Source organism: Enterobacter sp. A8, from assembly GCF_004296595.1.
Lineage (GTDB): Bacteria > Pseudomonadota > Gammaproteobacteria > Enterobacterales > Enterobacteriaceae > Enterobacter > Enterobacter cloacae.
This window is the reverse complement of sequence record NZ_SCMF01000004.1, coordinates 112865-170535: the sequence shown is the minus strand read 5'-3', so window position 1 is coordinate 170535 and position 57671 is coordinate 112865. Positions and strand designations below refer to the sequence as shown.

Annotated in this window: 48 protein-coding genes, 1 tRNA gene and 2 pseudogenes (2 of these 51 running past the window's edge); 27 read left to right on the top strand and 24 right to left on the bottom strand. The window is 54.0% G+C overall.

Annotated features, from left to right (window positions below):
• From EQV24_RS16480 to EQV24_RS16465, 4 genes are all read left to right on the top strand, one after another.
• Nucleotides 1-900, top strand: the 3' portion of a protein-coding gene (locus EQV24_RS16480) for an N-6 DNA methylase (RefSeq protein ID WP_130626840.1). 573 nt of this gene lie to the left of the window's left edge; only the last 900 of its 1473 coding nucleotides appear in the window; its start codon lies beyond the left edge, outside the window; its stop codon occupies nucleotides 898-900.
• Nucleotides 900-2663 carry a restriction endonuclease subunit S gene (locus EQV24_RS16475; protein ID WP_130626839.1) on the top strand — a complete coding sequence of 588 codons (1764 nt, stop codon included), beginning with the start codon at nucleotides 900-902 and terminating at the stop codon, nucleotides 2661-2663. Before EQV24_RS16480 ends, EQV24_RS16475 begins: the two co-directional genes overlap by 1 nt.
• Before the next feature lie 10 nt (nucleotides 2664-2673).
• On the top strand, nucleotides 2674-3783 hold the full coding sequence (locus EQV24_RS16470) for a nuclease (RefSeq protein WP_130626838.1): 1110 nt from the start codon (nucleotides 2674-2676) through the stop codon (nucleotides 3781-3783).
• A gap of 187 nt (nucleotides 3784-3970) precedes the next feature.
• Nucleotides 3971-4717, top strand: coding sequence for an ABC transporter permease (locus EQV24_RS16465; protein ID WP_130626837.1), 747 nt, complete (start codon nucleotides 3971-3973; stop codon nucleotides 4715-4717).
• Between the two features lie 472 nt (nucleotides 4718-5189).
• Here the strand turns inward: EQV24_RS16465 and EQV24_RS16460 are convergent.
• Nucleotides 5190-6790: pseudogene (locus tag EQV24_RS16460) on the bottom strand (TIGR04141 family sporadically distributed protein).
• Between the two features lie 924 nt (nucleotides 6791-7714).
• On the opposite strand from EQV24_RS16460, the gene EQV24_RS16445 reads away from it, so the two are divergent.
• Genes EQV24_RS16445 through EQV24_RS16435 form a run of 3 tightly spaced genes read left to right on the top strand, consistent with a single transcriptional unit; the run spans nucleotide 7715 to nucleotide 9579 of the window.
• Nucleotides 7715-8176: a hypothetical protein gene (locus EQV24_RS16445; RefSeq protein ID WP_207905512.1), complete on the top strand. Its 462-nt coding sequence runs from the start codon at nucleotides 7715-7717 to the stop codon at nucleotides 8174-8176.
• A 10-nt stretch (nucleotides 8177-8186) separates the two neighbouring features.
• Nucleotides 8187-9323, top strand: a complete 1137-nt coding sequence (locus tag EQV24_RS16440; protein ID WP_130626833.1) for a PAAR domain-containing protein — start codon at nucleotides 8187-8189, stop codon at nucleotides 9321-9323.
• Nucleotides 9307-9579 (top strand): hypothetical protein, encoded by a 273-nt coding sequence (locus EQV24_RS16435; protein WP_130626832.1) that lies wholly within the window; start codon nucleotides 9307-9309, stop codon nucleotides 9577-9579. Before EQV24_RS16440 ends, EQV24_RS16435 begins: the two co-directional genes overlap by 17 nt.
• An 814-nt stretch (nucleotides 9580-10393) precedes the next feature.
• Here EQV24_RS16435 and EQV24_RS16425 read toward each other — a convergent pair.
• A pseudogene (locus EQV24_RS16425) lies at nucleotides 10394-10786 on the bottom strand (primase-like DNA-binding domain-containing protein); the annotation flags it as partial.
• Nucleotides 10787-10881: 95 nt separating this feature from the next.
• Here EQV24_RS16425 and EQV24_RS16420 point away from each other — a divergent pair.
• The gene (locus EQV24_RS16420) at nucleotides 10882-11445 is read left to right on the top strand and encodes a phage polarity suppression protein (RefSeq protein ID WP_130626829.1); all 564 of its coding nucleotides are present in this window, start codon (nucleotides 10882-10884) and stop codon (nucleotides 11443-11445) included.
• Between the two features lie 5 nt (nucleotides 11446-11450).
• Here EQV24_RS16420 and EQV24_RS16415 read toward each other — a convergent pair whose 3' ends face one another.
• Nucleotides 11451-11594: a hypothetical protein gene (locus EQV24_RS16415; protein ID WP_059373031.1), complete on the bottom strand. Its 144-nt coding sequence runs from the start codon at nucleotides 11592-11594 to the stop codon at nucleotides 11451-11453.
• 175 nt (nucleotides 11595-11769) lie between these two features.
• Here EQV24_RS16415 and EQV24_RS16410 point away from each other — a divergent pair, with 175 nt between their 5' ends.
• A complete protein-coding gene (locus tag EQV24_RS16410) occupies nucleotides 11770-14523 on the top strand; it encodes a TrlF family AAA-like ATPase (RefSeq protein WP_130626828.1) in 2754 nt (917 codons plus the stop codon).
• Nucleotides 14524-14576: 53 nt separating this feature from the next.
• Here EQV24_RS16410 and EQV24_RS16405 read toward each other — a convergent pair whose 3' ends face one another.
• The 5 genes from EQV24_RS16405 to rraB form a co-directional block, all read right to left on the bottom strand.
• Nucleotides 14577-15827: an integrase arm-type DNA-binding domain-containing protein gene (locus EQV24_RS16405; protein ID WP_130626827.1), complete on the bottom strand. Its 1251-nt coding sequence runs from the start codon at nucleotides 15825-15827 to the stop codon at nucleotides 14577-14579.
• A 163-nt stretch (nucleotides 15828-15990) separates the two neighbouring features.
• Nucleotides 15991-16075: transfer RNA gene (locus EQV24_RS16400), tRNA-Leu, on the bottom strand.
• 106 nt (nucleotides 16076-16181) lie between these two features.
• A complete protein-coding gene (locus tag EQV24_RS16395; RefSeq protein ID WP_130626826.1) occupies nucleotides 16182-16904 on the bottom strand; it encodes a topoisomerase II in 723 nt (240 codons plus the stop codon).
• Nucleotides 16905-16934: 30 nt separating this feature from the next.
• On the bottom strand, nucleotides 16935-17693 hold the full coding sequence (miaE, locus tag EQV24_RS16390) for a tRNA isopentenyl-2-thiomethyl-A-37 hydroxylase MiaE (protein ID WP_130626825.1): 759 nt from the start codon (nucleotides 17691-17693) through the stop codon (nucleotides 16935-16937).
• A gap of 46 nt (nucleotides 17694-17739) precedes the next feature.
• Nucleotides 17740-18165 (bottom strand): ribonuclease E inhibitor RraB, encoded by a 426-nt coding sequence (rraB, locus tag EQV24_RS16385; RefSeq protein WP_006810300.1) that lies wholly within the window; start codon nucleotides 18163-18165, stop codon nucleotides 17740-17742.
• A 99-nt stretch (nucleotides 18166-18264) separates the two neighbouring features.
• Between rraB and EQV24_RS23855 the strand changes: the two genes are divergently transcribed.
• The 3 genes from EQV24_RS23855 to xynR all read left to right on the top strand — a co-directional run bounded on the left by EQV24_RS23855 (nucleotide 18265) and on the right by xynR (nucleotide 20294).
• Nucleotides 18265-18360 (top strand): hypothetical protein, encoded by a 96-nt coding sequence (locus tag EQV24_RS23855; RefSeq protein WP_213014347.1) that lies wholly within the window; start codon nucleotides 18265-18267, stop codon nucleotides 18358-18360.
• Nucleotides 18330-19334 (top strand): ornithine carbamoyltransferase, encoded by a 1005-nt coding sequence (argF, locus tag EQV24_RS16380; protein WP_014830469.1) that lies wholly within the window; start codon nucleotides 18330-18332, stop codon nucleotides 19332-19334. The genes EQV24_RS23855 and argF (EQV24_RS16380) overlap by 31 nt, the downstream gene beginning before the upstream one ends.
• A 201-nt stretch (nucleotides 19335-19535) precedes the next feature.
• Nucleotides 19536-20294 (top strand): DNA-binding transcriptional repressor XynR, encoded by a 759-nt coding sequence (gene xynR, locus EQV24_RS16375; RefSeq protein WP_062934825.1) that lies wholly within the window; start codon nucleotides 19536-19538, stop codon nucleotides 20292-20294.
• Nucleotides 20295-20298: 4 nt separating this feature from the next.
• Here the strand turns inward: xynR and EQV24_RS16370 are convergent, their stop codons facing one another.
• From EQV24_RS16370 to EQV24_RS16350, 5 genes are all read right to left on the bottom strand, one after another.
• Nucleotides 20299-21906 (bottom strand): glycoside hydrolase family 43 protein, encoded by a 1608-nt coding sequence (locus EQV24_RS16370; RefSeq protein WP_130626824.1) that lies wholly within the window; start codon nucleotides 21904-21906, stop codon nucleotides 20299-20301.
• Nucleotides 21907-21917: 11 nt separating this feature from the next.
• Complete coding sequence (locus tag EQV24_RS16365) at nucleotides 21918-23300, bottom strand: MFS transporter (protein ID WP_108453437.1); 1383 nt, start codon at nucleotides 23298-23300, stop codon at nucleotides 21918-21920.
• A 224-nt stretch (nucleotides 23301-23524) separates the two neighbouring features.
• Nucleotides 23525-25492 carry a xylonate dehydratase YagF gene (gene yagF / locus EQV24_RS16360; protein WP_130626823.1) on the bottom strand — a complete coding sequence of 656 codons (1968 nt, stop codon included), beginning with the start codon at nucleotides 25490-25492 and terminating at the stop codon, nucleotides 23525-23527.
• A gap of 14 nt (nucleotides 25493-25506) precedes the next feature.
• The gene (gene yagE / locus EQV24_RS16355; protein ID WP_130626822.1) at nucleotides 25507-26415 is read right to left on the bottom strand and encodes a 2-keto-3-deoxygluconate aldolase; all 909 of its coding nucleotides are present in this window, start codon (nucleotides 26413-26415) and stop codon (nucleotides 25507-25509) included.
• 239 nt (nucleotides 26416-26654) lie between these two features.
• A complete protein-coding gene (locus EQV24_RS16350) occupies nucleotides 26655-27107 on the bottom strand; it encodes a YhcH/YjgK/YiaL family protein (protein WP_047023177.1) in 453 nt (150 codons plus the stop codon).
• Nucleotides 27108-27779: 672 nt separating this feature from the next.
• Here EQV24_RS16350 and arcA point away from each other — a divergent pair.
• The 10 genes from arcA (at nucleotide 27780) to gbpA (ending at nucleotide 36717) form a co-directional block, all read left to right on the top strand.
• Nucleotides 27780-29000, top strand: coding sequence for an arginine deiminase (gene arcA, locus EQV24_RS16345; protein ID WP_013095371.1), 1221 nt, complete (start codon nucleotides 27780-27782; stop codon nucleotides 28998-29000).
• A 9-nt stretch (nucleotides 29001-29009) separates the two neighbouring features.
• Entirely contained in the window at nucleotides 29010-29921 is a 912-nt protein-coding gene (gene arcC, locus EQV24_RS16340; RefSeq protein WP_130626821.1) for a carbamate kinase, read from the top strand.
• Between the two features lie 92 nt (nucleotides 29922-30013).
• A complete protein-coding gene (argF, locus tag EQV24_RS16335; RefSeq protein ID WP_013095369.1) occupies nucleotides 30014-31018 on the top strand; it encodes an ornithine carbamoyltransferase in 1005 nt (334 codons plus the stop codon).
• 47 nt (nucleotides 31019-31065) lie between these two features.
• Complete coding sequence (locus tag EQV24_RS16330; RefSeq protein WP_029883481.1) at nucleotides 31066-32469, top strand: YfcC family protein; 1404 nt, start codon at nucleotides 31066-31068, stop codon at nucleotides 32467-32469.
• A gap of 75 nt (nucleotides 32470-32544) precedes the next feature.
• The gene (locus EQV24_RS16325) at nucleotides 32545-33024 is read left to right on the top strand and encodes an ArgR family transcriptional regulator (protein ID WP_013095367.1); all 480 of its coding nucleotides are present in this window, start codon (nucleotides 32545-32547) and stop codon (nucleotides 33022-33024) included.
• Between the two features lie 100 nt (nucleotides 33025-33124).
• On the top strand, nucleotides 33125-33229 hold the full coding sequence (locus EQV24_RS16320) for a pyrBI operon leader peptide (RefSeq protein WP_022646880.1): 105 nt from the start codon (nucleotides 33125-33127) through the stop codon (nucleotides 33227-33229).
• Between the two features lie 34 nt (nucleotides 33230-33263).
• Complete coding sequence (pyrB, locus tag EQV24_RS16315; protein WP_014830458.1) at nucleotides 33264-34196, top strand: aspartate carbamoyltransferase; 933 nt, start codon at nucleotides 33264-33266, stop codon at nucleotides 34194-34196.
• A gap of 12 nt (nucleotides 34197-34208) precedes the next feature.
• On the top strand, nucleotides 34209-34670 hold the full coding sequence (gene pyrI, locus EQV24_RS16310) for an aspartate carbamoyltransferase regulatory subunit (protein ID WP_013095364.1): 462 nt from the start codon (nucleotides 34209-34211) through the stop codon (nucleotides 34668-34670).
• Between the two features lie 74 nt (nucleotides 34671-34744).
• Nucleotides 34745-35131: a 2-iminobutanoate/2-iminopropanoate deaminase gene (ridA, locus tag EQV24_RS16305; protein WP_130626820.1), complete on the top strand. Its 387-nt coding sequence runs from the start codon at nucleotides 34745-34747 to the stop codon at nucleotides 35129-35131.
• Between the two features lie 131 nt (nucleotides 35132-35262).
• Nucleotides 35263-36717: an N-acetylglucosamine-binding protein GbpA gene (gene gbpA / locus EQV24_RS16300; protein ID WP_130626819.1), complete on the top strand. Its 1455-nt coding sequence runs from the start codon at nucleotides 35263-35265 to the stop codon at nucleotides 36715-36717.
• Nucleotides 36718-36813: 96 nt separating this feature from the next.
• Here gbpA and EQV24_RS16295 read toward each other — a convergent pair whose 3' ends face one another.
• Together EQV24_RS16295 and mgtA are read right to left on the bottom strand one after the other, a co-directional pair.
• Nucleotides 36814-39198 (bottom strand): family 20 glycosylhydrolase, encoded by a 2385-nt coding sequence (locus EQV24_RS16295; RefSeq protein WP_129328250.1) that lies wholly within the window; start codon nucleotides 39196-39198, stop codon nucleotides 36814-36816.
• A 328-nt stretch (nucleotides 39199-39526) separates the two neighbouring features.
• The gene (gene mgtA, locus EQV24_RS16290) at nucleotides 39527-42235 is read right to left on the bottom strand and encodes a magnesium-translocating P-type ATPase (RefSeq protein WP_129318137.1); all 2709 of its coding nucleotides are present in this window, start codon (nucleotides 42233-42235) and stop codon (nucleotides 39527-39529) included.
• A gap of 391 nt (nucleotides 42236-42626) precedes the next feature.
• On the opposite strand from mgtA, the gene treR reads away from it, so the two are divergent.
• The 5 genes from treR (at nucleotide 42627) to nrdG (ending at nucleotide 49914) form a co-directional block, all read left to right on the top strand.
• Nucleotides 42627-43574: a trehalose operon repressor TreR gene (treR, locus tag EQV24_RS16285; protein ID WP_114519152.1), complete on the top strand. Its 948-nt coding sequence runs from the start codon at nucleotides 42627-42629 to the stop codon at nucleotides 43572-43574.
• Nucleotides 43575-43701: 127 nt separating this feature from the next.
• Complete coding sequence (gene treB / locus EQV24_RS16280) at nucleotides 43702-45120, top strand: PTS trehalose transporter subunit IIBC (RefSeq protein ID WP_038420863.1); 1419 nt, start codon at nucleotides 43702-43704, stop codon at nucleotides 45118-45120.
• Between the two features lie 51 nt (nucleotides 45121-45171).
• Complete coding sequence (gene treC, locus EQV24_RS16275) at nucleotides 45172-46815, top strand: alpha,alpha-phosphotrehalase (protein WP_130626818.1); 1644 nt, start codon at nucleotides 45172-45174, stop codon at nucleotides 46813-46815.
• 373 nt (nucleotides 46816-47188) lie between these two features.
• Nucleotides 47189-49327, top strand: coding sequence for an anaerobic ribonucleoside-triphosphate reductase (gene nrdD / locus EQV24_RS16270; RefSeq protein WP_013095357.1), 2139 nt, complete (start codon nucleotides 47189-47191; stop codon nucleotides 49325-49327).
• 122 nt (nucleotides 49328-49449) lie between these two features.
• Nucleotides 49450-49914: an anaerobic ribonucleoside-triphosphate reductase-activating protein gene (gene nrdG / locus EQV24_RS16265; protein WP_013095356.1), complete on the top strand. Its 465-nt coding sequence runs from the start codon at nucleotides 49450-49452 to the stop codon at nucleotides 49912-49914.
• Between the two features lie 3 nt (nucleotides 49915-49917).
• Here nrdG and EQV24_RS16260 read toward each other — a convergent pair whose 3' ends face one another.
• The 9 genes from EQV24_RS16260 to EQV24_RS16220 form a co-directional block, all read right to left on the bottom strand.
• Nucleotides 49918-50202, bottom strand: a complete 285-nt coding sequence (locus EQV24_RS16260) for a type II toxin-antitoxin system RelE/ParE family toxin (protein ID WP_058684032.1) — start codon at nucleotides 50200-50202, stop codon at nucleotides 49918-49920.
• Entirely contained in the window at nucleotides 50192-50434 is a 243-nt protein-coding gene (locus tag EQV24_RS16255; protein ID WP_008501400.1) for a type II toxin-antitoxin system RelB/DinJ family antitoxin, read from the bottom strand. The genes EQV24_RS16260 and EQV24_RS16255 overlap by 11 nt, the downstream gene beginning before the upstream one ends.
• A gap of 77 nt (nucleotides 50435-50511) precedes the next feature.
• On the bottom strand, nucleotides 50512-52422 hold the full coding sequence (locus EQV24_RS16250) for a PRD domain-containing protein (protein WP_130626817.1): 1911 nt from the start codon (nucleotides 52420-52422) through the stop codon (nucleotides 50512-50514).
• A 19-nt stretch (nucleotides 52423-52441) separates the two neighbouring features.
• Entirely contained in the window at nucleotides 52442-53578 is a 1137-nt protein-coding gene (locus EQV24_RS16245; protein ID WP_130626816.1) for a lactonase family protein, read from the bottom strand.
• Nucleotides 53579-53698: 120 nt separating this feature from the next.
• Nucleotides 53699-54439, bottom strand: a complete 741-nt coding sequence (locus EQV24_RS16240; protein ID WP_094916329.1) for a KDGP aldolase family protein — start codon at nucleotides 54437-54439, stop codon at nucleotides 53699-53701.
• Nucleotides 54436-55554 (bottom strand): DgaE family pyridoxal phosphate-dependent ammonia lyase, encoded by a 1119-nt coding sequence (locus tag EQV24_RS16235; RefSeq protein WP_061771435.1) that lies wholly within the window; start codon nucleotides 55552-55554, stop codon nucleotides 54436-54438. The genes EQV24_RS16240 and EQV24_RS16235 overlap by 4 nt, the downstream gene beginning before the upstream one ends.
• Nucleotides 55538-56671, bottom strand: coding sequence for an amidohydrolase/deacetylase family metallohydrolase (locus EQV24_RS16230; RefSeq protein ID WP_038418558.1), 1134 nt, complete (start codon nucleotides 56669-56671; stop codon nucleotides 55538-55540). The genes EQV24_RS16235 and EQV24_RS16230 overlap by 17 nt, the downstream gene beginning before the upstream one ends.
• 42 nt (nucleotides 56672-56713) lie before the next feature.
• Nucleotides 56714-57355 carry a DUF4310 family protein gene (locus EQV24_RS16225; RefSeq protein WP_013095350.1) on the bottom strand — a complete coding sequence of 214 codons (642 nt, stop codon included), beginning with the start codon at nucleotides 57353-57355 and terminating at the stop codon, nucleotides 56714-56716.
• A 13-nt stretch (nucleotides 57356-57368) separates the two neighbouring features.
• On the bottom strand, nucleotides 57369-57671 hold the end of the coding sequence (locus tag EQV24_RS16220) for a DUF4311 domain-containing protein (RefSeq protein WP_006810337.1). Its footprint extends 474 nt past the window's final position; only the last 303 of its 777 coding nucleotides appear in the window; its start codon lies beyond the right edge, outside the window; it ends in the stop codon at nucleotides 57369-57371.

Genomic DNA, 57671 nt, shown 5'->3' with positions numbered 1-57671 from the left:
GGTACCGGCGGCTTTCTTGCCTGCGCGTTCGACCATGTGAAAGACAATTACGTCAAAACCACCGAAGATCATAAAACGCTGCAAAAGCAGATCTATGGCGTAGAGAAAAAGCAGCTTCCGCATTTGCTGTGTACCACCAATATGCTGCTGCATGGCATTGAAGTACCGGTGCAAATACGCCATGACAACACGCTCAACAAGCCTCTCTCTTCCTGGGATGAGCAGGTTGATGTGATTGTCACCAACCCACCGTTTGGCGGCACTGAAGAAGACGGCATTGAGAAAAACTTCCCGGCAGAGATGCAGACCCGCGAAACCGCTGACTTGTTCTTGCAACTGATTATCGAAGTACTGGCAGACAAAGGCCGCGCGGCGGTAGTATTGCCAGACGGTACGCTGTTTGGTGAAGGTGTAAAAACCAAAATCAAAAAGCTGCTCACCGAAGAGTGCAATCTGCACACCATCGTGCGTTTGCCGAACGGCGTGTTTAACCCCTACACCGGCATCAAAACCAATATTCTGTTCTTCACTAAAGGTCAACCAACCAAACAAGTGTGGTTCTACGAACATCCGTACCCGGACGGCGTGAAGAACTACAGCAAAACCAAGCCGATGAAGTTTGAAGAGTTCCAGGCGGAAATCGACTGGTGGGGCAATGAGGCCGATGGTTTTGCCAGCCGTGAAGAGAACGATCAGGCGTGGAAAGTCGACATCGGCGACATCATCACCCGCAACTTCAACCTTGATATCAAGAACCCGTACCAGGGTGAAACCATCAGCCACGATCCGGATGAGCTGCTGGCGCAATACCTGAAACAGCAGGTGGAAATCAGCGAACTGCGTAATCAGCTACGCGACATCCTCGGTGCCGCGCTGGCAGGTAATAAGGGGGCGAACTGATGACCGTTGAGAAGCTTATTACCGACCATATTGATATCTGGTCTTCTGCGCTGCAAACCCGCTCCACCGCCGGGCGCGGCAGTAACAGTAAAATCGACCTCCATGGTATTAAGAAACTGCGCGAGCTGATTCTGGAGCTGGCGGTACGTGGAAAACTGGTGCCGCAGGATCCTAATGATGAACCGGCGTCTGAGTTGTTAAAACGTATTGCTGCTGAGAAAGCGGAGCTGGTAAAGCAGGGGAAGATTAAAAAGCAGAAGCCGCTGCCGGAAATTAGCGAGGATGAGAAGCCGTTTGAGTTGCCGATCGGGTGGGAGTGGGTAACTTTGGCAACAATAGGTGAAATTGTTGGTGGAGGAACGCCGCCATCTAATAACCCACACTATTGGAGTTCTCGGGGGATTAAATGGTTAACTCCCGCTGACCTAAACGGACTCAAGGGTAAGTATATATCTTCCGGCGCCAGAGATATTACAATCGATGGTCTTTCTAATTCATCAGCAAAACTAATGCCGAAAGGCACTGTGCTTTTTTCCAGCCGAGCACCGATTGGTTATGTAGCGATTTCAAATAATGAGCTATCAACGAATCAAGGCTTTAAATCTTGCGTACCGTATATCAAAGAAAGTGCAGAGTATATATATTATTTTCTATTGAGTGCTGCGAAGAAAATAGATGAAATGGCAAGCGGGACGACATTCAAAGAAGTGTCAGGTGCGGTAGTATCTAAGGTTTTGTTGCCTCTTCCACCACTGAATGAGCAACTAAAAATTGTTGGAATAGCAGATGAATTAATGTCCCTCTGCGACCAACTGGAACAGCAATCTTTCACCAGTCTGGAAGCCCATCAACATCTGGTTGAAACACTTTTGGCGACGCTGACCGAGAGCCAAGATGCTGAAGAGCTCACCGAAAACTGGGAGCGAATCAGCCAGCATTTCGACACGCTGTTTACCACCGAAGCGAGTATCGAGGCGCTTAAGCAAACCATACTGCAATTGGCTGTAATGGGTAAACTGGTGCCGCAGGATCCTAACGACGAACCGGCTTCTGAACTACTTAAACGGATTGAGCAGGAAAAAGCGCAACTGGTGAAAGAAGGAAAAATTAAAAAGCAAAAACCGTTGCCACCAATTAGTGAGGATGAAAAACCATTTGAGTTGCCGAAGGGGTGGGAGTGGTGCCGGTTGGGTTCATTATTTAATTTCAAAAATGGATATGCATTTAAAAGTGAATGGTTTAGCGATAATGGGATTCGATTGGTAAGAAATACAAATATTTCTCATGGTAATATTAATTGGAATGATTCGGTTAATATACCTTTGTCAATGTTCTCAGAGTTTGAAGGATTCAGCCTGAACTTAGGAGATGTTCTAATATCTCTGGATAGACCAATTATTAATACTGGATTGAAGTATGCATTCGTACGTGAGTGTGATTTGCCTTGTCTTTTATTACAGCGAGTGGCTAAATTTAACAGTATAGGGAATGTTATTCGCAGTGATTTCTTGAGTAAATGGCTGGAATCTAATTATTTTATTAACTCCATCGACCCAGGCAGAAGCAATGGTGTGCCTCACATTTCGACTAAACAGCTTGAAATAACTCTGATCCCTTTACTGTCTCAAAGGGAACAAGACAAAATAATCTTGTTAACCGATAAGCTTATTCAACTTTGTGTGGACTTTAAATCCCGCCTGCAATCCGCCCAGCAAACCCAGCTCCATCTGGCAGACGCGCTCACAGAAGCTGCATTAAATTAAGGAACAGACGATGCCGGTACATCATACAATCTGGCGGATAGGGGAAAATCCCCAACCGCTAACCATCAGCAAACTCGCCAGCGAGCAACTGCTGGAGAAGATGATTTTAAACGACCCCACTATCCTCTCTGATCAGTGGATGATCATCGGCCATCAGGAAAATACGCTCGATAAAGGGCGTATCGATCTGCTGGCGATTGCGCCGGATGCCTCGCTGATCCTGATTGAGCTTAAGCGTGACCGCACACCGCGTGAAGTAGTCGCGCAGGCGCTAGATTACGCTTCTTGGGTGGATGATTTAACCGCCGATCGCCTGTCGCAGATTTATGAAAAATTTTCTGGTGGCGGAAATCTAGGCTCGGCATTTAAGCAACGCTTTAATACCGAACTGGAAGAAGAGTCGCTCAATCAGTCGCATCAAATCATTATCGTGGCGGCGGAGCTGGATCCCTCCACCGAGCGTATTGTCGATTATCTGAGCAAGAATGGCATCTCGATTAACGTTCTGTTCTTTAAAGTGTTCCAGCACGGTGACGAACAGCTCTTAAGTCGTGCCTGGCTTATCGATCCGAGCGAAACGCAAAGCAATGCCACGCAGGCCACTGCCGGAACAAGTGCCAATGCTAAGGAACCCTGGAATGGCGAGTTTTATGTCTCGTTCGGCGATCCGCAAAGCCGCGTCTGGGAAGAGGCACGTCGATATGGCTTTATCAGTGCGGGTGGTGGAAGCTGGTATAGTCAGACTTTAAAACAGCTTCAGCCGGGCGACCGCGTTTGGGTAAAAATCCCAGCAACGGGTTACGTTGGAGTTGGTATTGTTCAGAGCGCAGTTGAACCAGCCAGCAGCTTTACGATCAAAACGGAACACGGCGAAATGCCTGCAATAGATGTTCTTAAATACAGCGATCTGTATCGCCAGAATGCAGACGATCCCGACAAATCAGAATATTTTGTACCTGTGGAATGGCTGGAAACCCGATCCGAACTCGAAGCGGTGAATGAGGTAGGTTTCTTTGGCAACCAAAACACGGTCTGCAAGCCAACGACTCCCAAATGGCGTTTTACTGTGGAAAAATTGAAGCGCTATTTCACGCAATGGGACACAAGAAATAAGTTGTAAAAGAGACATGCAAAGCTCTTTTAAATACCGTAACACTGCAAAGTAAGGCGTGTTGAGAGCCTTACTTTGCAAACGGTAACGATTAAAACCTTCAATAATCGTAATACATTGCCGATCGGTTATCTTTAATGATAGTGTCATTATGCTGATATACATATTTGTCTTTGGTATCAAAATGGAGGGGATAATGAGCGATGTGTTTATCGATAGAACCAAAAGAGCAATACAAGACAGGGCTGGAAACAGATGTTCAAATCCTGATTGTAGAGTGCTAACTTCTGGACCTAATGCGCATCCAGAGAAATCAACTAAGACTGGCGTTGCAGCTCATATTACTGCCGCTTCTCCAGGTGGTGCAAGATTTGACCCATCACTGACACCTGAACAACGGCGGTCAGCAGAAAATGGTATTTGGTTATGCCAAAATTGTGCTCATTTCATTGATACGGATTATTTAAATTATCCAGTGCAACGTTTATATGGATGGAAAGCTCAAGCCGAATTTGAAGCAGAATGCGAAGTTAAACGGCTCCCCAAAAAAGAAGCAACCATTAATGAATCACATTACCATGATAATCAAGAAGATGGATGGATTTGCCCTTTTTGCGGAACCGTTGTGGGGCTAGGAAAATTTGTTTGCCTGGGATGTCAGGCAGAAGTAGTACCCGGTTTAACTAAAAATGAACGTATCGAACTAGCTAAAACGGGAATGATAGCTGGCTTCGCATTATCCGCTATATTTCTATATGTAATCCCAAGTTGGATTCTATCATATTTCAAATTATCAATTTCAGTTCAAGGGAATAAATTAATAATTGTATTAATATTTATAAGCGCAATCATTTCATTTTTATGTGCAAGAGGATTGGTATATTTCTCTGAAAAATCAAGGAGCCAATCCCCCCCCAGGTTTTTCCGCAGTTCAGTCAGATAACCCTCATGATAATGGCACCTTTTCAGAGGTTCTAATGCTAGAAATGATTATCTGTACAAAGCGCTAAAGTACTGGTTGGCCGTCGAGAAAAATTAATTATGGTGTCATGATAAAGAGAAATTAACGGCCCCAGGATGCAGGTCTTACACGGCCACGCTTGATGATCAACCTAAAAATTCACACCCAAACAGAAACTGATTTACCCCATAGACACGCTGTAGACCGTTCACCGAATTCCTTATCAGCGTCATTAGTAACATCCCCTGATGCCGTTCATGCACCTGTATTATGAGGGCCACCTTACGCGGTAGCATTGCGCGCTATTGACCAAGTATTTTTCCTCCATTAAAAAACCCACTCGAATCATAAGTCGTTGAAAATAATAAAACACCAAGAGAAATAAAATAGAGAAATAATTTAGCAATATATAATACTTATTACTACAAATTTTATTTTCAATGTTAAAAAAGATTTACTTAGACTTAAACTTCTTGAGCTTCTCAAGAATAGGAACAACTTTTACTTGTGCTATTTTAATTGTAAAGCCCAAATTTTCCAGAGATCTTACCGTGTTTTTTAAAGTTATCTTAGAAAACAATGGTAGTTTATTTGGTATGGGTCGATTAATAGCAATTGCATAAATAACCACGAACTTTTGAGTATCTGGTCTCTTATTAACATCCTTAAGTTTAATTTCATCTGGAAGTAATTTATTTAATTTAGTGCGAAATTCCGGATCGCTTACGAATAGCTCCAAGGAAACATAGGCTTGTGCAAATAAATGACTTAATGTACTAGAGCTTCTATAATATTTAACATGAATAAACTCACTCCCTTTACGCAAAATATCCGCAAATTCAAACTTACTCCCCTTTCCGCCATGATAGATTAGTTTTTTATCCAAAACAAGACCATCTTCAAGGCTTTCACAAACAAATTCATTATATTGTTCTTCTCGCTCATGATTGTAAAGAGGCAGCTCTATGTCATAAGGCATGAGATTTTTTAGTGCTCTGTCAACTGATGCAACAAAGTCGATATTAACTGTATACCAAGTACCGTTCCTAAGAATATAAAGCTCATCATTACTTGTAACTTCCGCATATAAGCAATTATATGCCGACCAAGAGTCATAGGTAGTTTCATTCTCTTTAATAATATGTATATTAATTCGTTTTAACGAATCACAACTTAAAATTTGACCTGTAGAACTGATATAATCCTTGAGAATATCAAAAGATAATGTTTGATGTATTGGTGCCCTCGAAGAAACACGTCCAATGACATATCCGATTTGTAAGGACCAATCAACTAATTCAGGCTCACCTATCCAAAAGTTGTCATTTTTATTATCATCGATCAAGCGTTCATTAAGCTCAAGTTCAAGTACATCACAAAGCATTTTATCTTTTACTTTGCTAATATTATCAATCCATTCAAATTCTTTAGGCAACTTACTTTTGAATCTCGCCAGAGCTTCTTCTAGAATGCTTCGTATGGAATTAATGCCTAACGGCGGAATAATAGTCAGAGAATCTTTCCCAGTAACAATTTCACCAAATATTTCAACATTAGACTTTCCAGTTAATGTAGATAAAATTTCCAATTCGGAATCTATATTAAGTGAGGATATATCGACTTCTTTTGCTGATTGATTCCTGGTGTTTAAGGGTGAGTCCTGATAATTACTCTTATCAAGACTCTTTAGCTTATCAGGATCTACTGAACTCAATGTTACTCTTAATCCAAAATCTCTTTCTATACTGTCTTTTTTTACTTTATGATGGCACCACCAAAAGTCATGAGAAAGAGATATCCATTGAAAGATAAGACTATTACAGCACTTTCACTCTGACACTTAGAAAAATCCTCATAGGTCACATTACTTTGAGAGCCAATTATATAATTAACCCAGTCAGGGTATTTCGCCTGCCTAGGCTGATGAATGTATATAAATGACTCAGTATCAGGTATATCTAATGGTATCGCCCGCTTCATTCTATCAAGATCTAGAATATGATTGTGGTCAACGATACCCTTTTTGACTAAAAATATGGATAATCTCTGTTTCATTGCCATTAATTCCTTGACCATGACAATTATTCATTACAGCAAAAACAAACTAATGTCAATGCTGAATAATGTATTTAAGGATAATATGTGATATATTTAAAAATCAATCCTGCGCTAAGCAAAAAATCAATATATTATGATAGGACAAAAAACATTTTCAGATGAAAATACTATGTATTTAGCCTTTTACAAAACCATCAGGTGAATCAGGCAATCCAATCAAGATAATCAGCTTACCCTCGACACAACAACTTATTGTTATCCAGATGTTGAGGTGCATGGATATATATGCAGCGCACATATTTTACGCTCCGACTGATTTAGCTGATGCTTCATCGCTTCATAATCCTGAATCAACAGACTTTCCGCATTTCATCGTTCTAAATCCATGCGCACTAATTTTTGTTATGTTTCCTATCTCAAGGTTTTAAAACACTATTTACAATGTGTTCACTCATGCCCTTCATTGCGTCACGATCGGCTTAAAGAGGAGCTTTTTATCATAAATTATTTTCTCAAACTATTCAGATAACAACCTAGCTTGTAGGTTAAGCAGAACTATATGTTCCCTTTTCGTATTCATGCGACGGCAGGAGTAACGTGCGTCTTTTATTTCTTCTTACGCTTGTTGTGCCGCTGGCTCTACTGTCAGACCACGCCCACGCAGTGATCACATTAACCCTGACAGACGAACAGGGGACAGACAACGCGAAGGTGTATATCTACAGCAACGCCAACCTTAAGGAGACAGTGACGATCAGACCGTCCGAACTATGCAAATACACCAGGACATTCAAGGAGGACTAACCCCCTTTACGGGTTGTTACGCAACACAGTTTCGCTTAAGTCTAATACCTGTTGTTTGTGTGGCTATTGTTTGTAAAATAGCCATTCGAATTATTTCCATAGCAAGTAGAGGGACCTATGAAGCAGTACACCAACGAACTTACACCAGAAATGCTGGCAGCTTTTGACGAATCACCATTTACAGCCGAACAACTCGCCGGAATGAACGATGAAGCCCGTTCTCTCATCGAAAAACAAAACGCCTCCAATCTCGCTCATCCAGTTACAGCTGCTTATCTGATCGCTACAGAGGGCAGCTTGACACGTAATGGGGGGAAAGTTTTCAGTGAATATAACGGACGGCAGATCAAACTTGATGACGGCACAATACTAAACGTGTCTCGAGTTGGCGATGAAGTGCGTTACCCAGATGGAACGTCCGCGAAGATCTCCAATGGTGCGGGAAACACACCAGGCGAATCTATTGCCCTTGTTGGTAGCTTGCTGGATAACGGCGATGAAATTATCAGCTGCCCACAAAATGCCGGAAGAAGGGTAGTCCGGGCAGGGGAATCGTTGCCAGAAAACTTTCTGAAATAAGGCGGTCACTATGGCATCGGTTAACAGAGGCTGCACAGTTCACGGTAAGAACGTTGGTCTACACGGAGATAAAACCTCTACAGGGGCACGATGTATTGCCGCCCGCCCCGGCATGTCTGTTATGGGCTTGTGGAAACTTTACATCGGCGATAAGACCACTCCTTGCCCGAAATGCGGGAAAGTGGGGGTAATTGTGAGCGGTGATCCTCGCTGCTCAAATAGCGTCGCAGTCGCCGTGGATGGTGCTGAAATCCTCTGCGGTTGTCCACAGGGTACTAATTTTCTTATCGCGCCTGGCACCGTTGAGGTGAATATCCCTTCCTGGGCGATAGCGCCTGTAGAGCCAGTGCAGCACGCACAGGCAGCGAAGAAGCAAAACAGATTTGCTGGCACCTGCAAACCCGAAGATAACCCGCTATTGAACGGCGTTTACATCTGGACTGAAACCACTGACGCAGGACACGCCTTTGTATCCGTACATCAAGACAATTCGATTTATCTCTATACCTATGGTCGCTACGGCAGAACAGGCCCAGGGAATTTAACTGGTGACGGAATTTTAAACTTTCTGCAAGGTGAAGATGCGAGGGTTTACTATAGAGCAGAGCTGTACCGGATGGGCGCAAGAGCGTTTCGAATAAATGATGCTGATCCGACAAAAACAAGGCAGTTCTTTGAAGATCTATGGAATAAGGGTGAACCAGCGGTTCGCACATCGGAAATGAAAGAAACAACCCAACGCAGAGGCCGTACAATTGATGAGTACGACGTAACAGGAAACAACTGTACCACTCACTCTGTTGAAGGGATTAAGTATGCTGGTTCAAGGGTATTCGAGCACAACTACACATCTACTACGACGCAGATTCCTATCGAATCCGCAGAAGATTTCACAATTCCTGTCTCATTGCAGCGTTATCTTGAGTCAAATAGTTCTGACTTCTCATCAATGACAGTTGTTGAAATGACAACCGAGTTTAAAAAAATGTACCCCAACAAGGACAATTTGCCGCGCTACCAGGAGTCACCAAAGGGTAAAGTTCAGCACATTGCCGCCGAAGCAGCGGCTACAGGCGATTCATTATCACAGTATTCCAGCGGTACTTTTGGCGGTGTATTAGGTGGATCTTATGACGTTGACGAATAGGACTAAAACCATTCTCCGATGGGGAGGGATTTGCATTGTCAGCTTGGGTTACTTCTTCGGTCTGTTTGTCGCCTCACAAGCATTCGCGGTTTTCTCTGAAAATCAGTCTCTTGTCTCAAATCCTGTTCCATTAAAAGAGTATTACCAGGCTGTTGATTCACTTGCCCAAGCTACAAGCGGTGTTTTTGATGCGGCAATTTACGGTTTCGTGATTTGCGTCCCTCTGATCCTGCTCATCTTCAAGAAAGTGAGATGACCGTCAAAGGCTGGAGAGATCTAGCCTTGCCCCCTCCTCACTGATTTTAGACAATACAAGCCTAATGCCCGTTGGTGGTAAGATAACGCGCGGAGACGTTAGGCGACTTCACCAGGGAGTGTCAGATAGTGAAGTTTATCAGGATGACCATGTACCCGAAGGAGCGAGGCCGAATCGCTGGCAGAGCCTGCATTTCGTGTGCAGGTACGAACACCACCATAAATCTATTTATTCCCTGCAACGTCATAGCATTCAAGTTCAGTCAGTGTTCAATCGGTACATGTTTGACGCCTGGAACTACACGCCGCTATGAGTTAACACCCAATTACCACTATCAACCACAGCGGCTTTTTCAAGGAACATAACAGAGCATTTTTTATAGGCAAAAGAGACGAGTTATATTGACTAACTAGCTGTATTGTAAGGAGTTTAGTGACTTGGTGCGAAGGCCGGACTCAAATCACAACTTAAGCAACTGAAATACAATAACATTCACAACAATCATAAGTAATATGCCCCCTTTTGTGCCCCCAACGATTTTTTTGAACATATCAAACTTAGCTATTTGATATTGCTACCAAATTCAAGATTAACGCCCTATTCGGTTAGGATCCGAAATCCGGATCCTAACCGGGACTCAATGCCACAAAAAAGTTTTTTTGCATTTTACTGTTCACACTGTTCACCTTTTCTTTTTTATCAATAATTTCAAAGTGATATAGGGTGAATATACGGTGATGGGTGAACAGTGGAGTGTTCATCTTATGACAATGGTCGGAAAGAAAAAGACCGGCTGTTGCCGGTCTGGAGCTGGTTAAGTCGCTGCAGGTTCGTCGCATTTCGGCAGCCAGTCGCCGTAGCTTTCCTCTTTCAGCGACAGATTGGTCTGTATCCCCTGCTTTGTGTGCCGCTTCTCATAATTCAGGCCGTACTCTTTCAGCATCATGGGCAGCCCCAGCCCGAACATTTTCAGGCTGAGCACGTTCCTGTATCCGTTGGCCTCCATATAGGCCAGATACGCGTGATAGAGATATTTACGGTAATTGCGCGGGACGATGCTGGCATTACCCATAAACATCCCGTTGGTCTGCGGCAGCATTTCCAGATAACCGCAGAAATCAAACGTCGGGTCAGCATCGCGCTTGATACTGAGCGCCTCGTCGGAGTTCTGCTGTGTCTGGAGCAGTGCGCGGGCGGTCATCGGGTCACCGGTTACTGAGCCGGTTATCCCTGTACCCGCACCGGCGGCCACCGTTAACCGTGCCGGTGCGTGAGCACGGTCAGACATCAGGAGAGACATACGTGACCACACTGACGCTACAGAAAGCCTTTGAGGCCTGTCAGGCAAATAAATCCGCCTGGATGCAACGCCGGGATGAACTGAAGCAGGCCGAACAGGCGTACCGTGAACAGCTTGCCGGTAACGGCCACAGCGGCCGGAGCCTGCAAACCCTGCGCGAAATTATCGATGTGAAAAAGTGGGAAATAAATCAGGCTGCCGGGCGTTATATCCGCTCGCATGAGGAGGTGCAGCGAATCAGCATCCGTAACCGGCTGAATGATTTTATGCAGGCGCACGGCGCGGAGCTGACCGCCGCCCTTGCCCCGGAGCTGATGAATTATTCCGGGCAGCATTCCGCCATTCAGCGCTGCGCCATGCAGCACTCACTCGACTATCTGCGTGAGGCGCTGCAGGTCTGGCTGGCCGCCGGTGAAAAAATTAATTATTCGGCGCAGGATAATGACATTTTAACGGCCATCGAATTCAGGCCTGACGCGGCCTCGCGCGATGATAATCGTGAAAAATTCACACCCGCACAGAACCTGAATTACACCCGCCGACGCGCAGAGCTGGCCGCACAGTAGTCCTTTCAAAAATTCACGAAAATCCCGCCTTTTTCCCCTAAAAAAGCCATGCATGCATAAGGTGCATGGTTTTGCATGCGTTTTACCGATACTGGAACCCCGGCCAGCGCCAGCACTGGCGCGCCCTGAGGCCGGTCATGCACCTGCATTAAAAGCGCCCCCTTAAGCGGGCAGGCGTGGCGGGGAGAGCATTGCGCGCAAGATACCACTTCATATATAAATATCTGGTAGGGGGCAATGCGACAAAATAAGAGTAAAATAAGCCACTGTATAAAAGCTATCTTAAACATAGAACTTTTTAAAAACCTTTAAAAGGAGTTTCTCATGCAGCAAATAGGTTCAAAATGGTGGAAATTTGATTTCCATACTCACACACCAGCCTCAATGGACTATGGCAAGGGTGATCATGAAATAAAAAAGAATATGACACCGAGAAATTGGTTATTAGACTATGTAAATAAAGGAATAGAATGTATAGCAGTAACCGACCATAACTCAGGAGCATGGATTGATCAATTAAAGATTGAGTCCACAAAATTAAGAGAGGAAGGACACTCAATTTATATTTTTCCTTCAGTAGAAATAACAGCTCATGGCAATATACATATTTTAGGGATTTTTGACCCAAATAGAACTACAAGTTTTATTTCACAAATAATAGGCGCAGCAAAATACACTGGTTCTGAAGGAGATAGTGATGCCGTTACACAATGTAGTCCTCAAGAGGTCATCGATCTGATTATTGAGCGTGGAGGAGTTGCAATACCTGCTCATATTGACAAAGCTAGCGGCCTATGTAGAGTACACGCTTCAGGCTCTACGCTACGACAGATATTAACTAATGCATCCGCCGTTGAGGTAATTAGAACGCACAAAGAGTATGAAGCTAATCAACCCGGCACAAGCCCGTTGAAAGGATATATATCTTTGAAAACCGATTTACCTGAAGTAATTGGTTCTGACTCTCATCATCCTGATACAGTTGGCAGGGCATTTACATGGGTAAAAATGGGTATTCCTTCAATAGATGGATTAAGACTTGCATTATTTGATGGCGCCGACTCATTAAAAAGGTCTGATAATTTCCCAGATTCACCAAATATCTACGCCGAAAATAGAATTACAAAAATAAAGATTAACAAAACTAAATATTGTGGACGCAATAATGAATTCTCGATCGACTTTCACCCTTGGCTAAACTGCATAATTGGTGGCAGGGGAAGCGGTAAATCAACTATTTTAGAATTTATTAGAACCGCATTAGGCAGGGAGCGAGAACTTGAACAACTCCCCTCTAATCAAGAGATGTATGCAGCCTATCAAAAACTCGCAAAAAAAGCTAAGAATCGAGAAGATGATGGAGTATTCCTTGACGATAGTAATATACAGATTGAATATTTAAAAGGAGATAACAAATACCTCTTACATTGGTCATTTTCAGACCAAAATGTTTCAATTAATCGCTTCGATGATGAAACTCTAATACCGGAAGAAGGTGAAGTATCCTCGCGATTCCCTGTTAAAATATTTAGCCAAAAACAAATATACGAGATATCAAGATCTCCTAATTATCTTTTGAACCTTATAGATGAATCAAATATAGTTAACTTCAATGAGTGGCAATATTCATGGGAAAATGAAGTTAATATACTGTCTCAATTAAGAAGGGAAACAAAAGAACTTAGAAGTAATATAGCCACAAAAACAGTGCTAACAGGACAATTGAATGATGTAAATCAAAAAATCGCATCAATTGAAAAATCTAGTCATGCCGCTATATTAGCCAATTACCAAAAATCAATTAACCAAGATGGTATTGTAAAACTTATATCATCAAGGAATATTGACTTCTTCAAACAATTAATAAAAAATATTTCGAATAATAAACCTGACACTTTTAATACAGACTCTTTACTTTTCAGTAGCACTCATGAGATTGAAGTACAAGATAGATTATTAGAAATTCAAATAAAGGTTGAAGAAGCTATAAAGGCTGCAACAGATAGCGCAACCTCTTTGATTGAAGAAATTGAAAGCTTTAGTAGCTGGTACCAACTATGCGACCTCAAAAAAACAATGATCTTTAATCAAACCCAATATGCAAATTTGGTATCTTCACTTAAAGCAAATGGTGTTAACAATCCAAATGAGTATGAATCTTTAATTAACTCTAGAAAGCAATTGACTGAGAGATTAGCCAAAATAGCTATCGATGAAAAAAACATTGATATTAAAAAAGCAGAAACAACTGCAAGCTATAAGCGTTTAATTGAATTACGAAAAGAACTTACTTCAAGAAGAAGGAAATTCTTGGTAGCAATTAACGATGAGAATGCTAATTTTAAGATTAATGTGGATTTTTGCGCCGATAATCAATTCTTAGAAAGTAGCTTCAGAAGTGCTATTGATAAAAAAGACTCGACCTTTAGCAATGAAATTTATAATGAAGATGAAAACGGATTTCTAAACATATTAACAAACCAAATCAGAGAATTATCTGAGAACATGGATGAGATAATAAAAAAAATTGAGCAGTTAAAAAATTGCTTCTTTGATAAGAGCAGTAACTCTATATTTGATGTAAAATTAAGCAAGAGATTTATTGACTTCAAGAATGATTTAATTGATGAGGTTATAACCTCCTTAATTTGCTGGTTCCCTAATGATGCAATAACCGTAAAATATAATGATGGGAGAAGATTCAAGGATCTATCACAGGGTTCAGCGGGTCAGAAAGCAGCAACAGTATTGGCATTTTTACTGTCTTATGGCGATGACCCTATCATTTTAGACCAGCCAGAGGATGATTTAGACAATCAATTAGTATATGAGTTAATAGTAAGAAAGATAAAGGAAAGTAAAAATAAAAGACAAATAATCATCATAACGCACAATCCAAACATTGTTGTTAATGGCGATTCAGAGTTAGTTGTATCTCTAAGCCAACAAACTGGTACAACTGATTTCCTATCATTAGGCGGTTTACAAGACCGAGATGTAAGGCAAACCATTTGTGATATTATGGAAGGTGGTAGAGATGCATTTAGCCAGCGTTACAGAAGGATTGTAACTGCTTGATCGCCCTCCCCTCTTCTAATCGTTAGAAGGGGGGATAATTTCTTAACACTTAATTATTTAGCAAACTCATAAGGTGTCATGTAAATAACTTTAATTTTATCTAAATAATCAGCCCACCACTGAACCATCATTCGACGTTCATCCAAATGCTCAGAAGTGTGAATATATGCAGCACGTACATTGTTGCGCTCCGAATGGCTCAACTGACGCTCAATAGCATCATCACTCCATAGCCCTGACTCCCCCAATGCACCACGCGCCATCGTTCTGAACCCATGACCACAGACCTCAGTCTTCGTGTCATATCCCATTGCACGCAATGCACTGTTTACCGTGTTTTCACTCATAACCTTAGTTGCGTCATGATCTCCTGGGAACAGCAGCTCTTTATCGCCACTAATCTGCTTAAGCTTCTCTAACAAAACCATCGCCTGTCGACTGAGAGGAACGATATGCTCCTCTTTCATCTTCATCCCTCGGTACGAGTAACGCACGCCTTTAATCTCTTCTCGTTTTGCAGGTACACGCCAGAGAGATTTATCGAAGTCAAACTCATCCCAACGCGCGAAACGTAATTCACTGGAACGCACAAAAGTTAGTAAGGAAAGCTCGACCGCGATCCGTGTCATTACGCGGCCACGATATGCAGCAAGACGTGCAAGAAACTCAGGGAAGCGGCTAGATGGTAAAGCTGGATAGTGTCGTGCTTTGGTTGTAGATAACGCACCGGCCATGTCAATGGCTGGATTAGAGTCGATGTAATCGTTCTGTACGGCATAACGCATAATGGCCGTAACACGCTGTTGCAGGCGCTGAGCGACGTCGTGTTTACCACTGGCATCAACTTTTTTAATCGGGGCTAACAGGTGGCTGGTTTTGAGCTGGCGAATATCGGACGAGCCGATGTGGGGGAAGATATAAAGCTCAAGATAGCGAAGAACGCGCGATCGATGGTCTTCACTCCAGCGCTTGTTGCTGGCATGCCATTCACGAGCAATTGTTTCGAAAGTGTATGCCCCCGAACTCTCAGCCTGAGCTTCTTTCTGTTCGGCTTTTGGGTCAATACCCTGCACTAAGAGCTTTTTAGCCTCGTCACGCTTTGCTCTTGCCTGAGCAAGCGTTACAGTAGGCCAAACACCAAAGGCAAGGCGATCCTCTTTTTTGTCAGAGGGGCGTCTGTATTTCATGCGCCAGTATTTAGAACCCTTGGCCGAAACCTCAAGATACAAACCGCCGCCATCGGCCAATTTGTAGGTTTTATCTTTTGGTTTTGCGGTCTCGACCTGTCTGGCGTTGAGCTTCATCTGGGGGCACATTTCTTATCGAAGTTAAGATGCCCCCAATTATGCCCCCAATGACATCCGGATTTCAACGGACTACCTCGGACAACTAAGGACGTAAAAATCGCTGCAAGCTTTGATTTTAAAGGATTTGATGGACTTTCTCGGATGTTCTTGGAAGTACTAATGGTGCCGAAGGCCGGACTCGAACCGGCACGTATTTCTACGGTTGATTTTGAATCAACTGCGTCTACCGATTTCGCCACTTCGGCACTGAAGGGGATGCGGAAACGTTGTGGATTATACCTGTCGCGCGCCGCCATGCAAGCGACGACGCGCGAAACCCGCGCTAAGTGCCCAAAAAACCAGCGCCCTTCGTTAGTCCAGCTCAGACACCGCCAGCCGAATCACCCTCGCCGCCTTCTGCTCCGGCAGCGCCAGCACCTTCGCCCACATCTCCTGCACCATATCGCAGGAGAGCTTCTCTTTGCCCACCGCCTTCTCCGACATCTGCAGCAGCTGGATGTCCTCGCCGTACTTATCGGTAAGCGCCTTCATAATCGGCCGCACATCCTCGACAGCCGCCTCACGCTCGGCCTGGGTCACGGTGTGGCGATTTTTGCCGTAGGCCGCGCGCATCATGTCCGCATCGGCCTGCATGCGCCGCGCCATCAGGTCTTTATCCAGCATGCGCATCGGGTTGATGCCGCCCTTCACCATCGGGTAGAGGAAGCGGAAGCAGGCGTCGTCGCTCACCTTCTGGATGGCGGCGGTCTGCTCCATGTTGATGGTCATGTAGTTCACCACGTTGGCGTCCGGGGCGTTTTGCAGGCGCGTCATCTGCAGATGCAGGATCTGCGGCTGGATGGTGTCGATAATCTGCTGCTCCGGCTCGCCCGCTTTTTGCAGGGCGGCCATCTGGTCGAGGATACGCTGATGCAGCGCGGGCTCCTGCTCCTTAATCACCTGCCAGGCGGGCATCGCGTTGAGGGCGTTATCCATCTGCCGTTCCGGGGCGCGCTGCCTGTCGAAAAACACCCAGAACGCCACGGCGGCAGCCGCAATGACGACAATCACAATACGGGTCCACGTTTTATTCATCTCGCATCCTTATCCTTGAGTTATGCCGGTTTACACCGGCACGCCGCTGTGGAAGCGAAACTCGTTATCCGGTGTCGAGATAAGTGTGGCTTCAATTTCGCCAAAAAGCTTTATGCGCGGTGAGATATCATCGTCGCTCACCTGCTGGGCTAGCGTCAGGTAGTCCTGATAATGGCGCGCTTCCGAGCGCAGCAGCGAGAGATAGAACTTCTGCAGGTCGTCGTCGAGGAACGGGGCCATCGCGGCGAAGCGTTCGCAGGAGCGGGCTTCGATATAGGCGCCGCAGATGAGTTTGTCGATCAGCGTCAGCGGTTCGTGGGTGCGCACTTCCTTGAGCATCCCTTTGGCATAGCGGCTGGCGGTGATTTTGACGTACGGAATGTCGCGGGCCAGCATCGCCTCGCGCACCTGCCAGAAGTGGTGCAGCTCCTCTTTAATCAGCAGCACCATGCTGTCGATGAGCGCCTGGCCCCACGGGTCGTCGGTTTTGGGCATCACGCTTTTGCCAATCTGCCTGTGCAGGGCGATGAAGTCCGGCTCCGGGCCGTCGCGGAAGGTGAACTGTTCGTAGGGTTTGAGCCAGTCGAGCAGCGCGTCGGCACCGCTTTCGTCGGCGACGTATTTACGCACGAGTAATAGCGCGGTCTGGGCGGCCTTGAGCTCGCACACCATGTGGTCGGTGAGCAGCAGAGGCAGGTTCGCCGGGTCGCGGGCTTTATCAATCCATGCTTGCGGGGTCGGGCACTGGAGGAAGTTAAGTACAGGGGCGAGTATCTGCGGGTAATCCATGGTTCTGCCTTGAAAAAGCGGTGGCGTGCGCCACCGCCTGAAACGCTTAGTGACGCACGCCGTCGTCGTCTTCGTCGACGTAATCTTCGTCGTCGCCCTCTTCGCCGTCTTCACCGTTCGGATCTTCGAAGTAGGTTCCCCAGCCGTCGTACTCCACGTCAAACTTCTCGGCCAGGTTCATCAGCTGTTCTACCTGCGCGTCGATCAACTCGGCCTTCAACGCGCCTTCGCTCAGGATGTCGCAGCAGATGACGGTGTCGCCCTCTTCCACTTCCAGCTCTTCCGGCTCGGTCACTTCGTAACCCAGTTTAAAAGCTTCCACCGCCATTTTTTCCAGCGCGTCGAAATCATCCGCAGAGAAATGGTGCTCGATGGTGTACAGCGCGTCCGGATCGCTACCGTCTTCCAGCAGCTCTTCAATAATCAGACGCGTCTCTTCGCGTTGTTCTTCTAGGTGTTCCGGGTTTGCCATGGCTCATTCCTCTTTAAAGTGCGGCAGATACTTCTATTTTCACACACGGACGTGTTTGCCTCCACCTTTGTGAGAAAGATTTGTTAAACGGGGTTGCAAATGAATAATTACACATATAAAGTGAATTTTAATTCAATAAGTGGCGTTCGCCATGTGAGGATAAAATGTCTGATCTGTACAAGAAACACTTTCTGAAATTGCTCGACTTTACCCCTGCACAGTTTACTTCTCTGCTGACCCTTGCCGCACAGCTCAAAGCCGATAAAAAAAATGGCAAGGAAGTACAGAAGCTTACCGGTAAAAACATCGCGCTCATCTTCGAAAAAGACTCAACCCGTACACGATGCTCTTTCGAAGTTGCCGCATTTGACCAAGGCGCGCGCGTCACGTATTTAGGGCCGAGCGGCAGCCAGATTGGGCATAAAGAGTCAATTAAGGACACCGCGCGCGTGCTGGGGCGGATGTACGACGGCATTCAGTATCGCGGTCACGGCCAGGAAGTGGTCGAGACGCTGGCGCAGTACGCGGGCGTGCCGGTGTGGAACGGGCTGACCAACGAGTTCCACCCAACGCAGCTGCTGGCGGATCTGCTGACCATGCAGGAGCACCTGCCGGGCAAGGCGTTTAACGAGATGACGCTGGTCTACGCGGGCGATGCGCGCAACAACATGGGCAACTCGATGCTGGAAGCGGCGGCGCTGACCGGGCTGGATCTGCGCCTGGTGGCCCCGAAAGCCTGCTGGCCGGAAGAGAGCCTGGTGGCGGAGTGCAGCGCGCTGGCAGAGAAGCACGGCGGCAAAATCACCCTGACGGAAGACGTGGCGGCGGGCGTGAAGGGCGCAGACTTTATCTATACCGATGTGTGGGTGTCGATGGGCGAAGCCAAAGAGAAGTGGGCGGAGCGGATTGCGCTGCTGCGCGGGTATCAGGTGAACGCGCAGATGATGGCGCTCACCGGCAACCCGAACGTGAAGTTCCTGCACTGTCTGCCGGCGTTCCATGACGACCAGACCACGCTCGGCAAGCAGATGGCGAAAGAGTTCGACCTGCACGGCGGGATGGAAGTGACGGACGAGGTGTTTGAGTCGGCGGCGAGCATCGTGTTTGACCAGGCGGAAAACCGGATGCATACGATTAAGGCGGTGATGGTGGCGACGCTTGGGGGTTGATTGGGTCCTCTGCGGTCTGGTGCCCTCACCCCGGCCCTCTCCCACGGGGAGAGGGGGAAAACACTAAAAAACGACAACAGGGTTGTCGTTTTTGCTTTTACCTTGCACGGGGAGAGGGAGCAAACCGGCGCCATTTCATTGATTTTTCACCCCGAAAAAGGTACGTTTTCGCCTTAATTCCAGCGTGGACATACCAGCATTATGCCGATTATTCAGTCTGTTGAACGTGCGTTGCAGATCCTCGACCTGTTCAATGAGCAGGCCACCGAGCTTAAGATCACCGACATCAGCAAACTGATGGGGCTGAGCAAGAGTACCCTCCACTCGCTGCTGAAAACTCTTCAGCTTCACGGCTATATCGATCAGAACCCGGAGAACGGCAAATATCGCCTCGGCATGAAGCTGGTTGAGCGCGGTCATTTCGTCGTGGGCTCCATCGATATTCGGCAGAAGGCGAAAGGCTGGCTGACGGAGCTGTCCCAACGGACCGGGCAGACCACCCATCTGGGGATCCTCGACGGGCGTGAAGGGGTTTATATCGAGAAGATTGAAGGCAAGCTGGCCGCCATCGCCTATTCGCGCATTGGCCGCCGCCTGCCGGTTCACGCCACCGCCATCGGCAAGGTGTTGATTGCCTGGCTGGGCGAGACCGAGCTGAACGCCCTGCTTGAGGGCTATCAGTACACCACCTATACCCCTTCCACCCTCGCCTCTCGCGAAGCATTAATGGCCGCTCTGGCGCAGACCCGCGAGCAGGGCTATGCCCTGGATAGCGAAGAGAACGAGCAGGGGGTGCGCTGCGTGGCGGTGCCGGTGTGGAACCATGAATCCCGCGTGATTGCCGCCCTGAGCCTGTCGACGCTGACCTCGCGCGTGGACGATGCCGGGCTGGCTAATTTCCGCGAGCAGCTTCAGCAGGCCGGGCTCCAGCTTTCACGCGCGCTGGGCTACCCGGCCTGAGCCGTTATGCCGGCTCGTAGGTGAAGTAGTCGAAGTCCGCGTGGCAGCCGTCGCCGCTGATGTCCTCGCAGTGCAGCCCCACAAACGCGCCGGTGAAGAAACCGCGCCCGCCAATGTAGTCGTCCGATAGCTTCCACGCCTCATACGTTACCGGCACGGTGTGCCACGTCTCGCCGTCGAACGAGTAGCTGTAGCGGTAGACCAGCGTATCCACATCCACCCGCAGCCAGACGCTCTCCGCACTCTCCGGCACCGGAATCGGCTGCTCATGCAGCGGCCATGACGGCACGTTGTGGTCGAGCTGAATAACCTTGATGGTTCTCCCCTGCCCCTCCTCGTAGTCCACAAAGCAGTAGCTCCAGTTTTTACTGTTGTAGTAGCAGGTCAGCCCCGCGCTCTGCTGGAAGTGAACCGGCGAGAACTGCATCCGCGTTTCGGAGCGGAAGGCGAAGTGCTGCCAGCGGCGCGCCACGGTCGACTGGGTAAAGGTCGAGTTGAGCGAGTCGTTGCCGTAGAGACGTAAATAGCCGGGGCGCGCGGTGAGCGAGCCGAGGGTGTCGTCGAACGGGATGCGCAGGGTCTGCAGTTCCGGGTCAAGCGTGCTGCCGTCAAAGTCCTCCCGCCAGTTGCCCTGAACGGATGCAGGCTGTTCCGCCACCTGCGGGCCTTTTACGGCTAGTTGCGCGTGCTTGCCGCCTTCCACGTATGGCCAGCCGTCGCGCCATTCAATGCGGGCGATACCGGTCTCGCGGCCCAGCGGACAGTAGCCGCGTCCGCCGGAGGCCAGCAGCGGCACGCCGGGCAGGCGCAGCGGGCGGCTGGTGAGGTAGGCCATGTACCACTCCCCGGTGTGGGTTTGCAGCAGCGAGCCGTGGCCGCTCTTCTGCAGCGGGTTCTCCGGCAGGTGCCAGCTGGTCATCATCGTCACCTCCGGGTGCAGCTCGTACGGCCCGTCGATGGTTTTTGAACGCAGCACCACAACCGCGTGCTCGTAGCTGGTGCCGCCTTCGGCGACCATCAGGTAGTACCATCCCGCGTGGCGATACAGGTGAGCGCCTTCGGTGTAGCAGAGCGGCGTGCCGGTAAACAGGGTTTTGCGCTCGCACGAGAGGGTGCCGGTCTGCGGGTCAAACTCCTGCATCACAATGGTGTTGTGCGGGTTGCTGTGGTGGCGCGGCCCCCACGGACGGTAGAGGTAGTATTTACGGCCATCGTCGTGGAACAGGGATGGGTCAAACCCGCCGTTGCCCATCGGGATCGGATCGCTCCACGGCCCCTCGATGGACGGCGCAGTGACGAGGAAGTTGCGGCCATTTTTCCACGGCGAATCGACAATCTTCACGTCGGTATAGAGCAGCCAGAATTTGCCGTCGGCATAGCTCAGGCACGGTGCCCAGATGCCGCCGGAGTCCGGGTTGCCCTTCATGTCCAGCATCGACACGCGGTCCAGCGGGGTGCTGACCAGCGACCAGTTTTTCAGGTCACGGGAGTGATAGATGCGCACGCTCGGGAACCACTCGAAGGTCGAAGTGGCGATGTAGTAGTCCTCGCCCTGACGGCATAAAGACGGATCCGGGTTGAAGCCGGTGAGTATTGGGTTGGTGATTTCCATATTGCCTCCGGTTAATGGGATGCGGCTGTCGCAGCGTCAGGAACGGCCTCGCCCTGCGCCGCGCGGTGCTTGATCAGCTGCTGGCTGATGGCCTCCACGCGGGCATCGGTGAGCTTATAGAACGACAGCATGATGAACATGCCCACGTAGAGCACCACCGGCACCACGCAGAACAGAATTTTGATGGTGGTCAGCACCTCAACCGGCTGCACGCTGCTGCTGGCGGAGTAGTTGACGTACGCCAGGATCCAGCCCACCACCGCCCCGCCAATCGCCAGGCCAATCTTCAGGCTGAACAGATAGGTGGAGAACACCAGCCCGTCGAGGCGTCGCCCGCTGCGGCTTTCTTCGTAATCCACCACGTCAGAGGCCATCAGCCACTGCAGCGGCGTGGTGGTGTTAAAGACGAACAGGAACAGGATGTTGAGGGCGAAAATCAGGGCGATATGCTCCGCCGGGGTGACGAAAATCAGCAGGCTGATCAGCGAGTAGGCGACGATGATCCACTTGAACGCTTTTACCCGGTCAAAGCGGCCCAGCAGACGGGAGGAGCAGAGCGAGCCAAACATGGTGGCGAGGCTGCCGTAGAGTAAAAACTGGGTCGCCATCTCCGGGTGATCCATCACGTATTTGACGAAGTAGAGCGTGGCCCCGCCGCGTACCACGTTAGAGCAGGTCGCCATCATCTTGAACGCGCACATGATCCGCCACTGGCCGTTGCCCAGCAGCAGCTTAAGGTCTTTCGCCACCGACGAGCCCGGCTGCACCTCAAAGGTGTAGCGCTCTTTGGTGGTATAGAAGCAGACGTAGAGCAGCACCACGCCGGTCAGCCCCAGCACACACATGGCGCCGAAATAGCCCACCTGCTCGTCCCCTTTGCCGATGATGCTCACCAGCGGCAGCGCGATGCCGCTAATGGCAAGCGAGCCCGCCGCCGCCAGGAAGAAACGCCACGACTGCAGGGCGTGACGCTCTTTCGGGTCGGCGGTAATGACGCCCGGCATGGCGCAGTACGGCACGTTAACGAAGGTGTAGACCAGGGTCAGCAGAATGTAGGTTACGCAGGCGTAGATGATTTTGCCCTGCGCAGAGAAATCCGGCGTGTAGAAGGTCAGCATGCAGACGATGCCAAACGGGATCGCCCCCCACAGCAGGAACGGGCGGAACTGGCCGTAGCGCGTGCGGGTGCGGTCCACCAGCAGCCCCATCAGCGGGTCGGTCACGGCGTCGAGCACGCGGGAGACCAAAAACAGCGTGCCCATAATGCCCGCCGACAGGCCAAACACGTCGGTATAAAAGTAGGCCAGCAGGAACATGGTGGCCTGCCAGACAAAGCCGCAGGCGGTGTCACCCAGCCCGTAGCCAATTTTATCTTTCATGGTTAATTGCATCATCATCGCACCTTTATTTTCGTATGCTGATTTCACAACATCGTGTTAATGGAGTGTAATGAGCTGTTCAATTAACCAGCAATGGTCATATCTTATTTCCGAATTACGATATTTTGCTTTTGTGACGCCACCGATATATCGCAACGCATTGTTTAAATTGATAAATTTAAGATACGCGAAAACCGTCCACGGGATATTTCCCGTAGACGGTATCGCTCAGAAAATAATTAAAGTCCGAGTACTTTTTTGCCGGCGTTAATTACCTCGATAATTTTATCGGTGTCATAAATACAGCCTTTCCAGGTGCCGCCGCTCACCGACTGCAATGCCGCCCACAGGCGGGTATCGTCCGGCAAAAAGTCGTGAGGGTGCAGGTCCGGGGGCGTCTGTCTTACTGCCAGCTCGCGCGCGCCCTCTTCCGGCGTCAGCGGGTTTTCTGTGGTGCCGATAAAGTTGACGCTGCCCGTCAGGGTCAGGCGATCCACGGCAATCTCAATGATGTCGTTGTCGCGCAGCTTGCCAATAGGCCCGCCCGCCAGCGCTTCCGGCGACACGTGGCCGAAGCAGGCGCCCGTCGACACCCCCGAGAAGCGCGCATCGGTGATTAACGACACCGTCTTGCCCCACGAGATATGCTTCAGCGCAGAGGTGAGCTGGTAGGTCTCTTCCATGCCGGTACCGGACGGCCCACCGCCGATCACCACCATGATATCGCCCTGTTTAATCTCTTCCTGCTTGATGGCCTTAATGGCCTGAGCTTCCGAGACAAATACCCTTGCCCGGCCCGTATGACGGTAAACGCCATCGTCACCCACCACCGACGGGTCAATGGCCGTGGCCTTGATCACCGAGCCTTCCGGCGCGATGTTGCCCGTCGGGAAGCAGACCGTCGAGGTCAGCCCTCTCGCTTTTGCCTTCTCCGGCGGGAGGATCACATCATCCGGATCCACGCCATCCTGCTCGCTCAGGCACTGGCGAAAGCGCTTCCGGCGCTCGGACGCCTGCCACCAGTCGAGGTTTTCGCCCACCGTCTGGCCGGTGACGGTCATGGCATCCAGATGCAGCAGGCCGAGATCGCGCAGGTGGAGCATCACCTCCGGCACGCCACCCGCAAGGAAGGCGCGCACGGTCGGGTGATAGTCCGGGCCGTTGGGCAGCACGCTGACCAGGCGCGGCACCCTGCGGTTGACGCGTGTCCAGTGTTCTACGTCCGGAATAGTGCAGCCCGCCGCGTGGGCGATGGCCGGGATGTGCAGCAGTAAATTGGTGGAGCCGCCGAACGCCGCGTGGATCACCATGGCGTTTTCGATGGCTTTATCGGTGAGGATATCGCGCGTGGTGATGCCGCGGTTATCCAGCTCGCTCACCGCCCGCGCCGACTGGCGGGCAATTTCCAGCCACACCGCCTGCCCGGACGGCGCCAGCGCGGAGTGCGGAAGCGCCAGACCTAGCGCTTCCGCCACCACCTGCGAGGTGCCCGCCGTGCCGAGGAACTGACACCCGCCGCCCGGCGAGGCGCAGGCGCGACAGCCCAGCTCGGCGGCCTCCTGCAATGACAGTTCGTGGTTAGCAAAGCGCGCGCCGATGGTCTGCACCTTGCCCGCGTCTTCCCCCACGGTCGGCGGCAGCGTCGCCCCGCCCGGCACCAGAATGGTCGGCAGATTGTGCATCGAGGCCAGCGCAATCATGGTGGCAGGCAGCCCTTTATCGCAGGTCGCCACGCCAATGACCGCCCGGCGCGTCGGCAGGGAGCGAATCAGACGACGAAACACAATCGCCGCATCGTTGCGGTACGGCAGGGAATCAAACATGCCGTGCGTGCCCTGAGAACGGCCGTCGCACGGATCGCTGACGAAGGCCGCAAACGGGATCCCGCCGTTGCGGGTGATCTCCTTCGCCGCGGCCTGCATCTGCATGCCGATCTCCCAGTGCCCGGTGTGGTAGCCCAGCGCAACCGGTCGTCCGTCCCCGGCGCGGATGCCGCCCTGGGTGCCAATAATCAGCACCTCTTTGCCGGTCAGCTTGTTGGCGTCCCAGCCCATCCCGGCGTTCTGGGTCATGCCGAACAGGTTGCCGCTGGGGGATTCCATCAGCATCTGCGGAGTCAGCGGCAGCGCGCCCTGCGGCCCCGCCGCATGGGTGATGACGGCATAAAACGCATCATCCTGCGGGGTGTAAATTTTCTCGATGGTCATGGTTATCGTCCGGCTCAGCAGAGCTTGAGCTGTTGCAGCAGGGTTTTCAGCTGCGCCTTACGCGGCTCGTCCAGCGCAAAGGCGGGCGGCAGCACGTGCGTGGAAATCGGGCGGCCGCAGAGCACAATCGCCTCTTTAATGACGTTCACAAACGGCGTATCCAGCTGATACATCTGCGGTATTTGCAGTAAGGTCTGATGATACTCAGCCGCTTTCGCCACGTCTTTATCCCGCCAGGCTTTCAGAAGATTCACCGACACCTGCGGAGCAAAGTTGCCGCTGGCCGAGATCGCCCCATCGCCGCCGAGCAGCAGGGTATTAAACAGATGATCGTCGTAGCCGCACAGCACGGTGAAGTGCGGATGGGCGGCTTTGACGGTGTGGATCATGCTGCGCAGATGGGCCACGGAGTCAATGGTGTCTTTAATGCCGACGATGTTGCTGCGCGAGTCGGCCAGGGTTTTCACCAGCGCCGGCGTCAGATCCTGCCCGGTCAGCGCCGGGAAGTTATAGAGGATCACCGGCAGCGTGACGCTGTCGGCCACCTGCTCGAAATAGCGGATCAGGTTCGCTTCAGACACCTTCCAGTAGTAGGGGTTGATCACCACGATACCGTCCGCCCCCGCCTGCTGGGCGTGCTGGCTCAGTTCAATGGTTTCCCGGGCGTTGGTGCCACCGGTGCCGATCAGCACCGGCACACGACGATCGACGTGATCGATAGCAAAGCGGGCAATGGTTTTACGCTCTTCGGCGCTGAGCTGGGAGAACTCACCGCCGCTGCCCAGGAAGAACAGGCCGTCAACGCCTGCCGCGATCAGATCGTCGATCAGCGCGGCGGTGCCCGGCTTATCAAGCTGGCCATCGGCGGTAAAAATGGTGGAGACAGGGGGAATGATTCCCGTGAACAACGCGGACTGCGGCATGAGAGCTCCTTGCTGAATCATTTTGTTCTACATTATAGAACAGCGTTCATTAATTTAACGATCATACTATGACGCAGAAAAAGCGCAGGTAAATGAGAGATGAGGAGGGAGTGTGGGAAGTTTAAGCTGGATCACATTATGCGTGGGTGCGGTCTGATGCCCTCACCCTGACCCTCTCCCACAGGGAGAGGGAACTTTTACACCCTCTCCCTGTGGGAGAGGGTCAGGGTGAGGGAAAATTACCCCACCAACATCTTAACAACCACTTTCCTGACCTTAGCAGGCGCCCCCACCGCGCACAGCGGCTTATGTACTTCACCCGGCCAGAACACCACGAAATCCCCTTCGCTCAGCACCACGGTTTTCTCCTGCTCGCCCTCCGGCAGGAACGCGATGTCTTTATCCGCCAGCCAGTCGGTGTCCGGCGTGCCGTGTGGCAAGGTACTGAACGTCATCCCTTCCTGCCCTTTGAGCACAATCTGAATGTCCAGATAGCGCGCATGGTACTCCGCGCGGCGCTCGGCAAACGGCTGGGTCATGTCTTCGGAGACCAGATAAAACAGGTTGTTGCCGTTGATGTCATGTTTGCCCGACGGGGTGGCGTCGGTGACGTGGGCTTTAACATGCTCGATGGCCAGACGCAGGGGTTCCGGTAGCCAGGCTTGCAGATGGTGGATGTTGCCGATAATCATAATTAAACCCTCATAATAAAACACCGTTTCATTTTCATCTTTTATATGAGAATTCAAACTGCCATACCAGCCCTTTTTCGCGGAGAGTTGCGCGAACGCATGTTTATCGGGAAAGGTGTTAATCTGCTGTTAATCCCTCACAGGCATTTATGCAGTTGTTATGCATAACCTCAGCGCGTCGTGACGATGCCGTGTCGCTAACTCACTGATTGTACTGCCTTCATCATAAAACTCGCGCCAGCTTCACACTTTATCATTTTGATTATTTGCTATTAAATTCCATAATTATTTATTGATTTTTCTTAAGTCAAAAATAGTTAATTGGCTATTGTGCATAGTCATTCCGCACATCAAATAAAATCATTTAAAATCAATAGCATAATCAAATATGTCAAAACATTAAATTCTACAAAATAATAACAACCTCAAATAATGCCAACGGATCCTGCTTAGCTATTCACCGGCTAATAATATCAAATTAATCATTATCTGATGCGAATCATGCAAATGAAAACAAACTACTCAATACCTAATTTCACGTGAGCAACATCACAATACGGTTTATTTAAGCGCCTACTATTGACCACGAAATCAATTGAGCTTAGCCGCCATATCATTACACGAATATGGCGCATGCCCTTTTTATTCTGAAAAACAGTTAAAGGAATAATTATGGAAAAGCATTATGTCGGTTCTGAAATTGGTCAATTGCGTAGCGTGATGCTGCACCGCCCTAATTTAAGTCTTAAGCGCTTAACGCCATCAAACTGTCAGGAGCTGTTATTTGATGATGTGCTCTCGGTTGAGCGGGCGGGTGAGGAGCATGACATTTTCGCAAACACGCTGCGCGAGCAGGGTGTGGAAGTCCTGCTGTTGACCGACCTTCTCACTCAAACGCTTGATATTGCAGAGGCGAAAGCCTGGCTGCTGGAGACGCAAATCTCCGACTACCGTCTCGGCCCAACCTTTGCCAGCGACGTGCGCGGCTGGCTGGCAGATATGCCGCACCGGGAACTGGCGCGCAGACTGAGCGGCGGATTAACCTACGGTGAAATTCCGGCGGCGATTAAAAATATGGTGGTGGATACCCACACGGCGAATGATTTTATTATGAAGCCGCTGCCAAACCATTTATTTACCCGCGATACCTCGTGCTGGATTTATAACGGCGTCTCCATTAACCCGATGGCCAAACCGGCCCGCCAGCGTGAAACCAATAACCTGCGAGCCATATATCGCTGGCACCCGGCATTCGCCGATGGCGAATTTATTAAGTATTTCGGCGACGAGAATATTAATTATGACCACGCCACCCTGGAGGGCGGCGACGTATTAGTGATTGGCCGCGGCGCGGTATTAATTGGCATGTCTGAACGCACCACCCCGCAGGGCGTGGAGTTCCTCGCTAACAGCCTGTTTAAACATCGCCAGGCCGAGCGCGTGATTGCCGTTGAGCTGCCAAAACACCGCTCCTGCATGCACCTCGACACCGTCATGACCCACATCGACGTGGACACCTTCTCCGTCTACCCGGAAGTGGTGCGTAAAGACGCCCAGTGCTGGACGCTCACCCCGGACGGACGCGGCGGCCTGCTGCGCACCCAGGAAACCGACCTGCTGCACGCCATCGAGAAAGCGCTCGGCATTAATCAGGTACGCCTGATCACCACTGGCGGCGACGCCTTTGAAGCCGAGCGCGAGCAGTGGAACGACGCCAACAACGTGCTCACCATCCGCCCGGGCGTGGTGATCGGCTACGAGCGCAACGTCTGGACCAACGAGAAATACGACAAAGCGGGGATCACCGTGCTGCCTATCCCGGGCGACGAGCTGGGACGCGGTCGCGGCGGCGCGCGCTGCATGAGCTGCCCACTGGAACGCGACGGAATTTAAGGAGCCACTATGGAACGAAAACCCACTCTGGTTGTGGCCCTGGGCGGCAACGCATTGCTCAAACGCGGCGAACCGCTAGAAGCCGAGATCCAGCGTAAAAACATCGATCTCGCGGCCCGTACCATCGCCGGGCTGACGGAGCAGTGGCGCGTGGTGCTGGTGCACGGCAACGGGCCGCAGGTCGGGCTGCTGGCGCTGCAGAACAGCGCCTACGACAAAGTCGCCCCCTACCCGCTGGACGTTCTCGGCGCCGAAAGCCAGGGGATGATCGGCTACATGCTCCAGCAGGCGCTGAAAAACAGCCTGCCCCAGCGCGAGGTGAGCGTCCTGCTCACCCAGGTGGAGGTGGACGCCGCCGACCCGGCCTTCAGCAACCCGACCAAGTACATCGGCCCGGTCTACAGCGAAGCCCAGGCAAAAACGCTACAGGCAGAGAAAGGCTGGGTGTTCAAGGCCGACGGCAGCTACTTCCGCCGCGTGGTGCCCTCTCCGCAGCCGAAACGCATCGTTGAGAACGATGCCATCGCGGCGCTGATCCAGCGCGACCACCTGGTGATTTGCAACGGCGGTGGCGGCGTGCCGGTGGTGGAAAACGCCAATGGCTATCACGGCATTGAGGCGGTGATCGACAAAGATCTCTCCGCCGCCCTGCTGGCGCGCCAGATTGAGGCGGATGCCCTGCTGATCCTCACCGATGCCGACGCGGTGTACCTCGACTGGGGCAAACCAACCCAGCGTCCGCTGGCACAGGTGACGCCGGAACTGCTCAAGGGCATGGCGTTCGACGCCGGTTCAATGGGGCCGAAAGTGGCCGCCTGCCGCGAGTTTGTTGAGGCCTGCAACGGGATTGCCGGGATCGGCGCGCTGGCCGACGGCGCGGAGATCCTCGCGGGCGAGAAAGGCACGTTGATTCGTAACTGAATAACTTCCCCCTCACCCGACTCTCCCTCTCCCCGTGGGAGAGGGCCGGGGTGAGGGCACCAGACAGCAAAATTTTAAAAAGGATTTCCCACATGACCATCAACCTGAAAAACCGCAACTTCCTCAAACTGCTGGACTATACCCCGGCGGAGATCCAGTACCTGATCGACCTCGCCATCGAACTGAAGGCCGCCAAAAAAGCCGGACGTGAGAAGCAAACCCTGGTCGGGAAAAACATCGCCCTGATTTTTGAAAAAACCTCCACCCGCACCCGCTGCGCCTTTGAAGTGGGCGCATTTGACCAGGGCGCGCAGGTCACCTACCTCGGCCCAAGCGGCTCGCAGATTGGCCATAAAGAGTCGATGAAAGACACCGCCCGCGTGCTGGGCCGCATGTATGACGGCATCGAGTATCGCGGCTACGGCCAGGCCATCGTCGAAGAGCTGGGCGAGTACGCGGGCGTGCCGGTATGGAACGGCCTGACTGACGAGTTCCACCCCACTCAAATCCTCGCCGATCTGATGACCATGCTGGAGCACTCGCCGGGCAAAACCCTGCCGGAGCTGAGCTTTGCCTATCTGGGCGACGCGCGCAACAACATGGGCAACTCGCTGATGGTCGGTGCGGCCAAGATGGGAATGGATATCCGCCTGGTGGCACCAAAGTCCTTCTGGCCGGAAGCGGGGCTGGTTGAGCAGTGCCGCGCCATCGCAAAAGAAACGGGCGCACGCATCACCCTTACCGACGACGTAGAAGAAGGCGTGCAGGGGGCCGATTTCCTCTACACCGACGTGTGGGTCTCCATGGGCGAGCCGAAGGAAGCCTGGGCCGAGCGCGTCAGCCTGATGAAGCCGTATCAAATCAATGCGCAGGTGATGAAGGCCACCGGCAACCCGAACGTCAAGTTTATGCACTGCCTGCCGGCGTTTCACAACGAACACACCAAAGTGGGCCGCGAAATTGAGATGGCCTACGGCCTGAAAGGGCTGGAGGTGACGGAAGAGGTCTTTGAATCACCAAACTCTATTGTCTTCGACGAAGCAGAAAACCGTATGCACACCATAAAAGCCGTCATGGTGGCGACACTCGGCGACTAATCACCGCCCGGCGCGCCACGGGGTGCGCCGGGGTTCAGGAGAACATCATGGGCAAGTTTAAGTTTCCCTCCGCTTACACCATTCTCTTTTTTCTGATTGCCGTCGTGGCCGTGCTGACGTGGATTATTCCGGCCGGACAGTACCATATGGCAATGAACGAGGCGCTCGGCAAGGACGTGCCGGTTGCCGGGACCTACGCGCACGTGGCGGCCCACCCGCAGGGGCTGGTTTCCGTACTGATGGCTCCCATTGCCGGGCTGTACGATCCGGAGTCCGGCCAGGCCGGGGCGATCGACGTAGCGCTGTTTATCCTGATCATCGGGGGATTTCTCGGGATCGTCACCAAAACCGGGGCGATCGACGCCGGGATCGAGCGCGTCACCACGCGATTACGCGGGCGTGAAGAGTGGATGATCCCGATCCTGATGGCGCTGTTCGCCGCAGGCGGCACCATCTACGGCATGGCCGAAGAGTCACTGCCGTTCTACACCCTGCTGGTGCCGGTGATGCTGGCCGCCCGTTTTGATCCGGTTGTTGCGGCCTCCACCGTGTTGCTCGGCGCGGGGATCGGCACGCTCGGCTCTACCATCAACCCCTTCGCCACGGTGATCGCCGCCAACGCCGCCGGGATCCCCTTCACCAACGGGATCGCCCTGCGCGTGGCGCTGCTGGTCATCGGCTGGATCATCTGCGTGGCGTGGGTAATGCGTTACGCCCGTAAGGTGCGCCAGGATCCGTCTCTCTCCATCGTTGCAGACAAACAGGAAGAGAACCGCGCCCATTTCCTCGGTAACAAAGACGCACAGACGCTGGAATTTACCCCGGTGCGCAAAATCATCCTGGTCATTTTCGCCCTCGCCTTCGCGGTGATGATTTACGGCGTGGCGGTGCTGGGCTGGTGGATGGCGGAGATCTCGGCGGTGTTTCTCGCCAGCGCCATTATCGTGGGGCTTATCGCCCGCATGAGCGAAGAGGAGCTGACCTCAACGTTTATTAACGGCGCACGAGATTTGCTGGGCGTCGCGCTGATTATCGGCATCGCCCGCGGTATCGTAGTCATCATGGATAAGGGCATGATTACCCACACCATTTTGCACAGCGCGGAAGGGCTGGTCAGCGGGTTATCCACGGTGGCGTTTATCAACGTGATGTACTGGCTGGAGGTGGTGCTGTCGTTTCTTGTGCCTTCTTCATCCGGCCTGGCCGTTCTGACGATGCCGATCATGGCACCGCTTGCCGATTTCGCTAACGTCAACCGCGACCTGGTAGTCACGGCTTACCAGTCAGCCTCCGGTATCGTTAACCTGGTGACGCCCACCTCCGCGGTGGTTATGGGCGGGCTGGCTATCGCCCGCGTGCCCTATGTGCGCTACCTGAAATGGGTGGCGCCGCTGCTGGGGATACTCACGGTGGTGATCATGGTGGCGTTAAGCCTGGGGGCAGTATTGTGATGTTTTGACGTTGTAGGCCCGGTAAGCGTAGCGCCACCGGGCGTTTTGTTTCAGCCACTTACATGGGAAATAGTTATGACGGAATATGGTGATTACTCTCCAAAAGAACAGCTACAGCTGACGGTCTGTCAGCGCCTGATCGCAGAAAAGAGCTATCTCTCCCAGGAAGAGATTCGCCGCGATTTGCAGGAGCGTGGTTTTGAGACCATCAGCCAGTCCACCGTTTCACGTCTGCTCAAGTTGCTTGGTGTCATAAAAATTCGAAATGCCAAAGGGCTAAAGATTTATTCGTTGAATCCTCTTCTGCGCCCTGCCCCCGACGCCGCACGTACCGTTTCCGAAATGGTGGTCAGCGTGGAGCATAATAGCGAATTTATCCTTATTCATACCGTGGCCGGATATGGCCGCGCGGTGGCGCGCATTCTGGATTATCACCAGTTACCGGAAATTTTAGGCGTGGTTGCCGGAAGCAGTATTGTCTGGGTCGCCCCCCGGGTGGTGAAGCGTACCGCGCTGGTGCATAAGCAAATTAATTATTTACTCAGAACGCATTAATATTCACATAGAACCGTTTGCATTGAGTAAAGCGTGCATTAAATTGCTTGATCCGGACATCGGGGTGCGTATAATGCCCGACAATTTGCCGGGAGGAAGCATGGTCAAGCGTGTTCGACATAACGTCTTACCGCGTCTGAAATCAGACGCTGGCCTGCCGTTTTTCTTCCCGTTGCTAAACCTATTCCCAGAGCCCCTCATTTGAGGGGCTTTTTTTTGCCCGGCGTCAGGAGATAAACATGAATCCGCTTTATCAAAAACACATCATTTCCATAAACGACCTCAGCCGCGAAGAGCTGGAACTGGTTCTGGAAACCGCGGCAAAACTGAAGGCCAATCCGCAACCGGAGCTGCTGAAGCACAAGGTGATTGCGAGCTGCTTCTTTGAAGCCTCGACCCGCACGCGCCTCTCCTTTGAAACCTCCATGCACCGCCTGGGCGCGAGCGTGGTGGGCTTCTCAGACAGCAGCAACACGTCGCTGGGTAAAAAAGGCGAAACCCTGGCGGATACGATTTCAGTGATCAGCACCTACGTTGACGCGATTGTAATGCGTCACCCGCAGGAGGGCGCGGCCCGTCTGGCGACCGAGTTCTCCGGCGGTATTCCGGTGCTGAACGCCGGTGACGGTGCCAACCAGCATCCGACGCAGACCCTGCTGGATCTGTTCACCATTCAGGAGACCCAGGGCCGTCTGGAAAACCTGAACATCGCCATGGTAGGTGACCTGAAATATGGCCGCACGGTTCACTCCCTGACCCAGGCGCTGGCGAAATTCAACGGCAACCGCTTCTTCTTCATCGCCCCGGACGCGCTGGCGATGCCGCAGTACATTCTCGACATGCTGGATGAAAAAGGCATTCCGTGGAGCCTGCACGCCAGCATCGAAGAGGTGATGGGCAACGTGGATATTCTGTATATGACCCGTGTGCAGAAAGAGCGTCTGGATCCGTCCGAGTACGCCAACGTGAAGGCGCAGTTTGTGCTGCGCGCCAGCGACCTCGAGGGTGCGCGCGACAACATGAAGGTGCTGCACCCGCTGCCGCGCATCGATGAGATCACCACAGACGTGGATAAAACGCCGCACGCCTGGTACTTCCAGCAGGCCGGAAACGGCATCTTCGCCCGCCAGGCGTTACTGGCACTGGTTCTGAATCGCGAATTGGCTCTGTAAGGGGAAACGACAATGACACACGATAACAAACTCCAGGTTGAAGCCATCAAACGTGGCACCGTGATTGACCACATCCCTGCGCAGGTCGGCTTTAAGCTGCTGACGCTGTTCAAACTGACCGAAACCGACCAGCGCATCACCATTGGCCTGAACCTGCCGTCAGGCGAAATGGGCCGCAAGGACCTGATCAAGATCGAGAATACTTTCCTGACCGACGAGCAGGTTAACCAGCTGTCGCTGTACGCGCCGGACGCCACCGTTAACCGCATCGACAATTACGACGTGGTGGGCAAATCACGCCCAAGCCTGCCGGAGCGGATTGAGAGCGTGCTGGTTTGCCCGAACAGCAACTGCATCAGCCACGCGGAGCCGGTCTCCTCCAGCTTCGCAGTGAAAAAACGCGCCGATGACATCGCACTCAAATGCAAATACTGCGAAAAAGAGTTTTCTCATTATGTGGTGCTGGCCAACTAATTGAGGTTGGTAAAGGATCCCGGCCTCCCTATAATGGCCGGGACTCTTAAATCAGCTGTTATTCTGGAGAAATCATGACCAAAGTACTCGCGACGGAAAATGCACCAGCGGCTATCGGCCCATACGTTCAGGGCGTTGATCTGGGTAGCATGATTATTACCTCTGGCCAGATCCCGGTGAACCCGAAGACCGGTGAAGTGCCAGCCGACGTAGCGGCGCAGGCACGTCAGTCGCTGGAAAACCTGCAGGCGATTGTGGAATCCGCAGGCCTGAAAGTGGGCGACATCGTGAAAACCACCGTTTTCGTGAAAGATCTGAACGATTTCGCCACCGTTAACGCCACTTATGAAGCGTTCTTCACCGAGCATAACGCCTCTTTCCCGGCGCGCTCCTGCGTGGAAGTGGCTCGTCTGCCAAAAGACGTGAAAATTGAAATCGAAGCGATTGCCGTACGTCGCTGATTGATAGTAGCAGAGAATGGGCGGCTTCGGCTGTCCATTTTTTTTGGTTATTTTTCCTCTCACCACAGCATGACCTTCCCCACCCGCCATTAATAACATCACCCTGCGTATTTATTATTAATGGACTAACAATGAAATTATCAAAGATTGCCCTTGCGATGGCGACCCTGACCGTTGCCTCATCCGCTTTAGCGCACGGATATATTGAGTCTCCTGCCAGCCGCGCTTATATGTGCAAGCTCGGTCAAAACATTGACTGTGGCTCCGTTCAGTATGAACCGCAGAGCGTGGAGAAAACCTCCGGCTTCCCGGGCGGTGCGATGCCGCCAGACGGCCAGCTTGCCAGCGCGGGAATTGCGAATTACTCCCAGCTGGATAAACAGAGCCTGAACGCGTGGACGAAAAGCCCCATGACTGCCGGCCCACATGAGTTTGTCTGGTATCACACCGCGCCGCACAAAACCACCAACTGGCGTTACTACATCACCAAACAAAACTGGGATCCGAATAAACCCCTGACCCGCGATCAGTTTGAATTAACCCCGTTCTGTACCTTGAATGGAAATGGCCAGGCCCCCGCGATGCGCAAAGCCATGACCTGTAATGTACCTGCGCGAACGGGTTACCAGGTGATTTATGGCGTCTGGGAAATAGCGGATACCTCAAACAGTTTCTACCAGGCCATTGACGTTGATTTTGGTAACGGCGGCAATGTTACCCCGGATGACGGTGCCAGCATCGAATCAGAGTGGAGCAAGGTCCTCAGCGACCAGATTGCGGGAAATAACCTGAACGTCGGCGATAAGGTCATTGCCCGCTTCTTCGATGCGCACGGTGAAGTGACGTCCTTGCGCACGGAAATAACGATCGCCACGGCCGCGCAGGGGGATGCCAACCAGTGGTCGTACGATCTGGCGCAGAAAATTAACACCGCGCACCAGGACATTCGCGTCGGCGTGAAGGATGAGGGCGGCGAGATTAGCCCGGTCCATGGCGCGAACAGCGTCTTCGTCAAAGAGGGCAGCGCCCTGCAGTCCGTTGCGATTTCGTACGAAGAGCAGAAGGCAGAGGTCAATGAAACCATCGCCGTCAGCAATTTGCACTACAGCAAAATCGAGAACGGCAATGCGACCGTCACCTTCCATGTGAATACTCACGGTAACGTCAATTTCGAAGCCCACGTCATGAACCATCACGGGGCGGAAAAAGGGTATCTGAAGCAGGAGATGAATAACGTGAATCAGGACGTCACCCTGACGCTGACCGGCGTTGAGACGGGTCACCACATGCTGAAGTACTACGCCACCAATAAAGACGGCACGCTGTTTGCGCAGGATGTGCTGAACCTGATGCTGGAAGAGGAAGCCGCGGCGGACAACAGCACCAGTCAGCATGATTACATCTTCCCGGATAACATCGCGTCGTACAAAGCAGGCACCGTGGTGCTGCAGCCAAAAGACGGTAAGACCTACCAGTGTAAGCCTTTCCCGTACAGCGGTTACTGCGTGCAGTGGAGCAAGTATGCGACCCAGTTTGAGCCGGGCACAGGTTCACACTGGAAAGAGGCGTGGGTGCTTAAGCACTAGTCCCCTCACCCTAACCCTCTCCCCAAAGGGGAGAGGGAACCGATCGAGCCCCTCGCCCCTTTGGGGAGAGGGGTTGGGGTGAGGGGTAAGGGTTGTCTACTGATTCCGCGTCGCGCGCAGCAGCGTCTCCAGCGGGTACACCGCCGCAATCACCACTTCGTCCTGAACCTTCGCCGCGTTATCCAGCTCGCTCTGAATTGAGGCGATCTCTTTATCGTCCAGCGTGCCCTGACGCGCCACCAGATCGGTGAGCCTCAGGCCAATCGAGGCCAGCTTATCCACCTCCTGAATCACCGGCTTGATCGCCTTCAGCTGATAGCTGTTTTCACTCAGTGCCAGCGCGTCGCTGGTATTGCTCTGCCAGCGGTTAAACACATGGCGCAGCGCGTCGGCACTTTCGGTATCCTCGGCGTCGCTCACCAGACGGTCGACCCATTTGTTCATCTGGCGCACGGTGGCGCTTTCGGCGTTCAGCGCATCCGCGAAGCGGTTGAGCGGCTCAAACTGATGGTAGTTTCCGGCCTGGAATTTGAGATGCTGACGAGTGTAATACTGCGCAGGCTCCACCGCCTGGGCGAGGATTTGCAGCGGCAGCGTATCGGCATTCCCGGCAAGGCGCGTGAATTGCACCTGCTGCTGGGTGTGCTGCTGCAGCCCGACCGAGACCGTCGACCAGCTGTCCATCGCCTGCAGGCGGGTGTACATGTTGTCGACATCGGTAACATCCTGCGCGGACCATAACCGCTCCGCCACCGCAAAGGTACGCGGCCACAGACGGATATCCAGCACCGGTGCCACCACGTTTTCCGCCCACAGCGCGGCTTCTCCGCCAAGCAGATTAACCTGATGCGCGATATCTGGTACCACCGGCGGAGTGCCTTTAGGGACCTCATCAAGACGCGTGCCGCTGATCGGGTAGCGGACATTCCCCACCAGGAAATAACCCGTGAGCTTATCGTTATCAACCGACACCACCGGGCGCGTTTCGCCCATCCAGGTATCAACGGTAAACGTCACCTGATTGTCATCGCGCCACGCAATGTTATCCACCGCGCGGCGGGACTTGCCGGCAAAATCAATAAATCCGCGCCAGCCGGACTCCCCTTTCACCAGCGTAAAGCTGCCTTCGACCGGCTTGCCTTTCAGACGCGGCATGGAGAAGGCCCAGCTCTGGGCGCTGTCGGTGTCGGCAATCACGTCCACGCCGTTTAAAGCCTGCGGCACGATCTCATTGCGGTAGTGGTAAGCGGTGGACTGCGGCTGATCGAGATAGAAGCCCGTCGAGAGGATCCCTTTGTAGCCGTTCTGCGCCACCTGTCCCAGCGCATCCTGCCCCTGCCAGGACTGGATCAGAATGCTTTTGGGCAGATCGGGATGGTAGATCTCATCCCAGCCCACCATCTGCCGGTGGTGTTTTTCAAGGATCGTTTCCAGCTTGCGGTTGAAATACGCCTGCAGCGCGTGGCTGTCCGCCAGCTTGTGGTCGCGCATAAACTGCTGAATGGCCGGATTCGCTTTCCACTGGCTGTCGTCCACCTCATCGCCACCGATGTGCAGATAAGGATCGGGGAAGATCGCCGCCAGTTCGCTGACCATCGTGTCAGCAAAGGCGTAAGTGGCCTCTTTGGTCGGATCCAGCACCGGCTTTAAGACTCCCCAGTGGCGCTCCATTTCGTACGGCCCCGGCGCGCTCATCAGCGCCGGGTAGGCCACGGCAATGGCCGAGGCGTGGCCTGGCATATCGATCTCCGGCACCACGCGGATACCGCGCTCGGCAGCATAGCGGACAATCTCGCGCATCTGCTCTGGCGTGTAGAACAGCCCGTCGCTGGCAAGCTGGGTCAGCTTAGGATAGCGCTTTGAGCTGAAACGCCAGCCCTGATCGTCGGTTAAATGCCAGTGCAGCACGTTGAGTTTTGCCGCGGCCATACCGTCGATCTGGCGTTTGATATCCGCCAGCGGGATAAAGTGGCGCGCCGAGTCCAGCAGCAGCCCGCGCCACGGGAAGCGCGGGGAATCTTCAATGGTCACCCACGGTACAGAGGTGTTTTCCGCGCCGTTTTGCACTAGCTGGAGCAGCGTTTCCATGGCACGCAGCGCGCCGAAACGGGTATTGGCGGAGATATCCACCCCGTTGGCATCCACCGTCAGCCTGTAGCTTTCGTCGCTGTCCGGCAGCGGCTGCGGCTTCACTTTTTTGGCGATGGCAATGCGGATGGTCGGTTTTTCGGGTTTGTCGGCCTGCGGCTGCAGCGTCCAGCCGGTTTGCAGGGCAATGCGCTGGCGCAGGCGGTTAACGGCGTCACCGAGATCGTCTCCGCTGACGCTTACGGAGAGTTGATTATTAAGCACCAGCGCGCCCTGAGTGGTCGGGCGTTCAACCTTCGCAGGCCAGGGCATCAGGGGAAGATCGCCTGCCGGGGCGGCAAACGCTGACGCGCCGAGCAGCAGCCCGGCGGTTAAGAGGCTGTACCGTAACATGAATGTTCCTTATCTGACGGGCCAAATATCCCCGTCATACTTCAAGTTGCCTGTGCGTTGGCTGCACTCGTTCACCCCGGTCACTTACTTATGTAAGCTCCCGGGGATTCACTCCCTTGCCGCCTTCATGCAACTCGAATTATTTAGGGTATAAAGGCAAAACATTCTGTTAACATGCGCTCAATTTGTCGTCAAGCGAATGCGCCGACGGAGATCACAGGTTGTTGAATTTGAGAGAAAAGCTATTGCCCGGTGGCGCTGCGCTTACCGGGCCTACGTTTCGGGTAGTAGGCCGGGTAAGGCGAAGCCGCCACCCGGCTAACATAACTTACTGCCAACCATACCGACGCGCGTAAAACCCTTTCACCATCTGCGTCAGCACCATATAGCCCGCGAGGATCGCCACCAGCCACGGGAAGTAGCTCAGCGGTAAGGCCTGCAGCTGCAGGTAGCTGGCCAACGGTGAGAACGGCAGCGCAATGCCGAGCGCCATCACAATCCCCGTCATCACAATCAGCGGCCAGGCGGCTCGGCTCTGGATGAACGGAATACGACGGGTGCGGATCATATGCACAATCAGCGTTTGCGACAGCAGCCCCACCACGAACCAGCCAGACTGGAACAGGGTCTGATGTTCCGGTGTATTGGCGTGGAACACAAACCACATCAGGCAGAAGGTCAGGATGTCAAAGATGGAGCTGATCGGGCCAAAGAAGAGCATAAAACGCCCCAGATCCGCCGGGTTCCAGCGCTGCGGCTTCTGGATCTGCTCGTCATCGACGTTATCAAACGGGATCGCCACCTGAGAGACATCGTACATCAGGTTCTGGATCAGCAGATGCAGCGGCAGCATCGGCAGGAACGGCAGAAACGCGCTCGCTACCAGCACGCTGAAGACGTTACCGAAGTTGGAGCTGGCGGTCATTTTGATGTATTTCAGCATGTTGGCAAAAGTCCGACGCCCTTCGATCACGCCCTCTTCCAGCACCATCAGGCTCTTTTCCAGCAGGATGATGTCTGCCGCTTCGCGGGCGATGTCCACCGCCCCGTCCACGGAGATACCGATATCCGCCGCACGCAGCGCGGGCGCATCGTTGATGCCGTCGCCCATAAAGCCCACCACGTGCCCTTCCCGACGCAGCAGGGTGACGATACGCTCTTTATGCATCGGCGTCAGGCGGGCAAACAGCGTGGTGTGCCGGGCAAGCTGAGCCAGCTCGTCGTCACTGAGGTGTTCGATATCGCTGCCTACCACCACGTCACCCGCGTCCAGCCCCACTTCGTGGCACACTTTGGCGGCCACCAGCTCGCTGTCGCCGGTAAGGATTTTCACGGTGATCCCGCTGGCCTTCAGCGCTTTCAGCGCCGGAGCGGTGGTCTCTTTCGGCGGATCGAGGAATGCGATATAACCCTCTAGGATCAGATCGGATTCGTCGATACGCTGATAGTCTCCCTCGCGTGCAGGCAGGAATTTGCTCGCCACCGCCACCACCCGCAGCCCCTGACGGTTCAGGTTATCCGTGACGCGTTTGATGCGGCGCAGCATGGTGTCGTCCAGCGGCACGATGTCGCCGTTGTAATGCACCTGGGTGGAAACATTGAGGATCTCCTGCAACGCGCCTTTGCAGATCAGCTGGTGCACATCCGGCTGCTCGCTGACCACCACCGACATCCGGCGGCGCTCAAAATCGAACGGGATCTCATCCACCTTCTGCCAGCGGCCAGAGAGTGAGCGGGCAGACTCTTCATCCACCCCTTCCAGCACCGCAACATCGAGCAGATTTTTCAGCCCGGTCTGGTAGTGGCTGTTCAGCCAGGCGCTGTGCAGCACGCGTTCGCTGGTTTTACCGGCGATATCGGTGTGGTTCTCCAGCACGATTTTATCCTGCGTCAGCGTGCCGGTTTTGTCGGTGCAGAGAATGTCCATCGCGCCAAAGTTCTGAATGGCGTCGAGGTGTTTGACGATTACCTTCTGTTTTGACAACTTCACCGCCCCGCGCGCCAGGGTGGAGGTGACAATCATCGGCAGCATTTCCGGCGTTAAGCCAACCGCCACGGAGAGCGCAAACAGCGCGGCTTCCCACCAGTCGCCTTTGGTGTAGCCGTTGATCAGCAGCACAATCGGCGTCATCACCATCATAAAGCGGATCAGCAGCATGCTGACGCGGCCAATCCCTTTCTGGAACGCGTTCGGCTCGCTCTCCTGCTCTGTCACACGTCCGGCAAGCTGGCCAAACCAGGTATTGCCGCCGGTGGCGGTGACAATCGCCTGCGCCGTGCCGCTGACCACCGTGGTGCCCATAAAGCACAGGGTGTCGCACTCAAGCGGGTTCATCTGCTGCGGATCGCGAGTTCGCGCCACCTTTTCCACCGGCAGGGACTCCCCGGTGAGCGAGGCCTGGGCCACGAACAGATCGCGCGCCTGGATGATGCGTAAATCCGCCGGGATCATATCCCCGGCGGCGAGCTTCACCAGATCGCCCGGCACCAGCTGGTCGATGGGCAGTTCGACCCAGGCGTTTTCACCCAGATCGTTAATGACTCGCGACACGGTCGCGGTGTTGCTGACCATCGCCTTCAGGGCATCCGCCGCTTTGGTAGAGCGCGCTTCCTGAATAAAGTTCAGCAGCGTGGAGATCCCCACCATCAGGGCGATAACGCCTGCGGCAAACAGATCTTCAGTGGCATAAGAGATAATGCCCAGCACCGTCAGTAGCAGGTTGAAGGGGTTGCGGTAGCAGATCCACAGATGCACCCACCACGGCGCTGGCTTTTGCGCCGGGATAAGATTATCGCCATGCACGGCCCGGATTTTTTGCACTTCAGCCGCATTCAGCCCTTCCGGGTGTCCGTTAAAGGCGCGCCAGACTTCGTTCTCATCCATCGCCGCCACGTTAAGGCAACGCTCGGTCAGGCTGGCGGGAATAGTGGCGCCGGAGAAATTTTTGCCGTTTGGCAGCGGATCGCGCTGAACCAGACGGTGTGGCAGGTGGCGGCTCAGCAGCGCCTGCAGCTGCCGGTTGATATTTTTAAACATAGTCATTCCCCCGCATCCGCCAGGGCGGACGCAGTCATTCCTGCAGGCGTGGCAAAGCCGTACCTGACAGGCACTTAAATTTTCAAGCAGGAACGTTCAGAACGTTGCTGCCTCACATCACCAGTGAGACAGCACAAGGCTGGCTTACCGGAAAGAAGGGGTTCTCCTGGTCAGGAGAGGTGTGGGATCGGGATCCATGTCGCCTCCGGTAAGTAAAAATAAGGGGTACGCCGCGCAGTATAAGGATTTAACCGTACCCTAAGCGGCGCGTCGGGCGGTATTATACCCACCCTCAAATAAACCGAACGTAAACCAGACTTTGCCCATAGCGAATTAGCGCTATAGCATTAGGCTCATTTGACACCGTTATCGTTGTTACAGGGAATACAGCATGCAAAACCGCCTTACGATTAAAGACATTGCGCGTTTAAGCGGCGTGGGGAAATCCACCGTGTCGCGCGTGCTGAATAACGAGAGCGGTGTCAGCGAACGCACGCGCGAGCGCGTCGAGGCGGTGATGAATCAGCACGGGTTTTCCCCTTCCCGTTCCGCACGCGCCATGCGCGGACAGAGCGATAAAGTGGTCGCCATTATTGTCTCGCGTCTGGATTCCCTCTCTGAAAACCTCGCCGTACAAACCATGCTGCCCGCCTTCTATGAGCAGGGTTACGATCCAATCATGATGGAGAGCCAGTTCTCACCACAGCTGGTGGAAGAGCATCTGGGGATGCTGGCGCGACGCAACATCGACGGGGTGGTCCTGTTTGGCTTTACCGGCATTAAAGAGGAGATGCTCAAACCCTGGCAACCCTCGCTGGTCTTGCTGGCACGCGATGCCCACGGATTTGCGTCCGTCTGCTATGACGATGAAGGGGCGATTATTACCCTGATGCAGCGCCTGTACGAAAAAGGCCATCGTCATATCAGCTATCTTGGCGTACCGCACTCGGACGTCACCACCGGCAAACGCCGTCACGAAGCCTATCTGGCGTTTTGCAAAAAGCACAACCTCTCTGCCGTGGCCTCCCTGCCCGGGCTTGGCATGAAGCAGGGCTATGAGCAGGTCGCCAGCGTGCTGACCCCGCAGACCACCGCGCTGGTGTGCGCGACCGACACCCTGGCGCTGGGTGCGAGCAAATATTTACAGGAACAGCGCATCGACGAGCTGCAGGTTGCCAGCGTAGGCAGTACCCCGCTGATGAAGTTCCTGCACCCGGAGATCATCACCGTCGATCCGGGCTACGCCGAGTCCGGCCGTCAGGCGGCCGCACAGCTGATTGAGCAGATCAACGGGCGCGCAGAACCCCGCCAAATCGTCATTCCCGTCCATCTTTCATAACCACCATAAATCGGTTTATTGTGATCTTCGCCCGATTTCGGGAACGTTCCCATTTTCGCCGTCCCGCTGAAGGAGTAGGCTTGCGCTCAGGTCATTACACCCCTCCCATCTGTCATGAGGTTTCATGATGAGTAAAGTCAAACAAGCAGATATCGATCAGCTGATCGTCCTGGTGGGCGGTCGCGAAAACATCGCGACGGTCAGCCATTGTATTACCCGCCTGCGCTTCGTGCTGAACGATCCGGCCAAAGCCAATCCGAAAGCGATTGAAGCGCTTTCGATGGTGAAAGGCTGCTTCACCAACGCCGGGCAGTTCCAGGTGGTTATTGGTACCGAAGTGGGCGATTACTATCAGGCTCTGCTCGCCACTACCGGGCACAACGCGGCAGATAAAGAGCAGGCCAAAAAGGCCGCGCGCCAGAATATGAAATGGCACGAGCAGCTTATCTCCCACTTCGCAGAGATCTTCTTCCCGCTGCTGCCAGCGCTGATCAGCGGGGGCTTAATTTTAGGCTTCCGTAACGTCATCGGTGATGTGCCGATGAGCGACGGCAAAACCCTGGCGCAGATGTACCCGGCGCTGAAAACCATTTACGACTTCCTGTGGCTGATTGGCGAAGCGATCTTCTTCTATCTGCCGGTGGGGATTTGCTGGTCCGCCGTGCGTAAAATGGGCGGTACCCCGATTCTGGGTATCGTGCTCGGCGTAACGCTGGTCTCTCCGCAGTTAATGAACGCTTACTTACTTGGTCAGCAGGCGCCGGAAGTGTGGAACTTTGGCCTGTTCACCATCGCCAAAGTGGGTTATCAGGCGCAGGTTATCCCGGCATTGCTGGCGGGTCTGGCGCTGGGCTTTATTGAAACGCGCCTGAAACGCATCGTGCCAGATTACCTCTATCTGGTGGTGGTGCCGGTCTGCTCGCTGATCCTGGCGGTGTTCCTGGCGCACGCCTTTATCGGTCCGTTTGGCCGCATGATCGGCGACGGTGTGGCCTTTGCCGTCCGTCACCTGATGACCGGCAGCTTCGCGCCGATTGGTGCCGCGCTGTTCGGCTTCCTGTACGCCCCGCTGGTGATCACCGGCGTACACCAGACCACGCTGGCGATTGATATGCAGATGATCCAGAGCCTTGGCGGCACGCCGGTCTGGCCGATTATCGCGCTGTCTAACATCGCTCAGGCATCTGCCGTAACGGGCATTATTCTGGTCAGCCGTAAGCATAACGAGCGTGAAATTTCCGTTCCGGCCGCCATCTCCGCGTATCTCGGGGTCACCGAACCGGCGATGTACGGTATCAACCTGAAATACCGCTTCCCGATGCTCTGCGCCATGATCGGCTCGGGTCTGGCGGGTCTGGTGTGTGGTCTCAACGGCGTGATGGCAAACGGCATCGGCGTTGGTGGCCTGCCGGGTATTCTCTCCATTCAGCCCGCCTTCTGGCAGGTGTTTGCCCTGGCGATGGCCATCGCGATCATCGTCCCTATGGCGCTCACCACCGTGGTTTACCAGCGTAAGTTCCGTCAGGGCGCGCTGCAGATTGTTTAACTTCATCTTTCGGGGCGCAGTTGCGCCCCTTCGCATTTGCAGGAACGCACTATGAATACCCTTCCTCACTGGTGGCAGAACGGAGTCATCTATCAGATTTACCCAAAAAGTTTTCAGGACACGACCGGCAGCGGCACCGGCGATTTGCGCGGCGTGACGCAGCGGCTGGACTACCTGAAAACCCTCGGTATTGACGCCATCTGGCTGACGCCGTTTTACATCTCCCCGCAGGTGGATAACGGCTACGACGTGGCGAATTACACCGCCATCGACCCGGCGTACGGCACGCTGGATGACTTTGACGAGCTGGTCGCCCAGGCGCATGAACGCGGCATTCGCATCGTGCTGGATATGGTGTTTAACCACACGTCAACCCAGCACGCCTGGTTCCGTGAATCACTGAATAAAGCCAGCCCGTACCGCCAGTTTTATATCTGGCGCGACGGCACGCCGGAGCAGCTTCCCAACAACTGGCGCTCCAAATTCGGCGGCAGCGCCTGGCGCTGGCACGCCGAGAGCGAGCAGTATTATCTGCACCTCTTCGCCCCGGAGCAGGCGGATCTCAACTGGGAGAATCCGGCCGTGCGCGCTGAACTGAAAAAGGTGTGCGAGTTCTGGGCCGATCGCGGCGTGGACGGCCTGCGTCTGGATGTGATTAACCTGATTTCGAAAGACCAGGCTTTCCCGAATGACGATATTGGCGACGGTCGCCGCTTCTACACCGATGGGCCGCGCATTCATGAATATCTCCAGGAGATGAGCCGCGACGTCTTTACGCCGCGTAATCTGATGACGGTGGGCGAGATGTCCTCCACCTCTCTGGAGAACTGCCAGCAGTATGCGTCTCTCGACGGGCGCGAGCTGTCGATGACCTTTAACTTCCATCATCTGAAGGTGGATTACCCCGGCGGCGAAAAATGGACGCTGGCAAAACCGGATTTCGTGGCGCTGAAAACCCTCTTCTACCACTGGCAGCAGGGGATGCATAACAAAGCGTGGAACGCGCTGTTCTGGTGTAACCACGATCAGCCGCGTATTGTGTCGCGCTTTGGCGATGAAGGCGAATACCGCGTACCGGCGGCGAAGATGCTGGGCATGGTGCTGCACGGGATGCAGGGCACGCCGTATATCTATCAGGGTGAAGAGCTTGGCATGACCAACCCGCACTTCAGCCGTATCACCGATTACCGCGACGTGGAAAGCCTGAACATGTTCGCCGAACTGCGGGCTAACGGCCGCGATCCGAACGAACTCCTGGCGATTCTGGCGAGTAAGTCGCGCGATAACGGGCGCACACCGATGCAGTGGGATGCCTCGCACAATGCGGGTTTTACCGAAGGTGAGCCGTGGATTGGCGTCTGCGACAACTACGAGACGGTGAACGCCCGCGCGGCGCTGGACGATCCCGATTCGGTGTTTTATACCTACCAGTCGCTGATTCGCCTGCGCAAAACCCTGCCGGTGCTGACGTGGGGCGATTATCAGGATCTGCTGCCGGAACATCCGTTCCTGTGGTGTTATCGCCGCCAGTGGCAGGGGAAAACCCTGGTGGTGGTGGCTAACCTCAGCCATCAGTCTCATGAATGGGAATCTGATGTTCTCAGCGGTGAGTGGCAGGCCGTCATGAGTAACTACCCGGCCCCACACACCGCCACGCTACGTCCGTTTGAAGCCGTCTGGTGGCTACAGGCGTAATCTCCCGCCGGGCGTAATAGCAGCGCCCGGCTTACTTTACTGTTTTTGTTGAATAATTAATCAGATTTTTCCTTTGCGGATTTACATTCGCTCCAGCGCCCGCCGTTTGTACTCTCGTCTTTTTACTTTGTTCTGAATCAAAAAAATCGCAAACATGTTTGATGCAAATCACTATATGTAGCACTTAAAATGCTGGCCGACCCAACATCTTGTATTTATCGTCTACTATTCCAACAACAACACGGCGACTCCGCTCTCCGGGATTGTGGATAACAAGGGTCGGGAACGCGGGAAGTCATTGGGCTGGCTGATAATCCACCCGGTGCATACTTCCCCACCTCTGTGGATAACCTGTTTTTAAAATGGAGTGATCATGACACCGCATGTGATGAAACGTGATGGCTGTAAAGTGCCGTTTAAATCAGAGCGCATTCAGGAAGCCATTCTGCGTGCAGCTAAAGCAGCGGGAGTCGATGACGCAGATTACTGCGCCACCGTCGCAGACGTCGTTAGCCGCCAGATGAACGAACGCAGCCAGGTGGATATCAGCGAGATCCAGACTGCGGTTGAGAACCAGCTGATGTCTGGTCCTTACAAGCAGTTAGCGCGCGCATACATTGAGTACCGCCACGACCGCGACGTCCAGCGTGAAAAGCGCGGCCGCCTGAATCAGGAAATCCGGGGTCTGGTCGAGCAGACCAACTCCGCCCTGCTCAATGAAAACGCCAATAAAGACAGCAAGGTGATCCCGACCCAGCGCGATCTGCTGGCCGGTATCGTGGCTAAACACTACGCCCGTCAGCATCTGTTGCCGCGCGACGTGGTATCGGCGCACGAGCGCGGTGAGATCCACTACCACGATCTCGACTACTCGCCGTTCTTCCCGATGTTTAACTGCATGCTGATCGACCTCAAAGGCATGCTGACCCACGGTTTTAAAATGGGTAACGCCGAGATTGAGCCGCCGAAGTCTATCTCCACGGCGACGGCCGTCACGGCGCAGATTATCGCCCAGGTCGCGAGCCACATTTACGGCGGCACCACCATTAACCGCATTGATGAAGTGCTGGCCCCATTTGTTACTGCAAGCTTTAAGAAGCACCGTAAAACGGCGGAAGAGTGGCAGATCCCCGATGCCGACGGCTACGCCCATTCCCGCACCGAGAAAGAGTGCTATGACGCGTTCCAGTCGCTGGAGTACGAGGTGAACACGCTGCATACCGCGAATGGTCAGACGCCGTTTGTCACGTTCGGCTTTGGTCTGGGAACCAGCTGGGAATCGCGTCTGATTCAGCAGTCCATTCTGCGTAACCGTATCTCCGGTCTTGGCAAAAACCGCAAAACGGCGGTGTTCCCGAAACTGGTATTCGCCATCCGCGACGGCCTGAACCATAAGTTTGGTGACCCGAACTACGACATTAAACAGCTGGCGCTGGAGTGCGCGAGCAAGCGTATGTATCCGGACATTCTGAACTACGACCAGGTGGTGAAAGTCACCGGTTCGTTTAAAACCCCGATGGGATGTCGCAGCTTCCTCGGCGTGTATGAGGACGAAAATGGTGAGCAGGTGCATGACGGCCGCAACAACCTAGGCGTGATCAGCCTGAACCTGCCGCGCATCGCGCTGGAAGCCAAAGGTAATGAAGACGCCTTCTGGGCGCTGCTGGATGAGCGTTTACAGCTGGCGCGTAAAGCGCTGATGACCCGCATCGCCCGTCTGGAAGGGGTCAAGGCACGCGTGGCACCGATCCTCTATATGGAAGGGGCCTGCGGCGTGCGTCTGAAAGCGGACGACGACGTGTCTGAGATCTTCAAAAACGGTCGTGCGTCGATCTCGCTGGGCTATATCGGCATTCACGAAACCATCAACGCCCTGTTTGGCAACACGCATATGTATGACAGCGACGCGCTGCGCGAGAAAGGCATCGCCATTGTTCAGCGCCTGCGCGATGCCGTTGACCAGTGGAAAGAAGAGACCGGTTACGGCTTTAGCCTGTACAGTACGCCGAGCGAAAACCTGTGTGACCGTTTCTGCCGTCTGGACACCGCCGAGTTCGGTATTGTGGAAGGGGTGACTGATAAAGGTTACTACACCAACAGCTTCCACCTGGACGTGGAGAAAAAGGTTAACCCGTACGACAAAATTGACTTTGAAGCGGCCTATCCCCCTATCGCCAGCGGCGGCTTTATCTGCTACGGCGAATACCCGAACATCCAGCACAACCTTAAAGCGCTGGAAGACGTGTGGGATTACAGCTATCAGCACGTGCCGTATTACGGCACCAACACGCCTATCGACGAGTGCTACGAGTGCGGCTTTACCGGCGAGTTTGAGTGTACCAGTAAAGGCTTTACCTGCCCGAAATGCGGCAACCACGATGCGGCCCGCGTATCGGTAACCCGCCGCGTGTGCGGCTATCTTGGCAGCCCGGATGCGCGTCCGTTCAACGCCGGTAAGCAGGAAGAGGTGAAACGCCGCGTGAAGCATTTAGGGAATGGGCAGATCGGGTAAGTTCCGTGTACTCCCCCTCACCCTAGCCCTCTCCCTCAAGGGAGAGGGAACTCTTCCCCCTCTCCTCGTGGGAGAGGGCCGGGGTGAGGGCATCAGCGCGCATACATTCTCTGGACATTTCTATGCGATATCACCAGTACTACCCCGTCGACATCGTTAACGGCCCCGGCACCCGCTGCACTCTTTTTGTCTCAGGCTGCGTGCACGAATGCCCTGGCTGCTACAACAAAAGCACCTGGCGGCTCAATTCCGGCATGCCGTTTACTGCCGAGGTGGAAGACCGGATCATTAACGACCTCAACGACACCCGCATCAAACGCCAGGGGATTTCGCTCTCCGGCGGCGATCCGCTGCATCCGCAAAACGTGCCGGAGATCCTGAAGCTGGTGAAACGCATTCGCCGCGAGTGCGCAGGAAAAGATATCTGGGTCTGGACGGGCTATAAGCTGGACGAGCTGAACGCGCAGCAAAGGGAAGTGGTGGATCTGATTAACGTGCTGGTCGACGGCAAATTTGTACAGGATTTAAAAGACCCGGCGCTTATCTGGCGCGGCAGCAGTAACCAGGTTGTGCATCATTTGCGCTGAACGCTATAGCCGTTTGTTAGCATCGTGATATACGGCTGATTTCTCTCTTTTCCCAATGGCGATGACAACTACCGTTACCACGTTGTCCTGAACCTGATAGACCAAACGGTAACCCTGGGATCTGAGTTTTATTTTGTAGCAATCAGGCAGATTATGCAGACGGGCTGATTCGATCCGGGGGTTTACCAACACCCCGGCAAGTTTCTTCTTGAACTGCTTTTTTACAGTCTCCCCCAGCTTGCTCCACTCCTTTAACGCCCTCGGGTCAAATTCCAGTTCATAAGTCATCCAGACTAACCTTAATTCCCTTTTGCGGATTAGCCAGTCGCTCCCGGACTGTCTGTATCAGCGCATCTTCGCTGTCGCTAATCGTGACCGTTTTCACCGGCATGCGCCCCGTCTCCGCAACGTACTGAAACAGGAGTCGCACGGCTTCTGTTGGGGTGATATTGAGTTTTTCCAGCACGGCATAAGCCTCGTTTTTGAGTTTGTCATCCAGACGGACGTTAAGCGTAGCCATTATGCCTCCAGGCGAATCGAATGTGTAATGCAGTTTAGCATTACATTCGCATTACATCGAATTCTGGATAACGCCTCTCAAAACCGGCTCAAACTCTCCATCGCCACCGCCTTAAACTCGGCAAAATCTCCGCAGCTACAGAGCCGTGACATCGCACGTTCGCGCAGGAAGGTGACGAAAATATCGTAGATCGCCATCGCCTCTTCGTATTCGCTTTTGCTGATGGCGAGCAGGAAGATAACGTGGGCGGTTTCGTCGCCCCACTGGACGCCGTGCGGGGTGAGCACGGTATAGACCACCGTTTTCTGTGCCAGCAGGCCAAGGGAGTGCGGCAGCGCGATGCCGTCGCCGAGCATGGTGCTGACGATGGCTTCACGCTCAACGACCGAGTCGAGGAACTCAGCCCCCACAAAGCCCTCCTCTTCAAGCTGGACGCAGAGTTCGCGGAACAGCGTTTGCTGGTCCACAGGGGCGTTGAGAATACGGAAATGCGCAGCGTCGAAGTATTTATCCAGCATCCACGGACGGGTTCTGTCCACCAGCACCAGCTTGCCAATCTGCTCCAGCTGGTAGTCCGTCGGGAACGGGGCGATCATCACCACCGGCTTAGACTTTTCACTGACGCGGGCAGTCGAGATCACAAAGTCTTCGCTAATGGATTCCGTCTGCTCGTACTCGCGAAGCGTAAGCGTGCGTGTGACCTCAATCTGCGGGTATTTGCGCTGCAGCACCGCCTCAATCATGCGTACCATGGCATTACCGGCATCGCACACCAGCAGCACGCGCGGCTGGCGCTGGTAGCCAATGTTATAGTGGCGCTCCAGCCCGACGCCAATATGCAGCACCAGGAAGCCAATCTCGTTTTCGCTGATCACATACGGCGTGTATTTGCCCCAGCTTGAGACTGCCGCCAGCGTCATATCCCACGCCATCGGATAGTGCTGCTTGATGTTATCCAGCAGCGGATTCGGGATCATGATTTGATACCGCACGCGGGTGATCATGGTTTTGATATGGGTAAGCAGATCCGCATGCAGCTGCTCGTCGCTGAGCAGGTTGTAGTTATAGTGGGTGTTGATATAGCGCAGGATGTAGTTGACCAGCGCTTCGTCGTCATCCGCATTAATGGCACTCGGCGCGATATCCTGGATCTGCCGCGCGGCGATATGCACGCACAGCCAGCTCTCTTCCGAAGGGGAAAGCGCTTTGCCCGCGAGTTGCTGGATGGTCACCGCGATATCTTTCGCCGCGTCACGCACGTTCTCTTCCACATCTTCAGCGTGGAATTCCGGCAGCGGGTACCCCTCGCTGATGCGGCGAACCGACACCGCGCAGTAGAGTCGCAGGAACAGCTCGCCTTCGTCGGTCAGGCGGATGTGATGCCGCGTCAGCGCCTCGTGCAGTACGGGCACCATCTGCTCTGCTACTCCGGCATTGAGCGCCACGTCGGTCACCAGCGGATTCAGGCTGTCCTGCTGGGCCAGCTCCCAGAGCAGATCGGTCAGACAGGCGCGGGTCGCCATCTCACGGCCAAACAGCTTCATGCCATGGCGTGGACGCGTTTCCAGCGTCAGGTTGTAGCGGTGGAACCACTCCCGCACCTCCACCATGTCGCTCTGCAGCGTGGCGCGGCTGACGAACCACTCATCGGCCAGGTCTTCCAGCTTGAGTGAAAACGCCGAGGTGAGAAAACGCACCACCAGATAATGCACGCGCTCCGGCCCGGTACGGGGAATGCGCAGCGCGCGCGGATGGGAAGCCTGTAGCTGCTGATAACGTACCGCATCGTCAATTTTGAGCTGGTAGCCATTGCCGCGGCTGAGAATAAACTGCGCGCCGTGGCTTGCCAGCAGCGCGTTCAGGGCGGAAATATCCGCCCGGACGGTTCGCGTGGAGACCGACAGCCGCTGCGCCAGCTCGTCCTGCGGCAGCGTCTCGTTTTGCAACAGATCGAAAAGTTGCGCTAAACGTTGGTTCGGAAATCGCACGTCGTTGTCCTCTTACTGCTCAGGGTGAAATGACCATCTGGGATGGGCTGCCGACCGGGGTGTAGTCTGACTCAAAGCTTAGCTTGCCGTCCTGACCGACGCGGAAACGGGTAATGTTGTCGCTGCGCTGGTTCATGACGTACAGCCAGCGCCCCTGTTTATCGAGCGTCAGGGTGCGCGGGTAGTCGCCACGCGTCCAGACATCGTCGTGATGCGTCAGCGTGCCCTCCGCTGTTACGGTAAAGTGCCCGATGCTGTTATGCAAACGGTTAGCCACGTACAGCTGTTTACCATCTGCACTCAGCGCCAGTCCGGCCGCAAAACTGGTGCCTTTGTAACCTTCTGGCAGCACGGAGAGCGTTTTGCCCTCTTTCAGCCTGCCGTTGCTGTCCAGCGTATAATGGGTGAGCGTAGACGCCTCTTCGTTAATCAGCCACAGCGCATCCCCCTTCGGCGTAAAGACAAAGTGCCGCGGCCCGGCCCCTTTTGAGGAGGCGCTGATAAACGGCGGATCGTTCGGCGTCAGCTTGCCGGCTCGATCGTCAAAGCGGTACTGATCGATACGATCCAACCCCAGATCGGTGGAAAACACATATTTCCCGCTCGGATCGGCGGCGATCATGTGCGCATGAGGACCATTATGATCGCTGATGGCAAAACTGCCTTCTGCTGCCGCCTCCGGTTTCGCAGCGCCTGGCTCACCCTGATCCTGGTGCCGATCCGTGGCGTCACCCAGGCTGCCATCGGCTTTGATCGGCAGCACTGCGATCGATCCGCTTACGTAGTTCGCCACCAGCAGATGCTGACCGTTCGGCGTGAGCGAAAGATACACCGGCCCCGCACCGCCGGAGGAGACCTGATTCAGCTCGCTCAGCTCGCCGTTATCATCTATCCGCAGCGCCTGCACCACGCCCTGCTCCACTTCGCTTGCCAGATACAGCGTTTTGCCATCGTGCGAGACGGCCAGCTGCGCGGCGTTCGGCAGCTGACTCACCAGCGTTTTATCGCCGAGCGCACCGGTGCTCGGGTCGACGGTAAAGCGGTACAGCCCTTCCCCGTTGGGGTTATAGGTGCCGACCCAGGCGTACTGCGGCTGGGCGATAGCGGCGTTAGCCAGTAAAGAGAGTGAAGCGACAAGCAGGGTACGGGTGTGCATGGTGGCTCCTTCAGGTTTGTGCGGTGTGTTCCCCCCTAACCCTCTCCCCAAAGGGGAGAGGGGACGATTACACCCTCTCCCCTTTGGGGAGAGGGCTGGGGTGAGGGGTAAGGTTTTGTTTTACTTCACCAGCTTCTTCGTCATCGCAAGCAGCGTACGCACATCTTCCGGACGCGTATCGCCGCTGGCTTTATCGATAATCGAACTATAAATATGCGGAATGATTTTGCTCACGCCCGCGTCCAGGGCGATCTGCAGAATCGCCTCGTAGTTTTCCAGATCGATACCCCCGGTCGGCTCCAGCCAGAAGTCGTGACGGGCGCAGGCTTCCGCCACGGCCTGGTATTCGTCACGGCACTTCAGGCCCCCCATCGGGAAGTACTTAATCGAACTGCCGCCAAAGTCTTTCAGCAGGGCGATCGCCGTTTCAACCGGCACAATGCCGTCCGGTGCCGCGCTGCTCAGCGGGCCGGTGGAGATTTTTACCATCCCGACGGTGCCGGTCGGGGAGACCAGACCGTTGACCACCGAATCATTCTGCCCCAGCAGCGCACGGCTGGTGGCTACACCGGTGAAAACCTGGTTAACGTGCTGCGGCTGCACCTGACGGGAGATTTCGCTCACCATCGCCGACTGGTTCGGGTCACCCGCCCCCAGGCCTACCGAGAGCGCGTTATCAATCAGCGCCGCGTACTCGCGCATATCGGCAACCGCACTGGCCACGTCCGGGTAATTTTTGGAGAGCACGCCCACCAGCACGTGACCTTCTGCCGCCTCGTAAATGGCGCTGGCGTTCGCTTTTGAGCCTGCCAGCACGTTCAGGCAGACGCGGTCACGGTAAAAATTGGGGGTCAGTTTCATGCCTTTTTCTCCTGTCCTAACACTTCGCTTATGCGGCGGTACACAATGTTCAGCTGGTCAGCGTTCACGCTGCGCACGTCCGCTTCGATAATCCCTTCGTTGGCCTTGTAGCCGCGGAAATAAATGGCGTATTCGCCCTGCTTCAGGGCATTCACCAGCTCGCCGGTGCCGATGCCGGTTACGGCTTCGTCAAACTTAATCTCGGTACGCGCGATATCGCGACCGGCGCTGTCCCAGACCACGCGCGCGGTAACGCCATTCAGGGTGTTGAGCGCGTCGATAAACGGCGTCATTTTTGCCACCATCTCCGCCCCACTCTCTTTGGTTGCCGTCAGGTAGTGTTCGATGGCGCAGGTCAGGCCGAGGATGCCCTCTTTACCCACCTTCATGGCGCGGCCAATGCCCGCCGTCTGGCGCTTCACCCACTCAACGTACTGGGTCTTGCCGATCACCAGGCCGCTGGTGGGCCCTTCGATCGCTTTCGCGCCGCTGTAGATCACCAGGTCGGCGCCTGAGCGGTAATAGGTATGCAGATCTTCTTCCGCTGCAGCATCGACGATCAGGGGCAGATCGTGTTTGCGCGCCACGACCGCCGCCTGCTCAACGCTGAGCATGCTTTTCTGCACGCAGTGGTGCGATTTGATGTAAAGGATCGCCGCGGTGCGCGGGGTGATGGCCGCCGCCAGCTGCTCGGCTGAGCATTCGTTAGCGTAGCCCGCTTCCACCAGCTTGCCGCCGCCCAGCGCCACCATGGTGCCCACCGGCGCGCCAAAGTTAACGTTGTGCCCTTTCGGCAGCACGATTTCGTTGTTCTCAACTGGAGTGACGTGCAGGTTTTCCAGCAGCCAGTCGCTGTCTTTCACCAGCACTGCCGCCACGGACTGGGCGATGCCCGCGGATGCGCAGGAGACCACCGTCGCGCCCTCCACATCCAGCAGCTTCGCGATGTATTCCCCGGTTTTATTGACCAGATCTTTCATCTCGAAATAGTGATTCATGCCGTCCATCGCCGCCTGCACCACTTCCGGGCGTGGCGTGGAGACACCCAGCGCCGTCATGCGGCCGGAGGTGTTGATGACCTGCTTTAAGTTGTACTTCTCATAAATCGAAGGCATGTTCCGTGCTCCCTTGTTCGGTCATGTAGCCCTTGCCCGCGCGGATCGCGGCAAGCGGCACCAGAATGTGTTCAGCCTGCAGGCTGTCGTTTTCAGCATCCGTCAGCACCGTCGGCTGGCGCTTAAGGGTGAACAGCGTCAGGTCGGCGTCGAGGCCGGGTTCGATACGCCCTTTGCGCGTCAGGCGCAGGCCGTCGGCGGCGTTGGCGGTGACGCAGTCAATCACCTGCGGCAATGACATGCCGATGGCGAGGAATTTCGACATCACGCTCGAAAGCGAGCCCACCGGGCCGTTGATGCGGTTGCGGCAGTAGATATCCGAGCTGATGGTGTGCGGCAGAATGCCCATCGCGATAGCGCGTTTCGCCACTTCAAAGCTGAAGCTCGCCGTACCGTGGCCTACGTCCAGCCGCACACCGCGTTTCAGGGCGGAGGTGATGGAGGCGCGCAGCTCGCCAGAGGGCGTCAGAATGCGGTTTGGTTTGCCGTTGTAGCAGTGGGTAATGATGTCGCCCGAGCTCAGCAGCTCGGCAATTTCGTCGAGGTTAGGCGGGTTATTGCCGATGTGCACCATCAGCGGCAGGTCGCCGTTCTCTTTCTGAATGGCTTTCGCACGCTCCAGCGGCGTAATACCGTTTTCACCCACCACGCTGCTGCTCATGCGCGCTTTCAGCCCGACGATAAAGTCAGGGTGGCGTTTCACCGCCTGCTTCACGGCATCGGCATCAATATTCGCCATATTGGCCAGCTCGTTCTGGGCAATCAGCCCCACGCGGGAGATATTCAGCAGGGCAAAGACCTCGGTTGAGGCTTTGCGGGTGATTTCGTAGAAATCGTCCACGTCGTCGGCACCGGTACTGCCCGCATCCACCACGGTGGTGACGCCGGTAGCGATACCCACGCTGTCCGGTTCGTCGTGGTAAATAGGGGAGTTCGGGTAGCAGTGGACGTGGGAGTCGATCCAGCCTGCGCTGACGAACACGTCACCGTTCAGCTCCACCGTTTTGCGGGCGGGAGCGTCTATGTCGCCTGTTGCGGCAATTTTCCCGTCCAGAATGGCGATATCGGTCAGGGTATCGTCGCTAAGGCGCGCACGGCGCAGGAGTAAATCAAACATGGGGTTCTCCTGATAAGGCGGGCGCCAGCGCGCCCGCAGGTATTAAAGGGCGACCGGGAACAACCAGCCTAAAATCATGGCGCCAAGGATGGCACCGCCGGTGATCGGCTTCTGCCAGATGTAGAACAGCAGCGCGCCCAGCAGGGAACCGACGCCAATCGGAATAGAAGCGGTCATGGCGCTGAGGATAATCAACGGCCCCAGAAAACGACCGGAGGCATTGCCCGCGCCCATCATCACGTCCGCCCCGTAGGTGGAGTTGCTCTGGTTGATGGTGAACTTACGCGCCAGGATGATGACGTAGCCGATCGCCAGACCAATCACCAGGCCGGTAATCAGCGAGGCAATGAAGTTGGTCACCGGGAACATGATCCCCGCGCCCAGCAGCAGTGCTGGCACACCCAGACCCACGCCGGTCTGGATAGCCCCGCCGATGTCGAGGATCCCTACCAGCGATCCTTCGATAATACGGGCGAACAGGAAGCTTGCGCCGAACGCCGCCACTGCGCCGTATACGCCGGTATCAATTCCCGCCTTCAGCATCGCCACGAAGGCCACTTCGTTAAACGCGCCGATGCCGTAAAGGTAGTACATGTGCGTCCCGGCAAACACGCCGGAGGAGAGCAGGCCAACGAAGATCGGGAACGACCAGTCGGCATACCAAAAACCTTTATTCTGTTCCATGTAGAGGCTCCTGTTATTTACCGCTGAGCGAGTTGTGGATCATGTCGAGCCAGTTCGGCACGGTCAGATGGAAGGATTCAATCATCTTCATGTCGAAGCCGCGGAAGAAGCCGCTCAGCACGAAGAGCAGAACGATGGCCGCCATCATCACTTTGGTGACGTGGTTCCAGCCGCTCTCTTCCACGCCTTTACCGATCAGGATCCCCAGTACCAGGCCCGGTACGGCGTTACCCATAATCAGCTGCGCTGCGCCGCCGAAGATGGTCGCCCAGAAGCCGGATTTTTTACCCGCGTCGATGGCCGCCAGCCAGAAGAT

What these genes read in the sequence shown, in the direction of transcription:
- EQV24_RS16475 (WP_130626839.1), top strand. Translation starts at nt 900, where the DNA reads ATGACCGTTGAGAAGCTTATTACCGACCATATTGATATCTGGTCTTCT.
- EQV24_RS16470 (WP_130626838.1), top strand. Translation starts at nt 2,674, where the DNA reads ATGCCGGTACATCATACAATCTGGCGGATAGGGGAAAATCCCCAACCG.
- EQV24_RS16465 (WP_130626837.1), top strand. Translation starts at nt 3,971, where the DNA reads ATGAGCGATGTGTTTATCGATAGAACCAAAAGAGCAATACAAGACAGG.
- EQV24_RS16445 (WP_207905512.1), top strand. Translation starts at nt 7,715, where the DNA reads ATGAAGCAGTACACCAACGAACTTACACCAGAAATGCTGGCAGCTTTT.
- EQV24_RS16440 (WP_130626833.1), top strand. Translation starts at nt 8,187, where the DNA reads ATGGCATCGGTTAACAGAGGCTGCACAGTTCACGGTAAGAACGTTGGT.
- EQV24_RS16435 (WP_130626832.1), top strand. Translation starts at nt 9,307, where the DNA reads ATGACGTTGACGAATAGGACTAAAACCATTCTCCGATGGGGAGGGATT.
- EQV24_RS16415 (WP_059373031.1), bottom strand. Translation starts at nt 11,594, where the DNA reads ATGCAGGTGCATGACCGGCCTCAGGGCGCGCCAGTGCTGGCGCTGGCC.
- EQV24_RS16410 (WP_130626828.1), top strand. Translation starts at nt 11,770, where the DNA reads ATGCAGCAAATAGGTTCAAAATGGTGGAAATTTGATTTCCATACTCAC.
- EQV24_RS16405 (WP_130626827.1), bottom strand. Translation starts at nt 15,827, where the DNA reads ATGAAGCTCAACGCCAGACAGGTCGAGACCGCAAAACCAAAAGATAAA.
- EQV24_RS16395 (WP_130626826.1), bottom strand. Translation starts at nt 16,904, where the DNA reads ATGAATAAAACGTGGACCCGTATTGTGATTGTCGTCATTGCGGCTGCC.
- miaE (WP_130626825.1), bottom strand. Translation starts at nt 17,693, where the DNA reads ATGGATTACCCGCAGATACTCGCCCCTGTACTTAACTTCCTCCAGTGC.
- rraB (WP_006810300.1), bottom strand. Translation starts at nt 18,165, where the DNA reads ATGGCAAACCCGGAACACCTAGAAGAACAACGCGAAGAGACGCGTCTG.
- EQV24_RS23855 (WP_213014347.1), top strand. Translation starts at nt 18,265, where the DNA reads ATGAATAATTACACATATAAAGTGAATTTTAATTCAATAAGTGGCGTT.
- argF (WP_014830469.1), top strand. Translation starts at nt 18,330, where the DNA reads ATGTCTGATCTGTACAAGAAACACTTTCTGAAATTGCTCGACTTTACC.
- xynR (WP_062934825.1), top strand. Translation starts at nt 19,536, where the DNA reads ATGCCGATTATTCAGTCTGTTGAACGTGCGTTGCAGATCCTCGACCTG.
- EQV24_RS16370 (WP_130626824.1), bottom strand. Translation starts at nt 21,906, where the DNA reads ATGGAAATCACCAACCCAATACTCACCGGCTTCAACCCGGATCCGTCT.
- EQV24_RS16365 (WP_108453437.1), bottom strand. Translation starts at nt 23,300, where the DNA reads ATGATGCAATTAACCATGAAAGATAAAATTGGCTACGGGCTGGGTGAC.
- yagF (WP_130626823.1), bottom strand. Translation starts at nt 25,492, where the DNA reads ATGACCATCGAGAAAATTTACACCCCGCAGGATGATGCGTTTTATGCC.
- yagE (WP_130626822.1), bottom strand. Translation starts at nt 26,415, where the DNA reads ATGCCGCAGTCCGCGTTGTTCACGGGAATCATTCCCCCTGTCTCCACC.
- EQV24_RS16350 (WP_047023177.1), bottom strand. Translation starts at nt 27,107, where the DNA reads ATGATTATCGGCAACATCCACCATCTGCAAGCCTGGCTACCGGAACCC.
- arcA (WP_013095371.1), top strand. Translation starts at nt 27,780, where the DNA reads ATGGAAAAGCATTATGTCGGTTCTGAAATTGGTCAATTGCGTAGCGTG.
- arcC (WP_130626821.1), top strand. Translation starts at nt 29,010, where the DNA reads ATGGAACGAAAACCCACTCTGGTTGTGGCCCTGGGCGGCAACGCATTG.
- argF (WP_013095369.1), top strand. Translation starts at nt 30,014, where the DNA reads ATGACCATCAACCTGAAAAACCGCAACTTCCTCAAACTGCTGGACTAT.
- EQV24_RS16330 (WP_029883481.1), top strand. Translation starts at nt 31,066, where the DNA reads ATGGGCAAGTTTAAGTTTCCCTCCGCTTACACCATTCTCTTTTTTCTG.
- EQV24_RS16325 (WP_013095367.1), top strand. Translation starts at nt 32,545, where the DNA reads ATGACGGAATATGGTGATTACTCTCCAAAAGAACAGCTACAGCTGACG.
- EQV24_RS16320 (WP_022646880.1), top strand. Translation starts at nt 33,125, where the DNA reads ATGGTCAAGCGTGTTCGACATAACGTCTTACCGCGTCTGAAATCAGAC.
- pyrB (WP_014830458.1), top strand. Translation starts at nt 33,264, where the DNA reads ATGAATCCGCTTTATCAAAAACACATCATTTCCATAAACGACCTCAGC.
- pyrI (WP_013095364.1), top strand. Translation starts at nt 34,209, where the DNA reads ATGACACACGATAACAAACTCCAGGTTGAAGCCATCAAACGTGGCACC.
- ridA (WP_130626820.1), top strand. Translation starts at nt 34,745, where the DNA reads ATGACCAAAGTACTCGCGACGGAAAATGCACCAGCGGCTATCGGCCCA.
- gbpA (WP_130626819.1), top strand. Translation starts at nt 35,263, where the DNA reads ATGAAATTATCAAAGATTGCCCTTGCGATGGCGACCCTGACCGTTGCC.
- EQV24_RS16295 (WP_129328250.1), bottom strand. Translation starts at nt 39,198, where the DNA reads ATGTTACGGTACAGCCTCTTAACCGCCGGGCTGCTGCTCGGCGCGTCA.
- mgtA (WP_129318137.1), bottom strand. Translation starts at nt 42,235, where the DNA reads ATGTTTAAAAATATCAACCGGCAGCTGCAGGCGCTGCTGAGCCGCCAC.
- treR (WP_114519152.1), top strand. Translation starts at nt 42,627, where the DNA reads ATGCAAAACCGCCTTACGATTAAAGACATTGCGCGTTTAAGCGGCGTG.
- treB (WP_038420863.1), top strand. Translation starts at nt 43,702, where the DNA reads ATGAGTAAAGTCAAACAAGCAGATATCGATCAGCTGATCGTCCTGGTG.
- treC (WP_130626818.1), top strand. Translation starts at nt 45,172, where the DNA reads ATGAATACCCTTCCTCACTGGTGGCAGAACGGAGTCATCTATCAGATT.
- nrdD (WP_013095357.1), top strand. Translation starts at nt 47,189, where the DNA reads ATGACACCGCATGTGATGAAACGTGATGGCTGTAAAGTGCCGTTTAAA.
- nrdG (WP_013095356.1), top strand. Translation starts at nt 49,450, where the DNA reads ATGCGATATCACCAGTACTACCCCGTCGACATCGTTAACGGCCCCGGC.
- EQV24_RS16260 (WP_058684032.1), bottom strand. Translation starts at nt 50,202, where the DNA reads ATGACTTATGAACTGGAATTTGACCCGAGGGCGTTAAAGGAGTGGAGC.
- EQV24_RS16255 (WP_008501400.1), bottom strand. Translation starts at nt 50,434, where the DNA reads ATGGCTACGCTTAACGTCCGTCTGGATGACAAACTCAAAAACGAGGCT.
- EQV24_RS16245 (WP_130626816.1), bottom strand. Translation starts at nt 53,578, where the DNA reads ATGCACACCCGTACCCTGCTTGTCGCTTCACTCTCTTTACTGGCTAAC.
- EQV24_RS16240 (WP_094916329.1), bottom strand. Translation starts at nt 54,439, where the DNA reads ATGAAACTGACCCCCAATTTTTACCGTGACCGCGTCTGCCTGAACGTG.
- EQV24_RS16235 (WP_061771435.1), bottom strand. Translation starts at nt 55,554, where the DNA reads ATGCCTTCGATTTATGAGAAGTACAACTTAAAGCAGGTCATCAACACC.
- EQV24_RS16230 (WP_038418558.1), bottom strand. Translation starts at nt 56,671, where the DNA reads ATGTTTGATTTACTCCTGCGCCGTGCGCGCCTTAGCGACGATACCCTG.
- EQV24_RS16225 (WP_013095350.1), bottom strand. Translation starts at nt 57,355, where the DNA reads ATGGAACAGAATAAAGGTTTTTGGTATGCCGACTGGTCGTTCCCGATC.